At 49.4% G+C, this 57,671-nt stretch carries 45 protein-coding genes (2 of these 45 running past the window's edge); 27 read left to right on the top strand and 18 right to left on the bottom strand.

Annotated elements, in window-relative coordinates; genetic code table 11:
- The 8 genes from QEP07_RS06400 to QEP07_RS06365 all read left to right on the top strand — a co-directional run.
- A protein-coding gene (locus QEP07_RS06400; RefSeq protein ID WP_285009127.1) for an alpha/beta hydrolase family protein crosses the window boundary here: on the top strand, positions 1–2,146 show its 3' portion. Its footprint begins 434 nt before the window's first position; only the last 2,146 of its 2,580 coding nucleotides appear in the window; its start codon lies off the left edge, out of view; it ends in the stop codon at positions 2,144–2,146.
- A gap of 23 nt (positions 2,147–2,169) precedes the next feature.
- On the top strand, positions 2,170–4,701 hold the full coding sequence (locus QEP07_RS06395) for a glycoside hydrolase family 2 protein (RefSeq protein ID WP_285009126.1): 2,532 nt from the start codon (positions 2,170–2,172) through the stop codon (positions 4,699–4,701).
- A gap of 102 nt (positions 4,702–4,803) precedes the next feature.
- Positions 4,804–5,373, top strand: coding sequence for a Crp/Fnr family transcriptional regulator (locus QEP07_RS06390; RefSeq protein ID WP_285009125.1), 570 nt, complete (start codon positions 4,804–4,806; stop codon positions 5,371–5,373).
- 63 nt (positions 5,374–5,436) lie between these two features.
- Complete coding sequence (locus tag QEP07_RS06385; protein ID WP_285009124.1) at positions 5,437–6,012, top strand: Crp/Fnr family transcriptional regulator; 576 nt, start codon at positions 5,437–5,439, stop codon at positions 6,010–6,012.
- 88 nt (positions 6,013–6,100) lie between these two features.
- A complete protein-coding gene (locus tag QEP07_RS06380) occupies positions 6,101–9,352 on the top strand; it encodes a SusC/RagA family TonB-linked outer membrane protein (protein WP_285009123.1) in 3,252 nt (1,083 codons plus the stop codon).
- A 9-nt stretch (positions 9,353–9,361) separates the two neighbouring features.
- Entirely contained in the window at positions 9,362–11,293 is a 1,932-nt protein-coding gene (locus QEP07_RS06375; RefSeq protein WP_285009122.1) for a RagB/SusD family nutrient uptake outer membrane protein, read from the top strand.
- 36 nt (positions 11,294–11,329) lie between these two features.
- On the top strand, positions 11,330–12,553 hold the full coding sequence (locus QEP07_RS06370; protein ID WP_285009121.1) for a DUF5000 domain-containing lipoprotein: 1,224 nt from the start codon (positions 11,330–11,332) through the stop codon (positions 12,551–12,553).
- A 31-nt stretch (positions 12,554–12,584) separates the two neighbouring features.
- Entirely contained in the window at positions 12,585–13,799 is a 1,215-nt protein-coding gene (locus QEP07_RS06365) for a DUF5000 domain-containing lipoprotein (protein WP_285009120.1), read from the top strand.
- Positions 13,800–13,813: 14 nt separating this feature from the next.
- On the opposite strand, the gene QEP07_RS06360 is transcribed toward QEP07_RS06365, so the two are convergent.
- On the bottom strand, positions 13,814–14,698 hold the full coding sequence (locus QEP07_RS06360) for an AraC family transcriptional regulator (RefSeq protein ID WP_285009119.1): 885 nt from the start codon (positions 14,696–14,698) through the stop codon (positions 13,814–13,816).
- Positions 14,699–14,803: 105 nt separating this feature from the next.
- Between QEP07_RS06360 and QEP07_RS06355 the strand changes: the two genes are divergently transcribed.
- The 5 genes from QEP07_RS06355 (at position 14,804) to QEP07_RS06335 (ending at position 25,811) form a co-directional block, all read left to right on the top strand.
- Complete coding sequence (locus QEP07_RS06355) at positions 14,804–16,747, top strand: glycoside hydrolase family 97 protein (RefSeq protein ID WP_285009118.1); 1,944 nt, start codon at positions 14,804–14,806, stop codon at positions 16,745–16,747.
- Between the two features lie 66 nt (positions 16,748–16,813).
- Positions 16,814–18,160, top strand: a complete 1,347-nt coding sequence (locus QEP07_RS06350; protein ID WP_285009117.1) for a sugar porter family MFS transporter — start codon at positions 16,814–16,816, stop codon at positions 18,158–18,160.
- A 54-nt stretch (positions 18,161–18,214) separates the two neighbouring features.
- The gene (locus tag QEP07_RS06345; protein ID WP_285009116.1) at positions 18,215–21,550 is read left to right on the top strand and encodes a DUF5107 domain-containing protein; all 3,336 of its coding nucleotides are present in this window, start codon (positions 18,215–18,217) and stop codon (positions 21,548–21,550) included.
- Between the two features lie 48 nt (positions 21,551–21,598).
- Positions 21,599–23,782, top strand: a complete 2,184-nt coding sequence (locus QEP07_RS06340; RefSeq protein ID WP_285009115.1) for an alpha-galactosidase — start codon at positions 21,599–21,601, stop codon at positions 23,780–23,782.
- A gap of 28 nt (positions 23,783–23,810) precedes the next feature.
- Positions 23,811–25,811, top strand: coding sequence for a sialate O-acetylesterase (locus QEP07_RS06335; RefSeq protein ID WP_285009114.1), 2,001 nt, complete (start codon positions 23,811–23,813; stop codon positions 25,809–25,811).
- A gap of 21 nt (positions 25,812–25,832) precedes the next feature.
- Here the strand turns inward: QEP07_RS06335 and QEP07_RS06330 are convergent, their stop codons facing one another.
- Genes QEP07_RS06330 through QEP07_RS06320 form a run of 3 tightly spaced genes read right to left on the bottom strand, consistent with a single transcriptional unit; the run spans position 25,833 to position 28,204 of the window.
- Complete coding sequence (locus QEP07_RS06330) at positions 25,833–26,261, bottom strand: GtrA family protein (protein WP_285009113.1); 429 nt, start codon at positions 26,259–26,261, stop codon at positions 25,833–25,835.
- A 5-nt stretch (positions 26,262–26,266) separates the two neighbouring features.
- On the bottom strand, positions 26,267–26,968 hold the full coding sequence (locus QEP07_RS06325) for a CDP-alcohol phosphatidyltransferase family protein (protein WP_285009112.1): 702 nt from the start codon (positions 26,966–26,968) through the stop codon (positions 26,267–26,269).
- Positions 26,969–27,016: 48 nt separating this feature from the next.
- Positions 27,017–28,204, bottom strand: a complete 1,188-nt coding sequence (locus QEP07_RS06320) for a metallophosphoesterase (protein WP_285009111.1) — start codon at positions 28,202–28,204, stop codon at positions 27,017–27,019.
- A 122-nt stretch (positions 28,205–28,326) separates the two neighbouring features.
- Between QEP07_RS06320 and QEP07_RS06315 the strand changes: the two genes are divergently transcribed.
- Both QEP07_RS06315 and QEP07_RS06310 read left to right on the top strand, forming a co-directional pair.
- On the top strand, positions 28,327–30,384 hold the full coding sequence (locus QEP07_RS06315) for a thioredoxin domain-containing protein (RefSeq protein ID WP_437126685.1): 2,058 nt from the start codon (positions 28,327–28,329) through the stop codon (positions 30,382–30,384).
- 6 nt (positions 30,385–30,390) lie between these two features.
- Positions 30,391–30,891 carry an FKBP-type peptidyl-prolyl cis-trans isomerase gene (locus tag QEP07_RS06310; RefSeq protein WP_256004348.1) on the top strand — a complete coding sequence of 167 codons (501 nt, stop codon included), beginning with the start codon at positions 30,391–30,393 and terminating at the stop codon, positions 30,889–30,891.
- 4 nt (positions 30,892–30,895) lie between these two features.
- Here QEP07_RS06310 and QEP07_RS06305 read toward each other — a convergent pair whose 3' ends face one another.
- The 4 genes from QEP07_RS06305 to QEP07_RS06290 are packed head-to-tail and all read right to left on the bottom strand — an operon-like array spanning position 30,896 to position 33,572.
- On the bottom strand, positions 30,896–31,306 hold the full coding sequence (locus QEP07_RS06305; protein WP_285009110.1) for a Fur family transcriptional regulator: 411 nt from the start codon (positions 31,304–31,306) through the stop codon (positions 30,896–30,898).
- 5 nt (positions 31,307–31,311) lie between these two features.
- Positions 31,312–31,749, bottom strand: a complete 438-nt coding sequence (locus QEP07_RS06300) for a DUF3299 domain-containing protein (protein ID WP_256004351.1) — start codon at positions 31,747–31,749, stop codon at positions 31,312–31,314.
- Positions 31,750–31,755: 6 nt separating this feature from the next.
- Positions 31,756–32,946, bottom strand: coding sequence for an ABC transporter permease (locus QEP07_RS06295; protein ID WP_285010732.1), 1,191 nt, complete (start codon positions 32,944–32,946; stop codon positions 31,756–31,758).
- Positions 32,946–33,572 carry an ABC transporter ATP-binding protein gene (locus QEP07_RS06290; RefSeq protein ID WP_285009109.1) on the bottom strand — a complete coding sequence of 209 codons (627 nt, stop codon included), beginning with the start codon at positions 33,570–33,572 and terminating at the stop codon, positions 32,946–32,948. Before QEP07_RS06290 ends, QEP07_RS06295 begins: the two co-directional genes overlap by 1 nt.
- A gap of 113 nt (positions 33,573–33,685) precedes the next feature.
- Between QEP07_RS06290 and QEP07_RS06285 the strand changes: the two genes are divergently transcribed.
- From QEP07_RS06285 to QEP07_RS06275, 3 genes are all read left to right on the top strand, one after another.
- Positions 33,686–34,069 (top strand): hypothetical protein, encoded by a 384-nt coding sequence (locus tag QEP07_RS06285; protein WP_285009108.1) that lies wholly within the window; start codon positions 33,686–33,688, stop codon positions 34,067–34,069.
- A gap of 61 nt (positions 34,070–34,130) precedes the next feature.
- A complete protein-coding gene (locus QEP07_RS06280) occupies positions 34,131–36,233 on the top strand; it encodes a TonB-dependent receptor (protein WP_285009107.1) in 2,103 nt (700 codons plus the stop codon).
- Positions 36,234–36,274: 41 nt separating this feature from the next.
- Positions 36,275–36,916: a hypothetical protein gene (locus QEP07_RS06275; protein WP_285009106.1), complete on the top strand. Its 642-nt coding sequence runs from the start codon at positions 36,275–36,277 to the stop codon at positions 36,914–36,916.
- Positions 36,917–36,999: 83 nt separating this feature from the next.
- Here the strand turns inward: QEP07_RS06275 and QEP07_RS06270 are convergent, their stop codons facing one another.
- Positions 37,000–38,622, bottom strand: coding sequence for an ABC-F family ATP-binding cassette domain-containing protein (locus QEP07_RS06270; protein WP_256007061.1), 1,623 nt, complete (start codon positions 38,620–38,622; stop codon positions 37,000–37,002).
- 69 nt (positions 38,623–38,691) lie between these two features.
- Here QEP07_RS06270 and QEP07_RS06265 point away from each other — a divergent pair, with 69 nt between their 5' ends.
- From QEP07_RS06265 to QEP07_RS06255, 3 genes are read left to right on the top strand one after another with little or no spacing between them, the layout of a single operon-like run.
- Positions 38,692–39,252 carry a HEAT-like fold family protein gene (locus tag QEP07_RS06265; protein ID WP_285009105.1) on the top strand — a complete coding sequence of 187 codons (561 nt, stop codon included), beginning with the start codon at positions 38,692–38,694 and terminating at the stop codon, positions 39,250–39,252.
- Positions 39,249–39,827, top strand: a complete 579-nt coding sequence (locus QEP07_RS06260) for a nitroreductase family protein (RefSeq protein WP_285009104.1) — start codon at positions 39,249–39,251, stop codon at positions 39,825–39,827. The genes QEP07_RS06265 and QEP07_RS06260 overlap by 4 nt, the downstream gene beginning before the upstream one ends.
- Positions 39,812–40,291 (top strand): 3-oxoacyl-ACP synthase, encoded by a 480-nt coding sequence (locus QEP07_RS06255; protein ID WP_285009103.1) that lies wholly within the window; start codon positions 39,812–39,814, stop codon positions 40,289–40,291. Before QEP07_RS06260 ends, QEP07_RS06255 begins: the two co-directional genes overlap by 16 nt.
- Here the strand turns inward: QEP07_RS06255 and QEP07_RS06250 are convergent.
- Entirely contained in the window at positions 40,275–41,183 is a 909-nt protein-coding gene (locus QEP07_RS06250) for a polysaccharide deacetylase family protein (RefSeq protein WP_285009102.1), read from the bottom strand. The genes QEP07_RS06255 and QEP07_RS06250 overlap by 17 nt on opposite strands.
- A gap of 100 nt (positions 41,184–41,283) precedes the next feature.
- Here QEP07_RS06250 and QEP07_RS06245 point away from each other — a divergent pair, with 100 nt between their 5' ends.
- Together QEP07_RS06245 and QEP07_RS06240 are read left to right on the top strand one after the other, a co-directional pair.
- Positions 41,284–43,788 carry a S9 family peptidase gene (locus QEP07_RS06245; protein WP_285009101.1) on the top strand — a complete coding sequence of 835 codons (2,505 nt, stop codon included), beginning with the start codon at positions 41,284–41,286 and terminating at the stop codon, positions 43,786–43,788.
- Positions 43,789–43,806: 18 nt separating this feature from the next.
- Positions 43,807–45,273, top strand: a complete 1,467-nt coding sequence (locus tag QEP07_RS06240; RefSeq protein ID WP_285009100.1) for a glycoside hydrolase family 130 protein — start codon at positions 43,807–43,809, stop codon at positions 45,271–45,273.
- A gap of 25 nt (positions 45,274–45,298) precedes the next feature.
- On the opposite strand, the gene QEP07_RS06235 is transcribed toward QEP07_RS06240, so the two are convergent.
- The 3 genes from QEP07_RS06235 to clpB all read right to left on the bottom strand — a co-directional run bounded on the left by QEP07_RS06235 (position 45,299) and on the right by clpB (position 51,349).
- Entirely contained in the window at positions 45,299–46,300 is a 1,002-nt protein-coding gene (locus tag QEP07_RS06235; RefSeq protein WP_285009099.1) for a glycosyltransferase family 4 protein, read from the bottom strand.
- Positions 46,301–46,311: 11 nt separating this feature from the next.
- Positions 46,312–48,594 carry a glycosyltransferase family 4 protein gene (locus tag QEP07_RS06230; RefSeq protein WP_256004374.1) on the bottom strand — a complete coding sequence of 761 codons (2,283 nt, stop codon included), beginning with the start codon at positions 48,592–48,594 and terminating at the stop codon, positions 46,312–46,314.
- A 142-nt stretch (positions 48,595–48,736) separates the two neighbouring features.
- On the bottom strand, positions 48,737–51,349 hold the full coding sequence (clpB, locus tag QEP07_RS06225) for an ATP-dependent chaperone ClpB (protein WP_285009098.1): 2,613 nt from the start codon (positions 51,347–51,349) through the stop codon (positions 48,737–48,739).
- Between the two features lie 406 nt (positions 51,350–51,755).
- Here clpB and QEP07_RS06220 point away from each other — a divergent pair, with 406 nt between their 5' ends.
- Both QEP07_RS06220 and QEP07_RS06215 read left to right on the top strand, forming a co-directional pair.
- On the top strand, positions 51,756–52,367 hold the full coding sequence (locus tag QEP07_RS06220; protein ID WP_256004376.1) for a GIN domain-containing protein: 612 nt from the start codon (positions 51,756–51,758) through the stop codon (positions 52,365–52,367).
- Positions 52,368–52,461: 94 nt separating this feature from the next.
- Positions 52,462–53,682 (top strand): MFS transporter, encoded by a 1,221-nt coding sequence (locus tag QEP07_RS06215; RefSeq protein ID WP_285009097.1) that lies wholly within the window; start codon positions 52,462–52,464, stop codon positions 53,680–53,682.
- Here the strand turns inward: QEP07_RS06215 and QEP07_RS06210 are convergent.
- Together QEP07_RS06210 and pyrE are read right to left on the bottom strand one after the other, a co-directional pair.
- Positions 53,654–54,067, bottom strand: coding sequence for an SRPBCC family protein (locus QEP07_RS06210; RefSeq protein WP_285009096.1), 414 nt, complete (start codon positions 54,065–54,067; stop codon positions 53,654–53,656). The two genes, QEP07_RS06215 and QEP07_RS06210, sit on opposite strands and share 29 nt — an antisense overlap.
- 8 nt (positions 54,068–54,075) lie before the next feature.
- On the bottom strand, positions 54,076–54,738 hold the full coding sequence (pyrE, locus tag QEP07_RS06205; RefSeq protein ID WP_285009095.1) for an orotate phosphoribosyltransferase: 663 nt from the start codon (positions 54,736–54,738) through the stop codon (positions 54,076–54,078).
- A 55-nt stretch (positions 54,739–54,793) separates the two neighbouring features.
- On the opposite strand from pyrE, the gene QEP07_RS06200 reads away from it, so the two are divergent.
- Positions 54,794–55,351, top strand: coding sequence for an NUDIX hydrolase (locus QEP07_RS06200; RefSeq protein ID WP_256004381.1), 558 nt, complete (start codon positions 54,794–54,796; stop codon positions 55,349–55,351).
- Between the two features lie 17 nt (positions 55,352–55,368).
- Here the strand turns inward: QEP07_RS06200 and coaD are convergent, their stop codons facing one another.
- The 3 genes from coaD to QEP07_RS06185 are packed head-to-tail and all read right to left on the bottom strand — an operon-like array spanning position 55,369 to position 57,187.
- Entirely contained in the window at positions 55,369–55,830 is a 462-nt protein-coding gene (gene coaD / locus QEP07_RS06195; protein ID WP_256004382.1) for a pantetheine-phosphate adenylyltransferase, read from the bottom strand.
- The gene (locus tag QEP07_RS06190) at positions 55,827–56,366 is read right to left on the bottom strand and encodes an RsmD family RNA methyltransferase (protein WP_285009094.1); all 540 of its coding nucleotides are present in this window, start codon (positions 56,364–56,366) and stop codon (positions 55,827–55,829) included. The genes coaD and QEP07_RS06190 overlap by 4 nt, the downstream gene beginning before the upstream one ends.
- Positions 56,354–57,187 (bottom strand): DUF3822 family protein, encoded by an 834-nt coding sequence (locus QEP07_RS06185; protein WP_285009093.1) that lies wholly within the window; start codon positions 57,185–57,187, stop codon positions 56,354–56,356. Before QEP07_RS06185 ends, QEP07_RS06190 begins: the two co-directional genes overlap by 13 nt.
- 49 nt (positions 57,188–57,236) lie before the next feature.
- Here QEP07_RS06185 and QEP07_RS06180 point away from each other — a divergent pair, with 49 nt between their 5' ends.
- Positions 57,237–57,671, top strand: partial view of an ATP-dependent DNA helicase gene (locus QEP07_RS06180; protein ID WP_285009092.1) — the 5' end (the start) only. 1,014 nt of this gene lie beyond the right edge of the window; the window shows 435 of its 1,449 coding nt (coding positions 1–435); the start codon lies at positions 57,237–57,239; the stop codon falls past the right edge of the window.

Here is a 57,671-nt window from a genome sequence, read left to right as displayed (position 1 = left end):
AAACACAAAACAACTCAAAAAAATATCGGCTCAAACTAACACGTACGAAATCGATGAGGAAAATTTAGGTATTCTTATCTGCACAAGATCATCCATACTTTCCTATCATTTAACCAAGGGCAAATGTGACACGGTGTTTAAGTCTAGTAATTATCTAGCAGTAACTAGTCATAAAAAGACGACCCAGATAGCATTTTTGTCAACCGGGGCAAACGAAAGAGATTACTCTGTATGGTATTATCGTCGCGGTATGAAGTGTAGTACAAAAATAGTCGACAGCACCACATGTGGAGTTAAATCAAAATTTTGCATTGACAACGGTAACATTGCATTTACGTTGGATGGACAGGCTATAATTTTTAATGCCAAAAACGCCGTACCCAGTTCAGACAATTTTAAAGACACTAGTGCCGGAGGAAAAATTTGGAATTATAAAAGTCCATTCATTAATAGATATAAGCAAATGTCAACTATTAGGTTAATATATAGGCTTGCAAACCGTAAAGTTTTTCAATTAAATACGGACACCACTAGACTAACGATGGAAGAAAAAAGTAATTACATGCTTGAAACTTCTAACGATATGAATGAGGATGAATACTATTGGAACAGTCAGACTTACTCATTGAATATTGTCTCATTACTTGACGGAAGCAAAAAGCTGATTAAAACATTCCAAAAGTCACATAAGCTGCCTAGGGCGAACTTTTCACCGTCTGGCAAATACGTCGTATGGGCAGATTATGCGGAGCGAGCGTACTTTGCTTATGAAATTGAAACAAGGGAAACACGAAAGATCTCCGGACAAGTTTCCGAAGCCCTTTTCGACGAACAAACGGAAATACCAGCGCGAAAGTCTTTCTTTGGGAGATGCGGCTGGCTTCCTAACAGTGACAATATTCTCGTCTATGACAAATACGACATCTGGTCACTTGATTTATCCGGAAAAAGGGAGCCTGTGAATATCACACATGGGCTCGGTCGGCTAAACAACGTTCAATTCAGAAAATTGGAAGCTAATAATCTTCCGAGCAGTACCCTTTTAATATCTGCAATAAAAATAGACGACAAGAAATCAGCCATTCTCTTGTGGGACGTAAAGTCAGAATTTAGCTTCGACACCACTCGCTTAAATAACGTTGCTTATTATACTGTGAACACATCAAGGTCGTATGGGGTTTATTACAGCCTCGACAAACCTCAGAAGTCTAGGTACCACAAGACGTACTTAGTCTCGCGTATGAGCGCGACCGAATCACCAAACTTATTTGTCACTGAAGACTTTAAAAGTTTGAGAAGAGTAAGTAACATTTTTCCGGAGAAAAATTTCAATTGGATGTACACGGAATTGATAAAGTGGAGGCTGCCGACCGGAGAAGAAACATCTGGAATTCTTTATAAACCAGAAGATTTCGATGCTAATAAAAAGTACCCGACCATATTCAATTTGTATGAAAAGAAAAGTGATGAAGCAAACGTTTATAAGCCACCCCGCTTAAGCAATGGAGATCTAGACATTTCCTGGTATGTAAGTAATGGATACCTCGTATTTGCTCCAGACTTTCAATATAAGACGGGACGTAATAGTGAGTATATAACAAACACAATAGTCTCCGCAGTTGATTACTTCCGAAAATTTACATGGTTTGATCCGGGAAAACTTGGTGTACAGGGGCATAGCTTTGGAGGGTACGAAACAAATATACTAATTACACACACTCACCTATTCAGGGCGGCACAGCAGTCTGCCGGTGTATGTAACTTGATTAATGAGTTTTCAGAGATTTGGGGTGATCGAACAAGACAAACATTCAATCAATTTAACCAATTAAACACTGGTACAAAACCATGGGCAGATCCTGCTACTTTCATCCGGAACTCACCGATTTTCTTCGCAGATAATGTCACGACGCCATTGCTAATTATGCATAACCCGAACGATGAAAAAGTATATTTCTCACAAGGCGTTGAGTTGTACGCAGCTCTAAGACGACTTAAAAGGCCGACTTGGCTTCTTAAATATGATAATGAAGGTCATGAACTGGGTTCCTCAACGAATAGGTGGGACTTTACTGTTCGACAGCAACAGTTTTTTGATCACTATTTAAAGAACAAGGCGATGCCAAATTGGATGGTAGGCAACTAATCAAAATAAACATAAAATAGATAATGAACAACTTCAAAAAAGGTGTAATGGTAATGCTCTGCCAGATGGCAGCACTGTGTTTGTATTCTCAGGTCAAACTAGGAAAACATCAACTGGACACAAGATGGACCAAGATTTCGGACGACAGGTTGCCCTTAAAGGAGCACCCAAATCCTCAATTCAAAAGGTCTGGTTGGGGGAATCTGAACGGGCTTTGGGAGTACGCTATAATAGAAAAAAATTCAAGTAAGGATCAGGGAGGAAAAATACTCGTACCATATCCCATTGAAAGTTTCATGTCCGGCGTTGGACAAAAACTGTCACCTACACAAACTCTTTGCTACAAAAAAAAATTTAACAAGCCAACAACAAATAAAGGCAAAAGAATATTACTTCACTTCGGGGCAGTTGACTGTGAAGCGACAGTTGTCCTAAATGGTTTAGATATAGGAACACACAGCGGCGGATATACTGAATTTTCATTCGATATCACCGACGAGCTCAAACAAGGCCAAAACGAGCTGGTTGTGAAAGTCCAAGATTTAAGCGATAGCGGTTTGAATCCTCATGGCAAGCAAACATTGGACCCTAAAAACATTTATTACACCTCAAGCAGCGGCATCTGGCAAACGGTTTGGCTGGAAGTTGTGCCCGAAAAGTTCATATCGGGTTTAACAATTACCCCTGATATAGATAAGTCTGTTATTAAAGTCACGGTTAAATCTGCTCATAATGCTGACGTCAGCCTGGAAGTCGCAGGAAAAAAGATCAAAGGAAAAAGCAACACACAGATAATCGTTCCGATTAGGAATCCCAGGCTATGGAGTCCCGACGATCCATACCTATACGACCTAACGGTAACCCTTGGAAAAGATAAGGTATATAGCTACTTTGGTATGCGGAAGGTCGCGATCCAAAAAGACGAAAAGGGTGTCGATAGGATTTTTTTAAACAATAAGCCTTATTTCAATCTTGGTACGCTAGATCAGGGTTTCTGGCCTGATGGCTTGTATACCGCCCCTACTGACGAGGCCTTAGCGTTTGACATCAAAGCCATAAAAGCGATGGGTTTTAACACCATTCGCAAACACATCAAAGTGGAACCTGCAAGATGGTACTACCACGCAGACAAAATCGGGGTCTTAGTTTGGCAGGATTTTGTGAATCCTAATCAGGGACTACCAGAAGGTGCAAAGCAGGCATTTGAGAAAGAGGTTAAGGAAACGCTAACACAACTGCATAACCATCCTTCTATAATAACATGGGTCGTGTTCAATGAGCGCTGGGGAGCATATGACCAAAAACGAATTGCCGACTGGGTAAAAGCTACCGACCCAACCAGGCTTGTAAATGCACATAGCGGTGAGTATTTGTACGTCGACAATAAACTCAGAGAGGATAGCAAAGAACCTTATGTAGGCAGCGACATGACCGACGTGCATTCATATCCGGATCCGAGAGATCCAATGACGATAGCAGGAAAAGCAAAAGTGATAGGTGAGTTTGGCGGCATAGGCGTTTCAGTGCCGGGCCATCAATGGGACGACTTGAAAGGTTGGGGGTATGTGCAGGTGCAACCTAAAGATCTGGCAGACAAATATGCAGGTATGATAAGTAAGTTGAAAGTATTGAAAGATGCGGGTTTGTCAGGAAGTATTTACACCCAACCGTTTGACGTAGAAGGGGAAGAAAATGGATTGATGACCTACGACCGGGAGATCATTAAAATTCCTCTAACGAGACTGAGGGAAATGCACGGGCAGTTGATCGACCTCAGCACCAAGGGTTTCGCACTTGACAAGCAATTTATAATTGGAAAAGATTTAGATGTTAAGGACACCGACGATCGATTTGCCGAGCTTTATGACGTTTATAAAAATGGGCAGGTTGACTCTGCAACATTAAGGCGACTAACGCTGATGGTAATGCGCAAAAAAGACTTCACCAAAGTATTAGAACTTGCAAATGCCTATAAAAAGACATGGAAACAACCTGCCTTTGCAGAGAATCTTAAGTTCGATAAAGCCGTGCTTGATTTTTTGACGCCCGAAATCAAAGCGAAAATTAATCCGGTGTTATTGAGCAAAGAGGTCACTTCAAACACAGGCGAGCTTGAGAAAGAAATTGTTGAGAAATATGGCGAATATGGAGAACAGGTGTTTTGGGACGTAGAAGCACTTAGCCGGTATCTCGCCAAGGACATATCAAGTTGGCTTAAGATCAAAAATAAATTGAATATGAAGTATCCAGAGTTCACATCTGTTTTTATATTAAATAACGATGCTTGGTTCTTGTTCGAAAATTCCTTAGATAGAGCTGCTCTAGAAACGGCGCTGCTATGGAGCAAAAAAGCTGTAGAAAAAGAACCGACAGCTAACTATTATGATACTTATGCGAACTTATTATACAAATTGGGCAGGAAGGACGAAGCGATAGAAATTGAAGAAAAGGCCTTGACGCTTGAGCCAGGAAATGGCTCGATCGAGGATGTTAAGAAAGCCCTAGAAAAGATGCGTGCAGGTCTACCAACATGGCCCACACAGGAAAAACAATAAATAATATCTCCCAGACGGAGGTCATTTAACCTCCGTCTCTAACAAACAAACCTAATTAACACTTATTTTATGATTCTAATGGTTCACGCCTTTGACAGGCTAATGAAATTACTACGCAGTATCAATCCGGATATTGAACTGCCGCCGCAGCTGGAACCGCTGCTACGGAACGAAATGGATGAGATTCACCCTGTGCATCATGAGGTGCTGGTGCATCAGGGGGATCTTCCGCTGTATGCGTATTACATTATCAGGGGTTATGTGTATGTAACGTATATATGCGATGCCGGGGTAAGGCATGTGCTGCGCTTTTACCGCAGCAATAGCATTGTGGCTTTTCTGAGTTTTCTGGAGCAGAAGGCTTCGCCGTATACGATTTGCGCGGGTAAGGATACGATCTTGTCGCGCGTTAGAATAACTACCATGAAAAAGGTTTACCTGATAACGGGTATGTATGAGTTTGCGCAGCGTACGGTGATGCTGTATGATGCTGCCAAGGAGAAGCTCCGCGAGGATATGATGGGTTTGCCGGTGCCGGAAAGGGTGCGGATGTTTTATAAGGTGTACCCTTTTCTGCTTCCGGCCGAAAGTGCGCGTATGGATTTGTTTGTGGCGGCGTTTTTGAAAATTAGTGATAGTACGTTGTATAGGACCCGTTATTCCGTCATTTGACGTCAATTAGCGTTTCGCCCTGCGTTATTTTTAGTTGACAGCTAAATATAACGTAATTATCCTATGGGCAGATTGAATGGTGAAGCGCTTAAAAGGCTTTTACAGCCATATTCTTTCAATAATTTGTACTACAGAAGGCCTGCCGTGTTGCAGCGTGAGGGCTGTGTTCCGAAATATGCGTACTACGTGGCGCGGGGATTTGTGCTGGTGTATGGTTATGATCCGGAATGCAATACCTATGTGAGGGCCATTTACGATGAACACAGCTTCCTGGCGTTGAATTGCTTTATGTTACAGCAGCAATCGGAGTACACTATTATAGCTTGTGCAGATACACTGGTATGGCGTATTAGCTACCCGGATATGGAACGTGCACGTCGCGGCCATGCTGATTGCGAAGATATCTTCTGGAGAGCTTCAGCGGAGTGCCTTGAGTCGGCCGAGGCTTTGAAGAACGGGCTGAGGAGCCAAAATCCTGAAAACCGTGTCTTCGCTTTTTACCGGAAGTTTCCATGTTTGCTGCCGCCCCGGAAGAGTATTGTTAAAAGTCGCGACATTGCCAGTTATCTTTTGCTTAGCCACGACCAGCTTAAGCGCTTTAGAATTCGGTTGAGGGATAAACAGTTGCTGCGATACTAATGATTGTATTGTCCATGTTTTTTTCTGCATTATCCATTTTTATACCAGTGGTATTGGTCTAAGTTTACTAAACCAAATATGACTAAGTATGAGAAGAATTTTATCATTGCTGATTCCGGCGCTTTTGGTGTTCTGTTATAATTCTTTTGCGCAGACCCAGCCCAAGATTACGATTACTGGTACTGTTACAGATTCCGCGGGTGTAGCCATCCCCGGTGCCAGTGTGGTTGTGGAGAAGGAATCGAAAAACGGGGCCATGACTGGCTCCAACGGTAAGTTTGTTATTGATGTGGTGCCGGGGAGTGTCCTCAAGGTATCTTATGTAGGGTATCTCGACAGGCTGGTTCCGGTTACTGCCGACACCAAAACGCTTACCATCATCTTAAAAGAAAATGCCATACAGGTAGGGGAGGTCGTTGTAACAGCCTTCGGTAAACGCGAACGCAAGGAGGCGTTGGTGGGCTCTGTTACGAGCATTACGCCGGGCGACCTGAAGATTCCGGCGAGTAACCTGACCAATGCGCTGGCGGGGCAGGCGGCAGGGGTTATCGCTTATCAGCGAAGCGGACAGCCAGGGCAGGATAATGCATCTTTTTTCATCAGGGGCGTTACTACGTTCGGGTATAAGCAGGACCCGTTGATCCTGATCGACAACGTGGAGCTGACTACCAACGACCTGGCCAGGCTGCAGGTAGACGATATTGCCAGCTTTGTGATCCTGAAAGATGCGAGTGCAACTGCCCTTTATGGTGCGAGAGGAGCCAACGGCGTGATCCTGGTGAGCACCAAAGAAGGTAAGGAAGGGCCTGCGAAGATCAATTTCAGGTCGGAGTACTCCATGTCGCAGTCTACCCAAACGCTTGATCTGGTTGATCCCATCCAGTATATGCATATGTATAACGAGGCTTCGCTAACGCGTGATCCGACGCTGCCTTTGCCTTTTACGCCAACTAAAATCCGCAATACGGAGGCGACGATGGCGGGAGCACCGGGAAGCAATGAGTATGTGTACCCGGCGGTCGACTGGCTGGATATGTTGTTTAAGAAAAACGCGAGCACGCAGCGGAACAACCTGAGTGTAAACGGCGGTGGTTCTGTGGCGAGATATTATATAGCGGGTTCATACAATCGTGATAATGGCGTGCTGAAAACGGATACACGCAATAACAACGACAATAATGTGAAGTTCCAGAACTATCAGCTGCGTTCTAACGTGAACGTAAACCTGACCAAGACCACTGAGGCTATCGTAAGGCTGTCGGGTACGTTCAGCGATTATAACGGGCCGATCACGGCCGATGGTTCGTTTGCGTCCGACTTGTACAGCGTAGCGATGCATGCGAGTCCGGTGCTGTTCCCTGCGTATTATCCTGCCGATGAGGCCAATGCACGGGCCAATCATATTCTGTTCGGCAACATTGGCGGTCCGGATGGTACGGCAACAAACAGCATCCGTTTCCCTACGGGCAATCCTTATGCACAGTTGCTGCGCGGGCACAAGAACTTTTCGGAGTCGCGTATGTCGGCCCAGCTGGAGCTGAATCAGGACTTTAAATTTATTACCGAGGGCCTAAAGTTCAGGGGTATATTTAATACGAACAGGTATTCGTACTTTGATTCCCAACTGGCTTATTCGCCCTACTTCTATAGTTACAGCGATTACGACAAGCTAAACAACAGCTATAAACTGACTTGGCTTAACCCCAGAAACAATGTGCCGAACAATGTGCCTACAGAGTATCTGGTATACAGCAAGAACGAGCCCAATGCCAATTCTTTCTATTATTTGCAGGGGGCGGTCGACTATAACAGGCAGTTTGGAAGTCACAACGTGAGTACTTCACTGATCGGTACCATGCAGCAGACCTTGTATTCGAGTGCCAGAGATCCGCGTACAAATACCACAACGCTGCCTTACTCCTTGCCATTCCGGAACATGGGGCTTGCCGGCCGGGCTACTTATTCTTACAAGAGCCGGTACTTTGCGGAGTTCAACTTTGGTTACAATGGTTCCGAGCGCTTTTCGGAGGAACACCGCTTTGGTTTCTTCCCAACTTTTGGTGTTTCGTGGGTGGCTTCCAATGAAGAGTTTTGGAACACCAATGGTTTCATAAACCGGCTGAAGATCCGCGCAAGCCATGGTCTGGTGGGCAACGACGCCATCGGAAGTCAGCGTTTCTTCTATCTTTCCGATGTTAACCTGAACGGGGGTAATTTCGCGCAGTTTGGCGTCAATAACCAGAACCAGCTGAACGGGGTAACCATCCGCAGTTATGCCAACTCAAACATTACCTGGGAAACATCACGTCAGACCAACCTGGCGGCTGAGATCACTTTCCTGAAAAATTTCAGCATGATAGCCGAGGTGTATAAAAACCATCGCTATGATATCTTGCGAGAGCGGTTTATTCCTTCAACCGAAGGATTTGAAGCGGCAGTGAGCACCAATCTTGGTGAGGTGGATTCTGAAGGTATTGATTTGTCGCTCGACTATAAACAGACTTTTAACAACACGCTATGGGCTGCTTTGCGTGGTAATTTTACGTACTCCACCAACAAATACACCTATATAGAAGAACCCAACTATGCCGAGAGCTGGCGCAAGTTTATCGGTCAGCCCATCAGTCGCGGTTACGGCTATATCGCAGAACGCCTGTTTGTCGACGACGAAGAGGCACGCAACTCACCAAGCCAGATCATGTCGACCACCGATGCCTACAATAACCGGATCAACGGTATTTTGCCGCAGGGCGGAGATATCAAATACCGTGACGTAAATGGCGACGGGAAAATTGACGACCTCGACCAGGTGTTTATGGGCTACCCCACCACGCCTGAGATCGTGTATGGTTTCGGTTTTTCTTCTGGTTTTAAAGGCTTCGATCTATCGGCCTTCTTCCAGGGACAGGCCCGGGTTTCCTTCTTTATCGACCCCAGGAAGGTTAGCCCCTTTCTTGAACGCAACGTGCCTTATATAGACGGCAATACGCAGGTGCTGCAGGCATTTGCCGATAGTCACTGGTCGGAAGAAAACCAGGACTTATACGCCATGCATCCCAGACTGGGCATGAGCAATGCCATGGTGGCCAATAACCTGCAGAACAGCACCTGGTGGCTGCGGGATGGTAGCTTTATGCGCCTGAAATCTGTCGAGATCGGCTATACGCTGCCTGCGCGGATATCCAACTCGCTTAAGTTGTCGAACTGCCGGTTTTACCTGAACGGTTTAAACCTGATTACCTGGAGCCCTTTTAAAATGTGGGATCCGGAACTGGGCGGCAATGGTTTTGCCTATCCGGTACAGAAGGTGTTCAATTTTGGCTTAAACCTGAACTTATAATTCATAACGATGAAAGACATGAGATTCTATCATAAACTGATTTGCCTGGTGCTGCTTTGCGTAGCGGGCACGTCGTGCAAAAAATATCTGGATGTGGTGCCCAACAATGTGGGTACGCTCGACTATGCTTTTTCTAACAGAAACGAGGCCGAGAATTATCTTTACGGGTGCTACAATACCTATCAGAGCCTGTGCCGCGATATAGTGAGCAACCCTGGATTTACCGTATCGGCAGAGGTCATCTACCCTAATTTTGAGGGCAATCCGTTCAACAAGATCACTTCACCGGGCTTTTCGCTCGTGAGGGGCGTGCAGAATGTGTCGCAGCCGGCGCTCGATTACTGGAGCGGTACGAACGGCGGACAGGCGATCTATGTGGCGATCCGTCGCTGCAACATTATGCTCGAAAACATCGATAAACCTATCGACCTGACAGCGACGGAGAAGAAGCGCTGGATTGCGGAGGTGAAGTTTCTGAAAGCTTACTATCACTATTATCTGATGAGGTTGTATGGCCCGATCGTGCTGATCAAACAAAACAGGCCGGTCGACGGCCCGATTGCGGACACTAAAGTGGCCCGCTCTACGGTCGACGAGTGCTTCGCTTATGTGGAAGAATTACTTACAGAATCCATCCCTGATCTGCCGCCAACCATCGAGAACCGGATCAATGAATTTGGACGGGTCACGAAATCTATCGGCATGGCCGTAAAGGCCGAGGTGCTTACCACGGCTGCAAGTCCGCTTTTTAATGGCAATCCCGATTACGCTTCGTTCCGTGATAAGTCGGGCAAGGCCCTGTTCCCGGCAACTTATGATCAGCAGAAATGGGTTAAGGCGGCTACGGCATGTAAGGAAGCAATTCTGGAATTTGAGTCGCACGGCGGCCGCCTTTACACTGCGGTGCCGTCCGACCAGGTGGAAAATGTATCGAACGAACTGAAGAATGTACTTACGCTGCAGGCGGCGGTTACCCAGCGCTGGGAGGAGAACCCGGAGCTGATCATGGCTTCGCAGTATGCTTTTGAGTTTCAGGGTTATGTAATTCCTAAGCTGAGTTCGAAGGCTATTGCGTTCAGCAATGAGCATCCTTCGAATTTTGCAGTGCCGATTTCTACAGCGGAGCTTTTTTATACCAAAAACGGGGTGCCAATAACGGAGGATAAAACCTGGGATTATGCAAACCGGAATACACCGCAGGTAGGTACAGATGCGACGAAGTCTTATATCAAATCGGGCTACGAAACGGCAAAAGGGCATTTCGATCGCGAACTGCGCTTTTATGCCAGCGTGGGTTTCGATGGGGGTATCTGGTTTGGAAACGGAAAGCGGAATGAAAGTGATGCTTTTTATGTGCAGGCACGCGGGCCTTTCGCCTTTGCGGGACCAAAAAGTGTGTTTGCCACCAACGTAACCGGCTACTGGCCGAAGAAGCTGGGCAACTATTTGTCTGTACTGGATGAGAGTGTGGTGTATCAGCCTTTCCGCATGCCGCTGATCAGGCTAAGCGGACTGTACCTGCTGTATGCCGAGGCCCTTAATGAGAGCTTATCAGCCCCATCCGAAGAAGTTTACACGTATATCGACAAGGTTCGTCAGCGTGCCAAGCTGCCGGGTGTGCGCGAGGCTTGGGCGGCTTACGCTAAAAATCCGAACGACCCGGCCGATAAGAATAAGCTGCGTGCCATCATTCACCAGGAGCGCCGTATCGAGCTGTGTTTTGAGGGACAGATTGGCTGGGACCTGCGCCGCTGGAAGGAGCTGCAGGGCGTTTTAAGTCGGCCACTGCAAGGCTGGCATGTGCAGGAGGGCAATGCTGTCGATTATTATCGTCCGCAGACCGTGCTGATCCCCGTGTTTGGCGTAAAGGATTACCTCTGGCCGATCAGGAATACAGATGTGGTGATCAACGAAAATCTTGTCCAGAATCCGTTCTGGTAGTGCAAATATTTGAGATAAATTTTGATTGACTGAGAGATGAAAAATATAGATTTCAAAAGAGTTTTCCGGTTTATGCTGCTTCCCGCGATGTTGCTGGGTGCGCTGGCTGCTTGTAAAAAAGCCGACACGGTTGCGGAGGTGGTGTCTGATGATATGACCAAGCCAGGCGTGGTCACCAACGTAAAGGTGGAAAATTTTAATGGTGGTGCGAGGATCATGTACCGCCTTCCTGATTCGAAAAACCTGTTGTACGTCCTGGCGCAATACCCGATCAACGATAACCGGGTGAGGGAAACCAAGGCGAGTTATTATACCGACACGATTGTGGTCGACGGCTTTGCCCGGGAAAAGGAATATGAGGTCACGCTGTATGCAGTAAGCCGGGCCAATGTAAAATCGGATCCTGTAGTGGTAAAGGTGAGCCCTAAAAAGCCGAACTACCTGCTGATCAACTCGAACCTGGAGATCAGCCCTGATTTTGGCGGGGCGAACTTTTTTGGGTTGAACACTAACCGTGTACCCGTTTCCTTGCACATGCTGGTGTACAACGAGCGGACGAAGTCGTACGAAGAGCAGGAGCCCGAATACATCAATGGCGACACCATCGATGTGTCGGTAAGGAACCTGCCGCCTACCCCGCAAAAAGTTGGGGTATATACGATGGACAGGTTTGGCAATGCATCAGACACGGTGTTTAAAACGCTGACACCCCTGGCGGAGTCGGTGCTCGACAAATCGAAGTTCTTCGTGTACCGCCTGCCTAGCGACGCACCGATCGGCTATGGCTGGGAGTTCCGGTATTTCTTTGATGGTAACCTGGGCGATCCGGGCTGGCATACGTTGAGCGCACCTAAAACGATCGGCACGTTTGGCCTGGGTGTAGAAGCCAAGATCAGCCGTTTTATGCTTTGGCAGCGGCCATCTGAGTATTATGCTTATCAGAATACGCGGAAGTTTACCGTTTGGGGCTCGGAGAAGCAAAACCCTGCCGACGCTTCATTGCCGGGCAGTTCAGCGCCAGGCACGGTGGTGGGCGACTGGATAAACATGGGTAATTTTGCCTTCCCGAATCCGCCATCAGGCTTACCAGCAAATCAAGCCAATGCGGCTGATAAGGAGTTTGTGTCTAAGGGTGTAAACTTTACGATGCCGAGACTGGCACCATCGGTAAGGTATATCCGCTTCCATGTTACCCAAACCTGGGGCGGGCAAGATTATGTGAACGCTATGGAGATCACTTTGTATGGCAATCCGTTGTAAGCAAACTATCGTTAATCTAAACACGACAAAAATGAAAACCATTTTCCATATCGCGTTAATTGCAGTTGCGACCTTCACCCTGGCGAGCTGTAAAAAGTACGCTGACGACTATAAGGAATTTCTCGAAAATAAAGAGATTACCTATCCGGGCCTGGCAACCAATGTGGGCTATCAGGCGGGCAACCTCCGTACGGTCCTGTACTGGAGCCCGAGTCCAGATCCAAGTATCAAAAGCTATCTGGTAACCTGGAACAACGGGGCCGACTCTTTGGTGGTCAATGCCACATCGAACGACCCCGCAGTTAAGATGAGCGTTTCTATTCCGAACCTCAATGAATATGTATATAGCTTTAAGATTGTGGCCCGCGATGCGCAAGGCAACAAATCCGTGGGTCAGGAACTGAACAATGTAAGGGTATATGGCCCGGCTTATATCGCCAGCCTGATCAACCGCTCGCACGATGCGGCCAATCCTTATGTGGTCAACAGCCCCTCCTCGGTGGTGCTTCATTTCAATAAGGCTGATTCTGCGAATTTCTCTACAAAGATCCGTTACACCAACACCTCGGACGTGGTGGAGGAGAAGGTTCTCGCTCCGGATGAAAACTCGGTGACGCTAACCAATTATAAATTTGGTACGCCAGTGCAGTATAAGTCGGCCTACAAGCCCGAAAAAACTGCCGCGGATGCTTTTGAGGTGGGCGCTTACAGTGATTTTCCGGTCATCAAGGCCATCGTGGAGTATGATAAGGCACTGTTTGCCAAGCGCAACCTGCCTACCGACATCCGGTCGGAATACGGCTGGGAACTGCAGTACCTGTGGGATAAAAAGACGGCTGAAAATGCGGGGCCGGGCTTTCATACGCCCGGTACGTCTATGCCACAGTGGTTTACCGTTGATCTGGGCGTAAAAGCCAAGCTTGATCATTTCCGGGTATGGCAGCGCACTTCTGCGCTCTATGATGTGGGTAACCTGAAGCAGTTTGAGCTGTGGGGCAGTAACGATCCGTCGTCCGATGGCAGCTTCAGCAGCTGGACCAAGCTGGGTACGTTCAACTCTTTCAAGCCGTCAGGGTTGCCCAAGGGCCAGGTAAGTGATGCCGACCGCAACTTTGCCGCCGCTGGCGAGAAGTTTACCGTAGAAGGTTTGCCCGAATACCGCTATGTTAGGTTTAAGGTGCTCGAAACCTGGGGCGGGGCCAATTACCTGCACCTGATGGAGTTGTCCTTCTTTAAGCAATTGTAATTTTTTGGCCGGTATTATTTTTTATGCTTCTTGCGATACTCTGATGGCGAAGTGCCCATCAGTTTACTGAAGAGCCTTGAAAAGTAATACTGGTCTTCAATACCGATCAGGTTGCATATCTGCTTAATACTTTTATCTGTGAAGTAGAGGTACTGACAGGAATGCTGGATTTTTAATTGGTTGTAATAGGAAATGGGCGAAATGCCCGTTTTCTGTTTAAAGATCCGGAGGTAATGCGACAGGGATATTTTCTGCTGTTCGGCAAGCTGGTTGATGGACAGTTTTTTGTCGAGGTTGGCCTTCATGTACAATATGGAATTGCTGATCGCGTCCTGGCTGTTTACAATCGGGTTGATCTCCCTGTAATAAATCAGTGAGGTAACAAAATGAAGCACACGGAAGTTCATGATTTCCATGTCGCGCGCATTAAAGCTCTGCTCCAGAATGGTATAAATCTGGTTGAACAGCTGGATGCGGTATTCCTCGAAGGGCACGGCATGTACCTGGTGTACACCATCGCTGAGCGAGCGTTCATAGATGGTTCTTGAGTTTGATCCGCTGAAATGCAGCCAGTATATGCTCCATGGCGCCTTAACCGAACTGTAATACCGGTGGGGTACGTTCTTCGGGATGATAAAGAAGGTGTTTGCTTTCAGGTCGTAGGTGGTATTGTCCATCTCTATGCGTCCTTCGCCGTCTATACAGTACAGCAGGATGAACTCTGCCGAGCCGGTTTTCCGTTCACGGTCGTGCCCCGTAGCATGAGGGTAATACCCGATCGCGGTGAGATAAAACGGGCTGATCAGCGGGTTATTCTTGATGCTCTTCCTGATGTTGGGGGTCAGGACAATCATTTTCTGACCCAGAAAGCCTTCCTTTATTTTCTTTGGTTCTTCCATGTAACCAAATGTAACAAAAAGTCCATGTTTTCCTCCTTATCGTCCATTGATGAGGGCTCTTTTTTAGGCGAGATTTACGTTCATTGAACGAGCCAAATATTCCTTATGAACAAATTGATCACGCTAAGCAGCTGCGTCGCACTGCTGATTTGCCTGCTGTCTGCCCAAAACATAGATGCCGCCGACGGCCGATATGTAGTTCGCTCCCCAAATAAAAGGATGTCGATTTCCGTTGCGGCGGGCGACAGTCTCCGATACAGCGTACGCTATAACGACAGGGAGATTTTACATCCTTCTGCGATATCGATGCGTTTGGGCGACCGCACCTTGGGGCCGGCAGCAAATATATTACGTACATCGGCTGTAAGAGGCAAAGATTTTAATGAGCTGGTCATCTCCTTTAAGGAGGATTTTGACCTGGTGTTGCGCGCATATAACGAGGGGGTGGCGTACCGCTTTGTGACCCGCATCGCGGATTCAGTAACCGTCGTGGCAGAGCAGGCCGACTTCCGGTTGGAAGGCGATCCCGCGGTGATCTGGCAGGAAACGGACAACTATACCACCTGGGAGGGTTCTTATATCCGCCATGATGCCTTTTCTAAAGTGGCCGACCTGAAACGGGCTACTACACCGGCTTTGTTCAGCGACACATTGCAGCGCATCAGGATCATCCTGGCTGAGTCGGACGTGTTTGATTATCCGGGTATGTACCTGCAGAAGCAGGGCGAGATGCTACGGGGCGAGTGGGCGGGGTACCCTGCTAAGACGGTAATGGGCAGCTGGGGCAATTTTGTTTCGGTAGTGAAGGAACGTGCAGGTTTCCTGGCGCGGACCAGCGGCAGCAGGAGTTTTCCATGGAGGGTGGTGATGGCGACAGATGATGATCGCTCTTTGCTGACCAACAGGCTGATTGCAAAGCTTGCGAGGCCTAATGTGCTCAAAGATATTTCCTGGATAAAGCCGGGAAAGGCCACCTGGGAGTGGTGGCACGATGCCTTGCTTCCGGGGGCTCCCGTGGCGTCGGGTATGGGCAACAGGAATACGGCGCTGTATAACTATTATGTGGATTTTGCAGCGGCGGGCAAACTGGAATACCTCATGATTGATGCGGGCTGGTCGGATAATTACGACGTAACCAAAGTAAACCCGAAGCTTGATGTAAAGGCTGTGATCAGTCGCGCCCGCGACAAACAAGTGGGTGTGTTTCTGTGGTGTGTAGCCAGTTCCATTCTGAAGGACCTCGATAAAAGTCTCGATTTTATCGCTTCAACAGGAGCGGTTGGCATCAAGGTCGATTTCTTCGACCGCGACGACCAGTTGGCTATTCGCTCGATGGAAACGATTGCGATGGAATGCGCCAAGCGGAAGCTGATGGTTAATTTTCATGGCTGCCCAAAACCCACAGGTCTGGAAATAACCTATCCGAACATCGTTAACTATGAGGCGGTGCGGGGGGCGGAGTCGCACAAATGGGACTATTCCATTACGCCTGATCATCACCTGATCATCCCTTTTATACGTATGCTGGCAGGGCCGATGGACTACACCCCTGGAGCTATGCGCAATAAAACTAAGGCCGATTTCAAACCGATAGATCCCGGTCTGCCCTCAGGCCAGGGCACCAGGTGCCATGAAATGGCCATGTTTGTGGTTTATCATCAGCCTTTCGGTATGCTGGCCGATTCGCCCACTGCGTATATGCAGTATCCTGATATTATGCAATATCTTTCTCAGGTTCCCGCAGTGTGCGATGAAACCAGGGTGCTAAGTGCTGAACTTGCGGAATATGCGGTGGTGGCCAAACGCAAGGGGCGCGACTGGTACCTGGGGGCCATGACCAACTGGACCGGCCGAACGCTGGAGGTCGACTTTGGCTTTTTACCTGCAGGCCGCACTTACGAAGTGGTGCTGTATACTGATGGACAAAACGCGGAGGTGGATGCGGAGCTGTACGACTGCAAAACGCTGCGGGTGACCAGTAAAACGAAGATCAGCCTTAAACTGGCTCCGGGCGGCGGTGCGGCAGCGGTAATAAAGTCCATCTTTTAACAGCAATTATCTATTTGGTTTTAAACGATAAACAGGCAATTTTAAATCAACCAATATAAACATCGAATGCAGACTGAACAACTCACTTTTAACCACAGGTATATCATCGGTATATCTTTTATTTCGGCCCTCGGGGGTTACCTCTTTGGTTTCGACTTTGCCGTTATTTCCGGTGCGCTGCCTTTCTTGCGGACCGCCTTTATGCTCGATGCCTGGTGGGAGGGATTCCTGACAGGATCACTTGCCCTTGGCTGCATTGTAGGCTGCCTTATTGCGGGTAATATAGCCGATAGGTATGGCAGGCGGCCCGGGCTGCTCATCGCGGCATTGATCTTCGCGCTGTCGTCGCTGGCCATCGCGGTCTCGCCCAGCCTCAGCTTCTTCGTCATCATGCGTTTCGCTGCCGGCATTGGGGTTGGTATGGCTTCTATGCTGTGTCCTATGTATATCGCAGAGATTTCGCCGGCTAAGGTACGGGGACGAAATGTGGCGATCAACCAGCTTACCGTGGTTACAGGTATTCTGGTCACGAATCTGGTCAACTACCTGCTTGCGGGCACGGGCGAAGACGCCTGGCGCTGGATGTTCGGACTGGGTGTGGTGCCCTCGGTGATCTTCCTGATCGGTGTGTTATGGCTACCTGAAAGTCCACGTTGGCTGGTAAAGGCAGGCCGAATGGAACAGGCGAGAAAGGTACTCCTTAAGCTGGGGTCGGAAGGCTTCGTCGACAGTACCTTCAACGATATTGAAAAGTCGCTCAGCGGCGCGAAGAAGATGTCGTTCAAAGCCGTCTTCGAAAAAAGCGTACGGCCCGCTGTGATCGTCGGCATCGTGCTCGCCGTGTTCCAGCAGTTGTGCGGGATCAACGTGGTGTTTAATTATACCTCAACCATATTTGAATCAGTAGGCGCAAATCTCGATCAGCAATTATTTGAGACGATCTCTATAGGCGCTGTAAACCTGGTTTTTACCGTCTTGGCGATGTGGCAGGTAGACAAACTGGGGAGAAAGCCGCTCATGCTTATCGGTTCATTGGGCTTGTCGGCCGTATACCTCATTCTGGCCTACCTGCTGCAGAACCAGTTTCCCGCGGCTGCGGTATCTGTCTTCGTACTGCTGGCCATCAGCATGTATGCCATCTCCATTGCGCCGGTTACCTGGGTACTGATCTCGGAAATCTTCCCGAACCGGGTAAGGGGAGCGGCTTCTACAGTAGCCATCGTATCCCTCTGGGCTGCCTATTTTATCCTAGTCTTCACCTTTCCTGTACTGGCCGAGAAGCTTGGCACCTTCGGGCCGTTCTACTTATACGCCGGAATATGCTTCCTGGGCTTCCTGTTCATTAAAAGCAGGGTGCGGGAAACCAAAGGACAAACCCTGGAAGAGCTGGAAGACAATTTTGTGCGCCACTGACAGGCTCTGCCGGAACAACAACAGTTTAATCATTACTACATCAAAAAATATACAATGAAAGCATCACAAGTGCATGTTTGGGAAGAGCTTGTAAGCATTCCGACCTACGGTATAGGAAAGCCGGATAGGAACCCGATGTTCTTTGAAAAGCGCGTCTACCAGGGAAGCAGCGGGGTGGTATATCCAAACCCGGTGATCGAAAAGATCTATGACGAGAAGGCGGATAAATCGTACAGGGGACTGTTTTTGGAGAACGCTTACCTGAAGGTCATGATCCTGCCTGAACTTGGTGGCCGGATACAAATGGCCTATGACAAGATAGGCGAGCGTCATTTTATTTATTATAACCAGGTCATCAAACCCGCCCTGGTGGGCCTTACTGGCCCCTGGATCTCCGGCGGAATAGAGTTTAACTGGCCCCAGCATCACAGGCCAAGTACCTTTGATCCGGTCGACTATAAAATTGAGGAGAATGCCGATGGCAGTAAGACGGTATGGGTCAATGAGGTGGAGCAGATGTTCCACACCAAAGGTATGGCAGGTTTTACGCTGCATCCGGGCAAAGCTTATATTGAGATCAAAGCTAAGTTGCTCAACCGCTCGCTGCTGCCGCAGACCTTTTTGTGGTGGGCAAACCCCGCTGTGAAAGTCAACGATCACTACCAGTCTGTTTTCCCTCCGGATGTGAACGCGGTGTTCGACCATGGCAAAAGGGATGTGTCTACCTTTCCGATAGCTACCGGTACGTACTACAAGGTAGACTATTCGCCGGGTACGGATATTTCCATGTACAAGAATATTCCGGTGCCTACGTCATACATGGCGATTAATTCAGACTATGATTTTGTAGGGGGCTATGAGCATGACTCGCGCGGTGGACTCCTCCATGTGGCCAATCACCATGTGTCGCCCGGCAAAAAGCAATGGACCTGGGGTCACAGCGATTTCGGGCAGGCATGGGATAGGAACCTGACGGACGAGGATGGTCCGTATATAGAACTGATGACCGGTATGTTTACCGACAACCAGCCCGACTTTACCTGGCTGATGCCAAACGAGGAAAAATCATTTACCCAGTATTTTTTACCCTACCGGGAACTAGGCGTTGTAAAAAACGCCACTAAAGATGTCCTGCTGGCCATGAACCTGGCGGGCGGGGTGGTCGACCTCAAAGTGTATGTCACCTCTGAGCAGGAAAATATTACCCTCAGCCTCACTCGGGAGGCAGAGGTGTTGTTCACCGAAAGCTTTAGTCTGACCCCGCAAACGGTCTATACCAAACAGGTCAGCATCCCAGCCGGCACCCAGGAGAACGAGCTGGTCCTGCAGATCCTCTCAGCCGGAGGCGAAGAACTGATCCGCTATGAACCTGCGCTGAACAGGGTGAACGAAATACCGGAGCCGGCTAGCCCGGCTTTGAGTCCGGAGCAAACGGAAAGCAACGAGCAGTTGTTTCTGACCGCCCAGCACCTAGAGCAATACAGGCACGCCACTTATAGTCCGGTGCCCTACTACGAGGAGGCGATAAAGCGGGACCCTAAAGACCTGCGCTGCAACAACGCCCTGGGCTTGTGGTATTTGCGGAGGGGGCAGTTTGCCAGGAGCGAAGGGTATTTGAGAAGGGCGGTGGAGACCAGCATACAGCGGAATCCTAATCCGTACGATACGGAGCCTTACTATAACCTCGGGCTTTGCCTGAAGTTTTTAGGCAGAACAGATGAGGCTTATGCCGCCTTTTATAAGTCGACCTGGGGCAGGGCCTGGAAAGACAGTGGTTACCTGGGCGTAGCGCAAATCGATATGGCCCGGGGTCATTATCAGTCGGCCCTGGAGCATATCGGCTTATCTCTTGAAAACAATGCGGCCAGCAGCAAGGCTTATGTGATTAGAGCTGCTGCTTTGCGGAAGCTTGGTAGGCTTAGCGATGCGCTCGATGTAACAGAAGGAGCACTGCAGCGCGATCCTTTCAACCTCGGCGCCTTGTATGAACTGGCTTCTGTCTATGGCGCAAATGGGCAGCACTCGGAATGCGAATCGGCGATGGACGAGCTCATCCGCCTTTCCCGCGGTGAGGCACAGAATTTTATCACCTATGCGCTCGATTACGCGGCTTCGGGCCTGTATGTGGAGGCGGCCGACCTGCTTGCGCATGCAGCCGGTAAAGAAACAACCAGTCCCATGGTGTACTATCATTTGGCGGCATTTAACCATGAGCTGGGCAGGGCCGACCAGCGCGACAAATGGCTTGGGGCAGCAGCGGCTGCCAGTGCATACCTGTGTTTCCCGAACCGGTTAGAAGACATCGCCGCACTGGAACTGGCGCTGCGTGTAAACGAAGCAGACGGCCGGGCGCCATACTATCTGGGCAACCTGTTCTACGACAAACGGCAATATGATGAGGCGATCAGGTATTGGGAGCTTGCGGCAGAACGTGATGCAGCGTTTCCAACTACTTACAGAAACCTCGGTATTGCATACTTCAATAAGCGCAATGATGCAGAGAGGGCACTTCAATGTTTTGAGCGGGCCTTTGCACTCGACCCCTCGGATGCCCGGGTATTGATGGAGCTCGATCAGCTCTACAAGCGCCTCAACAGGTCTGCCGAGCAGCGCCGCATCTTTATGGAGAAAAACCTCGACGTGGTTTTTGAAAGGGACGATATGTACCTGGAGTATGTGAGTCTCCTGAACTTTATGGGAGAGCACCGCAAGGCGCTGGATTTGCTGATGACGAGAAAGTTTCACCCCTGGGAGGGCGGAGAAGGCAAGGCTTCAGGTCAGTACGTGTACAGTCTGATGGAACTGGCTAAAGAACAAATCCTGCTGGGCGCTTTTGAGCAAGCCATTGGTATGCTCAATGCTGCACAGCAATATCCGCATAACCTAGGCGAGGGCAAGCTATTCGGTACCCAGGAGAACGATATATTTTACTGGCTGGGTTGCGCCTGGGAAGGTTATGGCGACCGTGAGCAGGCCAGGTATTATTTTGAGAAGGCTACTGTCGGGCTGGACGAGCCTTCGGCGGCGATGTTTTACAATGATCAGCAACCGGACAAGATCTTTTATCAGGGGCTTGCCTGGAAAAAGCTTAACGGGCATGTACAGGCCGACATGATTTTCAATAAGCTCATTGACTATGCCGCTGCGCATATGAATGACGAGGTGAAAATAGACTATTTTGCGGTGTCACTGCCCAATCTGCTTATTTTTGAGGACGACCTGAATGTCCGCAACCAGGCTCATTGCTATTTTATGCAGGGTCTTGGTTATATTGGGCTTGGGGAAATGACAGAGGCTGGTATATCCCTGCAAAGAGTAATGGAACTTGATGCGGTGCACCAGGGGGCAAAAACCCATATCAATATGCCAATTCTGCAAAACAATGTATAAGACGAAAATCTAATTTTGGAACCTGGCCATTAATTTAAAACACCATAAATGACACGACTATCCATATTACTTGCCGGTCTTATAACTACGGCTGCTTCCACCCGGGCACAGCAGGTTACCATACCTATGGAAACCAGGAACAATGCGCTGGTGCTTCAGACCGATACGGCAAAACATCTTTCCACCTTATATTTTGGGCAAAAGCTGTCTTCTAAAGAAGAGTACCTCAACGTTGCCCGGATGTACCTGCAGGGGAGTGAGTACACCGGCATCCTTGCGTCTGCGTATACCCCCGCAGGATCGCGCAACCTGCTGGAGCCAGCTATCGCGGTTACCCACGCAGACGGCAACAATTCGCTCGACCTGCGCTATGTGAGTCACGCTACCAGCCGTGTCAGTGATGATGTGTCGGTCACTAGCGTAGTCCTGAAAGACCCGGTCTACGATTTCCAGGTGACGCTGTACTATAAAACCTATTTCCGTGATAACGTGGTGGAGCAATGGAGCACGATCAGGCATCGTGAAAAAGGCAGTGTTCAGCTGCACAAATATGCATCGGCCAATCTTCATTTAAAAGCAGGAAGTTTCTGGCTCAACCAGTATCATGGAGATTGGGCCAAGGAAATGCAGCCGGAAGAAACGCGGATCACGCATGGCATCAAGACGCTCGACAGTAAGCTTGGCACACGTACCAATCTGTTCCAGCCTTCTGTGTTTATGGTGTCGTTCGACAAGCCTGCTACAGAGGATGAAGGTACTGTGCTTTACGGTGCACTGGAGTATAGCGGGAATTTTCGTACCGACCTGGAACTGGATTACCACAATAACCTGAAAATTATCTCTGGCATCAATAACTACGCTTCGGTGTACACGCTGAAACCCAATGAAGAATTTACCACCCCGGCTTTCCTGTACACGCTTTCTTCAGCCGGTAAGGGCGAAGCAAGCCGGAACATGCACAACTGGGCCCGGGAATATAAGTTGCTGGATGGGAAAGGCGAGCGCCTTACCCTGCTGAACAACTGGGAGGCCACGTATTTTGACTTCAACGAAAGCAAGTTGTTTGAGCTGCTTAAGGATACTAAAAAACTGGGGGTAGACCTTTTCCTGCTCGACGACGGCTGGTTTGCCAACAAGTATCCGAGGAACGGGGATGTGGCCGGTTTGGGCGACTGGGATGAGAACCGGACCAAACTGCCTAATGGCATTTCATCCCTGGTAAAGGAGGCTAAAAACAGCCAGGTTAAGTTTGGGATATGGATTGAGCCCGAGATGGTGAACCCGAAAAGTGAGCTTTATGAGAAGCATCCCGACTGGGTAATTAAACAGCCTAAGCGCGAGGAGCATTACTTCCGTAACCAGCTAGTGCTTGACCTGGCCAATCCGCAGGTGCAGGAGTTTGTCTTTAAGGTGGTCGACGATCTGTTTACTAAAAACCCTGAACTAGCTTATATCAAATGGGATTGCAACGCTGTGATCTACAATGCTTACTCAGCCCATCTCAAAAACCAGAATCACTTTTATATTGAGTATATGCGGGGACTGTACAAGGTGCTCGATCGTATTCGTGCAAAATACCCTACCGTGCCCATGATGCTTTGTTCTGGTGGCGGTGGCAGGGTTGATTATGCAGCCTTGAAATACTTCACGGAGTTCTGGCCCAGCGACAATACCGATCCGCTTGAGCGCATCTTTATGCAGTGGGAGTATTCTTATTTCTACCCGGCTATCAGTTCATCCAATCACGTAACCGACTGGGGCAAGCAGCCGATCAAGTTCCGTACGGATGTGGCCATGATGGGCAAACTGGGCTTCGACATTGTGGTAAGTCACCTGAAAGAGAACGACCTAAAATATTGTCAGGATGCCATTAAGACCTATAACAACATCAAGTCCATCATCTGGCAGGGCGATCAGTACCGCCTGGCCAATCCGAGGGAAGGGAGTGTGGCCTCCGTGTTGTATGTAAATAAGGAGAAGAGCAACGGTGTGATGTTCAGCTACCTGGTGAACAATCGCTACGATGAAGGCAGCAAAGGACCAATACGTCTGAAAGGTCTTGATCCTGCCAAACGTTACAGCGTGAAGGAGCTGAACCTTTATCCGGGTACAAATCCGGGCGTAGATCAAAGCCGCACATACAGCGGTGATTTCCTGATGAAGATTGGTTTTAACCCGGTGGTAAACTCCGGAAGAACAAGTGTTATATTGCAATTCCAGGAAATAAAATAGTAAGTTTATATCTGTATAACACAAATGTATGAACTTCAACTACGTTAAACTCCTGCCTGCTGCGGCAGCACTTTCGGTGTTGCTGATGGCCTCTTCTGCAGAAGGAAAGGTAATACTACCTTCTGTTTTTAGTGACAATATGGTGTTCCAGCAAAAAACCAAGGCTGCCATCTGGGGCAAAGCCGACGCCGGAAAAACCGTCACCGTAACCCCCTCCTGGAACGGCAAGGCTGTCTCCGCCCAGGCAGATGCCTCAGGCAACTTTAAGATCTTTATCCCGACACCTAAATTTGGCGGTCCTTACACGGTCAAGGTTTCCGATGGTGAAATACTTACGCTGAGCAATGTGCTGGTAGGCGATGTATGGGTTTGCTCGGGGCAGTCGAACATGGAGATGCCACTGGCAGGCTGGGGAAAGATCATTAATTATGAGCAGGAAATCGCGCAGGCGAATTATCCGAAAATACGTTTGCTGCAGGGTGTGCATGTAACCAGCAATGTCCCGCTGGCAGATGCCAAAGTAACCAATGGGGGCTGGACGGAATGTAACCCGAAATATGTGGCGGAGTTCTCGGCGGTAGCGTATGCTTTCGCACGGGAAGTGCAGCAAAAGACAGGCATCCCCATCGGGCTTATACACACGTCATGGGGCGGCACCATTGCTGAGGCATGGACAAGTGCGGAAACGCTGAGCGCAATGCCCGATTTTGCAGAGAAAGTACAGCAGATCAAAGCCGCTGCAAACGGCAATGCCGGTCCCAGTTACCAGGAGCGTCTGGCTGCCTGGCAAAAAGATGCAGATGCTAAAGATCCGGGCTTTCAAGGTCAGCTGCCCTCATGGGCGGCGCGGCTAACAAACGTTAGCAGTTGGCAGAGCATGAAACTGCCGGTACTGTGGAACAAGACGGTGATGCCCAATTACAACGGCACTGTGTGGTTCAGGAAGCAGGTTACTATTCCGGCCGACTGGGCGGGACAGGATCTTACCGTGCACATTGGCGGAGTGGACGACGACGAGATCACCTATTTCAACGGGGAAAAGATCGGTGCCACCAGAGGTGTGGGTATACCGCGAAAATATACCGTGAGGGGAAATAAGGTAAAAGCAGGTTCGAGTGTTATTACCGTGCGGGTATTTGATACAGGGGGCGACGGAGGTTTTAATGGTGGCGGAAATGAAGGCATGTATGTAGCCTCGAAAAGTGGCGGCAAAATTTCGCTGGAGGGTGATTGGCTTTATAAAAAAGGCATCAGTATGTCAGACCTCCCGCCGGTGCCAGAGTCTAACGACGGGCCAAACCGCACAACCGTGCTTTATAATGCCATGATTCATCCTTATATACAATTCCCTGTGAAAGGTGCGATCTGGTATCAGGGCGAAAGCAATGCCGACCGGGCACACCAGTACCGTACCTTGTTTGCTGCGATGATCAGCGACTGGAGAAAGAAATGGAACCAGCCGGAAATGCCTTTTTATTTTGTACAGCTTGCCAATTTCATGAAGCGCGATGCGGCACCTGGTCCTTCGGCATGGGCTGAACTGAGGGACGCGCAGCGGCAGACGCTTTCATTGCCGAATACCGGCATGGCGGTAAGTATTGATATAGGCGATGCCGATGATATTCATCCTAAAAACAAGCAGGATGTGGGCAAGAGGCTGGCCTATGCGGCTTTGGCTAAAACCTATGGCGTAAAGGTGCCTTTTTCCGGACCTGTATATGAGTCGGCGAAGGCAGCTGGTACGGCCATGGAGCTTACCTTTAGCGCAACTGAGGGTGGCCTGAAGGCGAGCGACGGTCAGGAGCTTAGCGGGTTTTCTATTGCAGGGGCCGACCAGAAATTTCACTGGGCAAAAGCCAGGATACAAGGTAATAAAATCATTGTGCGCAGTGACGAGGTGGCTGCACCGGTTGCAGTGCGTTATGCCTGGGCCAACAATCCGCAGTGTAACCTGACCAATGGTTCAGGCTTACCGGCTTCACCCTTTAAAACGGACAACTGGCCGGACACAACACAGGGAAAGAAGTAGGCGGTCTTTAAGTAAAAATATTTATACCACCGGCAGGTCTGTCGGTGGTTTTTTTTTGAACACCCAGTAACTCTGCAGTACGTAATTAAATCCGAGCGATACGATAATGTCTACAATAACCCGGCTGATCTTATAATCGATATGCAGATAAGTCGTAAAGAGCCAGGTGCCTGATGATTTAAGGAGAATGCTTCCTGTGACTACGAAAATGAACCTGAGAAGCTGGGCGCCCATAGGATTCTTGCTGGCTTCACTGGCGTTGAAAGTCCAGTAGCGGTTTACCGAGAAGTTGAACACCGCGCCGATGATGCCGCCTATGGCAATGGAAATGGTATAATGTATGTGGAGAACTTCGGTGCAGGCCAACATGACCAGATAGTCGATAATGCCGCCGGCAAAGGCGGAGAACTGCGCCTTGGCAAACACGTATATCGACCTGCGTTTATTCATAGCGTTTACTGCTGCCCGGCGGCCGACCTGCGCAGCTTTTCTTCCCTTTCGGCATTGTCGCGCATATCGCCCATGCGAAGCAGTTTTTTGGTTTCAATGTAATTGACGATCAGCAGGATGACACACATCGTCGCAACAAAATACTCAATCAGATGCCCAAATGATGCTTCCAGAATGAGGATCACTGCGATAATAAGACGTACCTCGGTTGGCCCCACAATGCCCGAATCGATGCTGTAAATATCTGTGATCTTATAGCGTAGCTGTGAAATGATCATGGCCCAGCCATACAGCACCACGAAAATAAACGCAATCAGTTCATATTCGTTGCGGGCATATACAATGTAACCGAGCCCCATAAGCACGGTACTGATCCAGTCCATAATGATGTCGAGCGAGAAACCATACCATTTCCGGGGGATGTTCCTGTAATAGGCCACACGTCCGTCCAGCGAATCGCCCAGCCAGTTGATGGCGAGTCCGGCGATACCGAGCAGCAGGTAATAGCGGCTTACATAGGCTGCAAGTACAAAGGCAAGTAAAACGATACCCGAACCAATGGTTCCTAAGAAGGTGAGGTTATTGGAGGAGATGAAGGCCGGTACGCGCTTCACCAGGTAGGAGATTGTGGCCTGCTCTGCGCTTCGCAAAACGTTTGTTCTTTTTCTGTCTTGAAATATTCTCTTCAGTGTATTGCTTTCTTCCATTCAGGTTTCGCAGAAGCTTTTAGTTGTTGCGGGTACAAAAGTAGGTAATTAAACGCTCTTTTTAAGTTGAAGAACTGTAATTTCAGGCCAGATGCCTACCCGGCCGGAGAAACCTATGAATCCGAAACCCCGGTTGATGTTCAGAACCCGTCCCTGATCGGTCTTAATGCCTGCCCAATGCGGATAGCGGTATTTCACCGGGCTCCAGCGCAAACCAAAAGCCTCGATGCCAAACTGCATGCCATGGGTGTGGCCCGACAGGGTGAGCTGTATCCGGGATGGATATTTAAGGACCTCCGCCTCCCAGTGGGTCGGGTCGTGCGACAGCAGGATCTTAAAATCGGAGGAGTTTACACCGTTCATAGCGCGCTGCAGGTCGCCCCGCTCGCCAAAGCCCAGGCCCCAGTTTTCCACCCCGGCAAGTACAATTTTTTGTCCGCCTTTATGGATCACCACATGCTCGTCGAGCAAAAGCCGGTATCCCAATCCCTTGTGCAGCGACTTGAGCAGCTCCAGGTTCTCGTGTTTGTGCTTCGGTGTAGGCCATTTTACATAGTCGCCATAGTCATGGTTTCCCAACACCGAAAACTGGCCGTATGGCGCCTTGATCTGACTAAAGTGCTCCATCCAGGGAATGATCTCTTCCGCTTTATTGTTGACCAGGTCGCCCGTAAACACAAACAGGTCGGACGCCTGTTTTTTAACCAGATCAATGCCCTTTTGTACAGACTTTTTACTGTTAAAGCTGCCCGCATGCACATCCGATATCTGGGTAATGGTAAAGCCGTCGAAAGCTGATGGCAGGTCGTCAAAATATAACGTATGTTTCACGACCCGGTAGGCATACTTGCCGCGCAGCATCCCATAAAGAAACAGCAGTACCACCACAAAAAACATGAACAAGGCAAAGCCGGTCCAGTATACATTTCGGGGATGATGGGTGGCCCAGCTGTAGAAATCGCCGGGAATCAGGAACATCACAAATACCAGTTCGGCGGCAATCAGAATAAGAAAAGCATGCGTGCTTATTTTAAAGAGCCAGCCCATGCCGTGTTTGCCTACCCTCAGTATGGCCAGAACCATCATACCAGTAATCAGTAATACGAATGCGCTGAACAGCACGGCAACATAGGGTGCGGCGATAAGCGTTTGCAAGCCAGATAGCACGTACCAGTTGACCAGGAATAATATTAGAGCAGCGAATAAGAGCGGGAACAGGTTAAATCTTCTTTTCATCGATTACATCTAAAAAACAACGGTAAGACCCGTTTGTTTAACCTGTGTTACACCTGCAGAGAAAAGCAAAGCAATAATGACTTTGTGCAGATAAAGTCTCCTATATTTAGAAACTCATTATCATGAATATGTCCTCACACCATACAGAACGCAGCGAAGCCGATGCAAATAACCTGATCAAGGCTTCGTCACCATATTTACTGCAGCATGCCTATAACCCGGTCGACTGGTACGAATGGGGCGAGGCAGCGCTGTTTAAGGCCCGCGCTGAAAACAAGTTGATCCTGGTAAGCATCGGGTATTCCGCCTGCCACTGGTGCCACGTGATGGAGCGTGAATGCTTCGAAAACCATGAGGTTGCCGAAGTCATGAACCAGCACTATGTATGCATCAAAGTAGACCGCGAAGAGCGCCCGGATATCGATCAGATCTACATGATGGCCGTACAGCTCATGACCGGAAGCGGGGGCTGGCCGCTCAACTGTATCTGTTTGCCCGACCAGCGCCCGGTATACGGAGGTACCTATTTTCAGCGTAAAGACTGGATCAATGTGCTGCTGAGTGTGGCCAATATGTGGGCGCAGGAACCTGAAAAGGCGATCCAGTATGCCGACAGGCTTACCGATGGCATCAGAACTGCGGAACGTATCGTGGGTGAAGTTGGACGGGCCGATTACACGACGGACGACCTGAAGGCCGTGGTGCATCCATGGAAACGCTATTTTGATGTGGCGCATGGCGGATATAACCGCGCACCGAAATTCCCGCTGCCCAACAACTGGGTGTTCATGCTACGCTATAGTCGACTTTTGGAAGACGATGCTACGCATGTCGCCACGCTGATGACCCTGGAAAAAATGGCTATGGGTGGTATATACGACCATGTGGGCGGTGGCTTTGCCCGGTATTCTGTCGACGGCGAGTGGCATGTGCCGCATTTTGAGAAGATGCTGTATGATAACGGTCAGCTCATCAGTTTGTACACAGAAGCCTACCAGTACGCCAGGGACCCGCTTTTTAAAGAGGTTGCGGAAGAGACGATCGCATGGCTGGCCAGGGAGATGAGATCTCCGGAAGGCCTGTTCTATTCGGCACTTGATGCCGACAGCGAAGGGGTAGAAGGGAAGTTTTACGTGTGGGACAAATCTGAATTTACAAAGGTGCTGGGCGAACGGCAGGCAGAACTGCTTTTCGATTACTTCGACGTAACTGAAGAGGGCAACTGGGAAGAAGAGGAGACCAATGTGCTCAGGAAGCGGTTTACCGACGAAGAGTATGCGCCTGTAAAAGGGCTTACGGTGGTTGCCTTTCAAAAAGAGGTACTCGAGGCCAAAGCTAAACTGCTCGAAGCACGCAGTGTCCGGGTCCGCCCGGGTCTCGACGATAAATGTCTGACGGCCTGGAACGGTCTGGCCATTAAGGGGCTCGCTACGGCGGCACAGGTATTTGGCAACGACGCGCATTATCACATGGCTGCCGAGGCGGCGTCGTTTATTCTTAAAGCCCTGCGTGCTGAAGATGGCGGACTGTGCCGGAATTACAAAGACGGCCGGGCAACGATCGCAGGCTTCCTCGACGATTATGCCTTTTTCATTGATGCGCTGATCGCGCTCTATGAAACTGATTTCAACGAGCAATGGCTCATGGAAGCTAAAGCGCTGGCCGACTATGTGCTGGCAAACTTCTCGGATGCCGAGGGCGCCATGCTTTTTTATACTTCCGCTGCCAGTGAAGCGTTGATTGCGCGTAAGCACGAACTGATGGATAATGTTATTCCCTCGTCCAACTCCGCTATGGCACAAAACCTGTACAGACTTGGACTCTTTTTCGACGAACCGGCCTATATCGATAAGGCTGCGGAGATGTTAGCTGCCATTCACCCGCAAATTAAAACGTATGGCTCGGCCTATTCCAACTGGGCTATACAGCTCCTTGCACAGGTTACAGGTATGAACGAAATTGCCATTACCGGCGAGGGCACATCTGAAGTTAAGGCTGAACTCAGCAAGGAATACATCCCCAACAAAATCATGCTGGGAGGAACAAATTCTACGCTTCCTTTGTTAAAAGAAAAGCAAAGCGCCGACCGCTTTGAAACAAAAATCTATATTTGTCAAAATAAAGTATGCCAGTTGCCCGTAAGTACGGTCAGCGAAGCATTAAAATTCATCATTAAATAACATCATATGAGTATTACACCCAACAAGGTAGTTGCATTAACGTACGAATTGCATACCACTAACGAAGAAGGGCAGCAAGTTTTTGTAGAAAAGGCTGATGAAAGCAATGCGCTGGTCTTTCTTTACGGTACAGGCATGATGCTGCCAAAATTTGAGGAGCACCTGAGTGGTTTGAATGTGGGCGATGAGTACAGCTTTGAACTATCGGCGGCAGATGGTTACGGAGAAGTAGATCCGGGAGCATTTGCAGACCTGCCAAAAGATATGTTTAAAGATGTGGATCTGCCCGCTGTAGGTGATGTGATCCCATTGCAGGATAATCAGGGAAATCATTTCCGTGCTGGTGTGACAGCAATTAACGACGATAGCGTGTCGGTAGATCTTAACCACCCGATGGCTGGAAAGAACCTGATCTTCTCAGGAAAAATATTAACTGTACGTGAGGCTACTCAGGAAGAACTGAGTCACGGCCATGCGCATGGTGCCGACGGCCATTCAGGTCACTAAGCATTTACTGATTACATTGATCACAGATACCATAGGCGGTTGCGCTTATGGTATTTGTTTTAAAACCCTTCGGTATCTTAATGGCAGGTATCGTTACATCCAGGCAATAGATCTTTTTGCAATTGGTGCAGTTGAAGTGCAGATGCTCGTCATGATGATGTTCTTCCGTACAGGCGGCGTTGCAGATCGCATAGTTAGCGGTCCCGTTCAAATCCATCACTCTGTGCAGGATTCCCTTATCTTCATACGTATTTAAGATCCGGTACAGCGTTACCCGGTCTATTTCCTTTCCCAGTTTTTTTTCCAGATCAGGCTGCGACACGGCAGATTTATCGAGCGCCAGTTCTTCCAGTACACGTACACGCTGCCTGGTCTGTTTCAGGTCGTGCGTTTTTAATATAGAGATCGGGTCCATTCGTATCAGATGGGTTTTGCGCCTGTGAGTACAATGGGTGGATTATCCATGGCGTTGCCTGTATTAAGCTTTAGGGTGCCCTTTACCGTAACCGTTTGATAAGTGAACTTAATGGGATCGGCCATCTCTACCAGCACCATAATAGGTACGCCGTTCTTTCCGCAATAAAAACACTGGTTTATGGGCAGGGTTGAAAGCATAAACCGGCTTTGTTTCATGCCGTCTTTAATGGGCACAATATAGCCTTCAAGTTCAAAGGGTTTGCCGGCAAGCTTTTTAATCTTGTCGTTATATACCGGGAACATGTCGGTGTCTTTAACGATTTTAAAATCTACACTTCCAACGATATCCCAGTTATCCGACATGATCTGATCGTCCGGGTTGTGCTGCGCCTTCGCGGCCAGGCCGGTAATTAACAAAGCGAATATGAGTAGTTTCTTCATGTGTGTCTAGTTTTTGGAGAGGATGCGCGAAATATCTGACCTGTAAGCCTGTATGGCAGGTATTATCGAAGCAAATATACCAATACTCAGCCCGGCAGCAAAGAGGTATATCTCATCAGAAAGTAAAACCATCCCGCTCAGGCGCGCCTGTCCGCTTTCCTGGTAACTACCTATAAGTTCCAGGGCGAAATGCCCCAGCGCCAGTCCGATAAGCGTTCCGGCCAGCGTGAGCATGATGCCTTCGGCGATAACAATTACAAACAATTTGGTCCGTGATGCACCCAGCGTGCGCATGATGGCCAGGTCGTAGCTACGTTCCTTTAACGAATTGTACAGGTTTACAAATACGCTGATGGCTGCGATAAGCATAATAAGTACGGCGAACCACTGGAGCGTATCTACCCCAACACCGATGAGTGAGAACAAGCGGGTGCTTTCCTGCGCAGGGGAGGCGGCCTGCATATTGGTGGTTTCGTTTACCATACGCGGGAAGATGGCCACCGACATCGGTGAACGGTACTGGATCAGTATCGAGGTCAGCTCCTTATCCTCATCATGATCGTGCTCATGATGTTCGTGTTCCTCATCGTGCATTTTCCATACACTGCTGATGTTCGTCAGGATCAGGTTGTCCGTTACATTGCCCTGCGGGGCGAGTATGCCCACCACTTTATAGGGATGATGCTCGTGCACATCCCGGCTTCCGCTCAGGCCATGCGCACCATTAAAGCTATCGCCAATCTTAAGGTTCTGCGTTTTGGCCACGTCGGCACCTATCGTTGCCTCGAAATCCCCAGCCCACATCTTACCCTCACTGGTGTTCAGTTTGTACAGCTTTACAAAGTTGCTGTCGGTACCCACAATACGCAAGCCGTTGTAATTATCGCCCAACGCAAGCGGCACGGCCATCTTAACAAATGGACTGCTCATCAGGGTCCGGGCCTCCTTAAGCGGAATGTTGCCCGTGGGAAAATCAATATAATAAATACTGCTCAGTACAAGCTGCAGAGGACTGCCCTTGGCGCCAACCACCAGGTCGATATCCTTAGCATTGTTCTCCAGCTTTTCGCTGACCTGCGAGGAAGCAAGTAACAGTATGGTCAGTATGGCGGTGCCAAAAGCAATAAGCAAAATATTAAGGCCCGCGTTCAGGGGCTTCGACCAAAGGCTCTTCCAGCTGATCTTTAAAGGACTCATCATAATTCGTAGGTATTGGTGAAGGCCTCTTTAACCCGTTTGTCGTGCGTAGCCACCACCAGGGTAGCCTGGTTCAGTTCCGACTGCGTCTGCAGCAGTTGCAGGACCGCAATGGCATTCTTGTCGTCCAAACTGGAGGTAGGCTCATCGGCCACCAGGAGGGCCGGTTTATTGATCACTGCCCTGGCTATAGATACACGCTGTAACTGACCCTGACTTAGTTCGCTGGGGTAGCTTTTGCTTTTATCGGCCATGCCGAGTGATTGGAGCACCTGAGCGATGCGGTCCCGATCCGTTTCCAGTCCCGCAAAACTTTGAGCCATTTCAAGGTTTTCCGCAACGGTCAGGCTCTTTATAAGATGCGGCCGCTGGAAGACAATGCCAATGTTTTGTCCCCTGAACCGGTCCTGCGCCTTAGCCGGCAGTCCGTATATCTCCGTCTCTTTGATCCGGACTTCTCCCTGCTGCGGCTTCATCAGGCCGCTGATGATGTGCAGGAGCGTGGTCTTGCCGCTTCCCGAGGCCCCAAGAAGCAGCCATTGTTCGCCCGCTTTCACCAGCCAGTCCTGAAAACTGATCTGATGCCCGCCCGTATACACGTGCTTTACAGAATTAATTGAGATCATCCTTTGCTGTTTATGTGTCGTCACAAACATAGCTAAACGCAATAATATTGCACATGCCAAGCGTGTAAATTATTTGCTAGACTAAAATATGACACAAATGCACACAAGTTTTTTTGATAATTAAAATTAAAGAACGCAATTTTGTTGCAATGAACGAAGTGAAGCTATATGCCACTAAAGTCGGCCTGCGATTTGTCGCAGTGCTGATGCTCCTGCTTTTTGCGGGCAGCCCGGTGTTTCAGCTGCTTCACTCACATCAGGACAATGCCGTCTGCCACACCGACAGCAGGCAGAAGATCACGGAATCTCATCCCAGGTGTGAACTGTGCAAACACGTTGCACATCACCATCCCGTATTTACAGCTTCCGTATCCAGTGTCCAGTTGCTGTATGCCGACCGGCAGATTGCGCTGATCAACACGCGTGCCGACAATACACTTGTATTGCTGCCGGGCGTCAGCTGGTCCAACAAGGGGCCTCCCGCATCAATCGTCTAGTTAGAGAACGGTTATGGCGCACTTGCGCTGCGGTTTATTTTTTCTTATAATCAAATTCACGATGTTAAAAGGGTTAATTGTTACAATTACCACCACTATACTATGCGTTAGCCTGCTGTACGGGCAGGAACGTGATACCACAGTACGCCTGCACGAGGTACACATCAAGGGTCAGCAAAACCCCATCAGCAGTACAAGCATCTCCAGCAGCCTGTCGGGCAAAAAGCTTGAGGAGACGAAGGGGGGCTCGCTCGCCACGGTACTGAAAGAGGTGGCCGGGGTAAGCATGCTTAAAAGCGGCTCTACCGTATCTAAGCCGGTCATACACGGATTGCACAGCAACCGTATTCTTATCCTGAACAACGGCATCAGGCTGGAGGGCCAGCAATGGGGTTCAGAGCATGCACCCGAAATCGACCCGCTGATCGCGGAGCGGATCCATGTGATCAAAGGCGCAGAATCTGTACGCTATGGCGCCGAAGCCATTGGAGGCGTTGTGTTGGTTGACCCTCCTGCATTGCCTGTATCCAATGTCCTGCAGGGTAATGCCGATCTTATCGGCGCTTCCAACGGCCGGTCGGGCACAGCATCAGGTATGCTGTCAGGCGGACTGGCGAGTCTTCCAGGCTTTGGATGGCGGCTTCAGGGCACATTAAAGCGGGCAGGTAACATGCGTACGGCCGAGTACATCATGGGCAATACCGGTGTCAGGGAATATAACTTTTCCGCAGCGCTGGGCTATAGTGCGGCCAACTCCATGTATGAGCTGTATTACAGCCGTTTCAGCACCGACCTCGGCATCCTCTATGCGGCACACGCAAGTACTGTAGCCGATATTGAAGGCCGTATTGCTGCAGGCAGACCACAGCAGCTGTATGATTTCACCTACGATATCTCGGCCCCGCGCCAGGAGATCGGTCACGACCTGTTGAAAGTCAAGGCGCATTATGACCTGAGTAAGACGCATACGCTCGACCTTACTTATGGGTTTCAGCGTAATGCCCGTCAGGAGTTTGATTTTAGACGAGGAAACCGGGAAGCATTGCCAATCACCGATCTGGTGCTGAATACCCATTCCTTTGATGCTGTACTGGAGACAAAATCAGCCGGATCCGGCAGTCGCCGTATCCTTGGCTTCAACGGCCTTGCGCAAGTCAACACCAATATTCCAGGTACCCTCGCCAATACCTTTATTCCGAACTATGACAGCTTTACTGGAGGTTTATTTGCCATACAGCGATTGGTGAAGCCCGGGTATGAGCTGGAGGCCGGGCTGCGGTACGACTACAAGCGTTTTGATGCGGCAGGTTTCAGGTATACGTATGGCGGACCAGACGGTGAGGTGGAGGAAGAGTATTACGGTGGACTGAGCCAGTTTCATAATGTCACCGGATCAGTAGGGGCGCTCTGGAAGATCAGCAACTCCTGGCACCTGGGCAGCAATGCCGGGCTTGCCTGGAGGGCACCAACGGCCAACGAGCTCTTTAGCGCTGGCCTCCACCATGGCGCGGGCATCTATGAGATCGGCGATGCAGATATACAGTCGGAGCAGGGATATAAGTGGGTAACGGGCATCAGGCATTTCAGCGGGAAGCTGAATTTTAATCTCGACCTGTATGCCCAGTACATCCGGAACTATATTTATTCCCGTCCCGATGGCAGTTTCCGTCAGACCGTCAGCGGCACTTATCCTATATTCCGGTACGGTCAAACAAACGCAACTTTTGTGGGCGCCGATCTTTCGGGAACCTACCAGTTTTTTCCACAGCTCAGCTATCAGTTGAACGCTTCCCTGGTGAATGCAAGGGACCAGAGCAATGACAGCTATCTGCCGTATATCCCCTCGGGAAGGTTAACGCAGTCGCTGCGTTTTGAGCCGGCGACCGGCAGGCTGCAGGAGCCTTATATTGAGATCGGACACACCTTTGTGGACCGCCAGAGGCGCTATGAGCTGGGAAGCGACTTTGCTGCTCCGCCTGCTGCTTATCATTTGTTTGAAGCCAGCGCGGGTTCAGTCTTCAAACTGGGAGCGCAGGAATTGGGGATCCATCTGAGCGCGGAGAATCTGTTTAACACGCTTTACAAAGATTACATGAACCGGTATCGTTACTATACCCACGATATGGGTAGGAACATCACACTGAGAATCGGGTATAAATTTTAGAAAACAAAACATTGAATCAATCACTTATTAAAATAAATATTATGAACAAGTTACGTCAATACACACTAGCAGCAATGGTTACGCTCGTTGCAATTTCTTTCCAGGCATGTAAGAAGGACCCTAAGCCCGAGATTCCTGAAGAAGAGATCGGTAAAGCGGAACTGGTTTTTGTAGAAGTGGAACGAGAAGCACATGACGATCATTTTCATTACAACCCGATCCCAGGGGCGGAAGCTGAAACGATCACATTCGATGCCAACGGTTTGCCGCCGGTAGGTACCCACCTTCATTTGCATGAGGGCGCTACATACAAGGTGACATTGAAAGCATACGACTTTGCAGGCAGGGAAATGCAGCAGGAATTCCTGGATAAGCCGGATATTCACCAGGCCTTCATATTAGGCGCGCCGGAAGGTGTGTTTACGTATGTATACGGCGACCAGAAAGACCACGAGCCAAATCTAAATGTTGGGGTAACCGGATACCTTACGGTAAACAGTCACACCGATAAATCTTTTGTGTTCCGTTATGTACTTCGTCATCTTAACCCTGGTGTTAAGGCGAATATCACGGCGGCCAATTGGAACGATCCGAACTTTGCAACCAAATATGCCGGTGCAAACGATCTGGACCTTAAGTTCGAGTGCCATCCTGTAGAAGAAGATGGTCACGATCACGACTAGATACCAAAGCCACTGCGTTATCATTAAAAAAGCGGGACACCTGAAAAGATGTCCCGCTTTCTTATATAAGCAAACTCCTAAGCTTAGCTGTACATCTGTCTGCGTTGTTCAGCTATCGCTTCGCTGCTGATGTATTCGTCGTAAGACATCATTTTGTCGATCGTTCCTTTTGGAGTAATCTCAATGATGCGTGTAGCTACCGACTCCGTAAGCGCATGATCCCGGGAAGTAAACAGGATCGTTCCACGGAAGTCCTTCATGCCATTGTTCAGCGCCGTGATCGACTCCAGGTCCAGGTGGTTGGTCGGCTCGTCAAACAGCAGCAGGTTGGCCTGCTTCAGCATCATCTGGGAGAACATGCAGCGCATCTTCTCGCCTCCCGAAAGTACTTTCACGTTTTTCAGTACTTCTTCGCCTGAAAACAGCATTCTGCCAAGGAAACTGCGGACAAACTGTTCATCCTGATCGGTACCAGAGTATTCACGCAGCCAATCCACCAGGTTTTCATCCTTGCCTTCAAAGTACTGTGAGTTATCGTTCGGGATGTCGGCCACGTTGATGGTAACGCCAAACTTAAACTCCCCGCTGTAGTTGGGCTCGCGACCGGTAAGCACATTGTAGAAAGCAGTCGTTGCCAGGCTGTTTTGCGACAGTATCGCAATCTTGTCGCCCTTGTTCACCATAAAGGTCACATCCTTAAACATCACCTCGCCGTTCAGTGTGCAGGAAAGTTTTTCTACCTGCAATATCTGATCACCTGCCTCACGGCCTGTGTTGTTGAACAGGATAGCCGGGTACTTACGGCTCGAAGCCTTGATCTCTGAAATATCGATCTTATCCAGCGCCTTTTTACGGGAAGTCGCCTGCCGCGATTTCGAGGCATTCGCACTGAACCGCTGAATAAACTCCTGAAGTTCTTTTACTTTTTCTTCCAGTTTCTTGTTCTGGTCGCTGCGCTGTTTCAGGGCAAGCTGGCTGGATTCATACCAGAAGCTGTAATTACCCGAATAGATGTTCAGTTTGCTGAAATCGATATCGACAATATGCGTACAGACCGCATCCAGGAAGTGCCTGTCGTGCGATACCACAAGAACGATATTCTGATAGTCGGCCAGGAAGTTCTCCAGCCATGCAATTGTCTCAATGTCAAGGTCGTTGGTCGGCTCATCCAGCAAAAGGATATCCGGATCGCCAAATAGCGCCTGGGCCAGGAGCACACGCACTTTCTGGTTACCATCCAGTTCCTTTAACTGCTTATAGTGATGTTCTTCCTTAATACCCAGGTTGCTCAGCATCGTTGCCGCATTGCTCTCCATGTTCCATCCGTCCATCTCGGCAAACCTGTTCTCCAGTTCGCCGGCACGCTCGCCGTCTTTATCCGTAAAATCCTCTTTCAGATAGATCGCATCCTTTTCTTTCATGATGTCGTACAGTTCCTTATGGCCCATCATCACGGTTTCGATCACCGGATACTCGTCAAACTCGTAGTGGTTCTGCTTCAATACAGCCATACGTTCGCCGGGAGTAAAGGCTACGCTTCCGGTAGTCGGACTTACCTCGCCCGAAAGGATCTTCAGGAAGGTCGACTTACCCGCACCGTTAGCACCGATAACGCCGTAGCAGTTGCCCTGGGTAAACTTAACGTTAACATCTTCAAATAAAGTTCGCTTTCCGTAGCGGAGGGATAAATTGGATACTGAAATCATATTGCTGAAAAAATAAGCTGCAAAGGTAATCATATTTTATAACTAAGTTTGGGTCTAAGGTTTCCCGATTTGGACAGGCAGAGTTTAATAGCATTACTGGATACGGCCGACAAGACCCATTTGGTGGCGCATTGTACGGCGGTACTCAAAGATCAGGAGGTGAGTATTCCCTACCTCTTCGACATCAGTTTTCACAAGCGGAAAGAGATTGCTTTCCGGGCGGCATGGATGCTGGAATACCTCATGGTTCATGAGCCTGAACGCTTTGCCCCGCATGTTAAAACCCTGCTTGAACACCTTGCGGAGCAGCAAAACCATTCCGCCATGCGGCATTATACCAAGATGGTGGCGCTTCTGACCGCCAAAAATGCACACCCTCTTTACCGGGAGCTGGTAGAAACGACCGACTTTGAACCCGTCATCGATGTGCTTTTCACAAGGCTCGTTACGCCGGAAGTGCTCGTTGCCAGTAAAGTACACTGCATGCAGGCGCTGGCCAACCTGGCGCCACGCTATCGCTGGATCAAAGATGACCTTATGGAAACAATAGACTATTTGACCGACATCGAAAGTATAGCGTTCTTTGCAAGGGCCAAACAAGTGAGGCTGCAACTAAAGAAGATCAAATGAAAACTGAAATAGAAGTTGTTTCCGACGTGATCAGACGTCGCAGAAGCATTTTTCCGGTGAGTTATACCAGGGAAGAAGTACCCGCAGAGGTAATTCAACAGATCCTGGAAAGCGCCAATTATGCGCCAACACACAAACTTACAGAGCCCTGGCGGTTCACCGTTTACCGCAAAGAAGGGAAAGCCCGTCTGGGCGAAGAGATGGCCCGGCTTTATCGTGAAACCACGCCCGCACATCAGTTTCTGCAGAAAAAGTACGACAGCATTACCGAGAAGGCAGACCAGGCCAGTGCCATCATTGCGCTCAACCTGCAACTGCATTCCGATAAAGTACCTGAGTGGGAAGAGCTGGCAGCGCTTGCCTGTGCGGTACAAAATATGGCGCTTACTGCCGAAGCCCTGAAAGTAGGGGGGTATTGGAGTTCGCCGGGTACCATCGAACAACTGCGCGATTTCCTTAGCCTCGGTGCTAACGAAAAGTGCTACGGTCTGTTTTACCTGGGCTATCATAACGAACCGGAAAGAACAGCCGCGCGGAGACCGATCGCCGAAAAAATCACATGGGTGGAGGAATAATGGAACAGGCAGAGATCATAAAACAAGCGGCTTATCAGGCCTGCCTGGATTTTGTTGCGCAAAGGATCGAAACTGCGCGAACGGCGCTTAACCAGGCCCGTGAATCGAGCAACGACGATACCAAGAGCAGCGCGGGCGATAAATATGAGACCAGCCGCGAAATGATGCAGCAGGAAATTGACCGCAACAAGCGCCTGCTTATGGATGCAGAAGAACAGCAGCGCATCCTTTCGTCGCTAACGCCGGGCCCGGCTGCAGCAGAGGCCGTCAGGCATGGCAGTTTGGTAGAAACCAGTAACGGTCTGTTTTACATCAGCATCAGTGCAGGTCAGCTTAACGCTGCGGGGCATAGCATCTTCGCCGTGTCACCGGTATCGCCCATTGGCGCCGCGCTGATGCAAAAAAAGCCAGGCGATCACCTGGCTTTCAATGGCAGAAGCTACGAAATTAAAAGCTGTTCTTAATGCTGTTGTGCAGGGTTTTAGGGCTCCAGTAACCGCTGGCGATGATCCTTCTGATGGTGAACAACGGATCCTTCTGGTCGCGTTTATCAGCCAGTGAGAAAGCCATCTTAAATCCACGTTTCTTCAGCTCCGGAATACCTTCCGCATTCCACAGTCCGAAAGGATAGGCGAAGGTGTAAATTTTCTTGCCGGTGATCTCTTCCAGGCGCTTGGTTGGCTTGTCCAACTGTTCCTCCCAGTCCTTACCCGCATATTTCTTGAAGTTCTTATGGTCGTAGGTATGGCTGCCGATCACATTGCCCTCGTCCGACAATTGCTTGATCTGATCGCTGTCCATATAGTGCACAAACTTCCCTTTCTTGCCTATGGTTACCGTCATGATGAAATACACCGCCTTAAAGCCATATTTCTTTAGTGTTGGTGCAGCCACGGTAAACTGATCCAGGTCGGTATCATCAAACGTAAACATGATCGGCTTTTCAGGCAGGGGCGCACCGGTATTTAGGTAGGCATACAACTGATCGGGAAGGATAGACTGGTACCCGCTGTCGGCCAGCATCTTGATCTGATCTTTGAAGTTCTGCACCTCAACGATATAATCCTTTCCAACCTTGCCGTCGGTAGGCCGCCAGTTACGTACCTGGTGGTAACATAAAATGGGCACCTGTTTGCGCGCGAGGATGGTCGCCGGGTCTGCAACCTTAATTTTTTCTATATCAATATTGGCTGCGTTAGGTTGGTCAGTACCCGCCGGCGTCGCAACAGAATCTTGTTTTGCTTCCCCTTCAGCAGTCTGTTCCTGAGCGGCCCCGGAGCTGGTTTGAGATTTAGACTGGCATCCCGCAGTTAAGATTGCAGTTGCCGCAAGCAGCATTAAAAGTTTGTGTTTCATCGGTGATTGTTTACGCGCAAAACTATCATTTTTATTACAAATAAAGATCAGCTTGAAATGTAATATTCGATAATTTAGTCAATCAATTTTTACTAAACAAATGAAGAAATCCTACCTGCTCATTTTAATGGGTATGAGCATAGGCTTTACTGCCGCCGCACAAACCAAAACCTTTACGATCACCGAAACGGAGGCACCTGTTCCAAAGGCAAATTACCAGCTTGCTTCCCGTTTTTCACCCAACAAACTCCGCAAACTTGTGTATTCTACCGCTGTAGACCCACATTGGTTGAAGCGGAGCACGCGCTTCTGGTACGAGTACGAAACACCGTCGGGCAAGCACTGGTACATTGTAGACCCGGCAGCACGCAGAAAGCAGAAACTGTTCGATAATGCCAAACTGGCCGCCGAGATCACTGCGATCATTCGCGACCCGTTTGACGCCCTGCACCTCCCGCTGGAGAACCTGAAGTTCTCGGAAGACGAGAAGCAGATCAGCTTTGAGGTAAGGAGCACCATTGATGAGTTGAAAAAGGACCGGAAAGATAAAAAGGCGGCCGACTCCATGCAGAAGAAAATCTTCTATTTCAATTACGATATCGCCACTGCCAGGCTGACCGAAATACCCAATTACACCAAGCCTAAGGCGAAACCCTCCTGGGGCTCCGTAGCGCCGGATTCTTCTGCGATTATCTTCACCCGCAACTACAACCTCTACTGGATGGATAAGGAGAACTACAAAAAGGCAGTCAAAAATGAAGACGACAGCACTATTGTAGAGCATCAGCTGACCAAAGATGGTTTGAAGTTCTATCCCTACGGCAGTAACGGCGACGGCGAGAATAACGAGGAGGTTGTAAAGAACGACAAGAAGCGCCGCAGGGCCTACGTGCTGTGGTCGCCCGACGCCAAATACTTTGTGATGAACCGCACAGATTCCCGCAAGGTAAAAGATCTTTGGGTCATTAATAACGTTGCCCCAGGCAGGCCAACCTTAGAAACCTACAAATACCAGATGCCGGGCGAGGCCGAAGCACCAAGAGATGAGATCTGGTTGTTCGACTTTGCAGCCAAAACGGGTAAAATGCTGAACACCGCTGCCTTCAAGGATCAGAGCGTAAGTGTTTGGAGCGCGCCTTTGCTCAATAAGGACCGCGACAATGAGTTTCGCCCTTCGCTCTGGCTGGGAACGAACAGGAAGATCTACTTTTCAAGAACAAGCCGTGATTTGAAGCGGATCGACATCTGCACGGTCGACATCAACACAGGCACTGTAACCCCGCTAATCGAAGAACGGTTTAACACCTATGTGGAAGTGAACCGCCCGGGTCTTGTAAACGGCGGTAACGAAGTCATCCACTGGTCGGAGCGCGACGGCTGGGCACATTTCTACCTGTACGACGGGAACGGCAAACTTAAAAACCAGATCACCAAAGGCGCTTTCCATTGCGAGAGCATCGTCAATATCGATGAGAAAAACCGTGTGCTGTACTTCATGGCCAACGGTCGAGAGCCCAACGAAGACCCTTACTACTACCACCTGTACCGCATCAATTTCGATGGCTCAGGCATGAAACTGCTTAACCCGGGCGACTTCGACCACGCGGTAAGTATGGACGATAGCAACAGGTTCTTCGTCAACAATTTCTCGAGGGTCAATACCGTGCCTAAGACCGTCCTGATGGACAATAACGGTCGCCGCATCATGGACCTGGAAACGGCCGACCTCTCCCTGCTGATGCAGACCGGTTACAAGTTTCCCGAGCCGTTTAAAGTGAAGGCCGACGACGGCATCACGGATATATACGGGGTAATGTACAAGCCCTTCGATTTCGATCCGAATAAGAAATATCCCATCATCGAGTATGTATACCCGGGTCCGCAGACCGAGGCTGTGAACAAGTCATTCAGCAAGAGTATGGATCGTACCGACCGCCTGGCGCAGTTTGGGTATATCGTGATCACGGTAGGCAACAGGGGAGGTAACCCGGCCAGGTCTAAGCGTTACCATACCTATGGCTACGGCAACCTGAGGGATTATGGTTTGGCCGATAAGAAAGCGGCTGTTGAGCAGTTGGCCGACCGCCATAAATTCATCGACGGCACACGTGTGGGCATTACCGGGCATTCCGGAGGCGGGTTCATGTCTACCGCCGCCATGCTGGTGTACCCCGACTTCTTCAAGGCTGCGGTTTCCAATGCGGGCAATCACGACAACAGTATTTATAACAGATGGTGGAGCGAAAAGCACCATGGGGTAACTGAGGTTGTTACCGCCAAGGGCGATACTACCTTCAAATACAGCATCGACAAAAACCCTGACCTGGCCAAAAACCTGAAGGGCCACCTGCTGCTTATGACCGGCGACATCGATAACAATGTACACCCCGCAAATACCATCAGGGTGGCCAATGCACTGATGAAAGCCGGCAAGCGTTTTGAATTCGTTATTGTACCCGGACAGCGCCATGCCTTCGGCGATCTTACCGAATATACCTTCTGGAAACTGGCCGATCATTTCAACAAATACCTGATAGGCGATTTCTCGTCGGCCAGCCAGGTGAATATTACAGAGATGGACCGGGAGATAGAACAAAAACGTTAGCATATTCGTTTATACCCTATGAGAATTCAAATTGAACGTAAACCAGTAAAAGTATATCCAGATCCCAAACGCGTTATTGCCCGGTTCTTTTTTAACGGACAGGAACGTGCAATAGATGTTGTTAAACGCGTCATGCAGCTTACCGACCAGGAAGTGTTCGGGCTTATATCGCCCCTGCTTCAGGAGTATTCCAAGCGGCATAGAAACATTACCAAGATCCTTACCAGGCACTGCAAGCGGGTCAAGAACGCTATTGCGGAGGCAGGTTTCGATTTTGATGATATCGACAAAGACCGCAAGCTGCTTCTCGGTTCCTATTTTACCCACGAATATTCGATCGAATCGGCCGCTTTCTTTAACCCTTCTGTGGTAGAAGATCCTGATCAGTCGGACCTGGTAGAAGGTGAAAAGCGTGTAATCATCAGTTTCCGTGCCGTTGGGGAAGGACATATCTCTTCTGTGATCTTCCGGCGTGCGCTTATCGACCGCAATCACAACATTACGGTGATCCCTGCCGGGAATTATATCGACGAAGCGGAGGTTATCAAGAATGCCGTGTACAATAAGAGGCTATTCCTTAAAAAGGCGGCCGACTCCAAGATTGATATTGAAATACTCGATGAGGTAGGGCAGAAGCTGGAAGACAAGTTTGATTATGCCACGCTTAGGAAGATTATCCTCGATGGTAAGAACCTGAATGAAAACGATGTTCGTAAGCTCGAATACGACAAGATCCTGTGGCTGTCGGACACCTATCATGAGATCAGTTTCTCAAGGGATACCGATATCTCCGACCGTGTCATCTTCCCGATCTCCGAATTTGAGCGCAAAGGTATAGAAGATGCCCGCTTTGTGCGCTTTATCAAGGATGATGGTTCCGTGATTTACTACGCCACTTATACGGCGTTCGACGGAGCGATGATTATGCCTAAGCTGCTGCAAACGACCGACTTTTACGATTTCAAGATCAGTCCCCTGCACGGTGTAGGTGCGCAGAACAAGAACCTGGCACTGTTTCCGAGGAAGATCAATGGTAAATACGTCATGATGTCGCGTATCGACGGCTGCAATAATTATCTCATGTATTCCGACAAGCTCACCGTGTGGGACAACCCGGTTAAACTGCAGGAGCCTAAGTTCTCCTGGGAGTTTATCCAGATCGGTAACTGCGGTTCACCTATAGAAACGGAAGCCGGCTGGCTTGTGATTACGCATGGCGTCGGACCAATGCGCCGCTATTGTCTGGGTGCAAGTCTGTTCGACCTGAACGATCCGTCTATCGAAATAGGGCGCCTGCGTGAGCCTTTGGTTATTCCTAACAATGACGAGCGTGAGGGCTATGTACCAAACGTATTATATTCCTGCGGGGCGATCATCCACAACGGTGAATTGATCATCCCTTACGGATTGTCCGATTACTGCTCATCGTTTGCCGGGGTTAAACTCGACGTGCTGCTCGAAAAGTTAAAGCACTCCGCATTATAATACGGGCAGGAAAAGCTTATAAAATTTAAAGAATCTGATGGTAGAGGGCGATATAGTCTTCTACCATTTTTTGTTGGGAGAAATTGTCCATAGCCCAGTCGCGGCAGGCCTGTCTGTCGATTCGCGATAAGTCGGCAATACATGCCCCGGCCTCATCTGCATCCCGTACCAGGAAGCCGGTCTCCCTGTCGCGAATCAGCTCAGGCATAGAGCCCCGGTTAAAGGCTACAACGGGCGTTCCGCAAAACATGGCCTCCGCTACACTGAGTCCAAATGGCTCATCGAAGTTTATAGGGTGCAACAGGGCAGCCGCATGGCCGAGCAGTTCATTCCGCTTTTCCGGGCCGGCCGAACCGATAAAAACGATCTGATCGTCGAGCTGCGGTTCCACCTTCTCCTTAAAATAGCCCGCATCCTGAACAATGCCCGCTATGATGAGTTGTCGACCGCTTTTCCGTGCAATCTCGATAGCCTCGGCTGTACCCTTATCAGGATGGATGCGTCCGAAAAACAGCAGATACTCATCCGGATCGGGCCGGAAGGTAAACTGTTCCGACTGCAGGCCGTTATATACCGTAGCCAGGTAATGCAGCGAAGCATGCCGGTCAGAATTGCTGATCGACACATAATGTCCCCTGTTGTTATACTTCTGGTACACCGGAATGATCTTTTCCGAAGAGAAACCATGGATCGTCGTGATGAGCGGCGTCTTAATCAGTCCCGAATAGGTGAGGGGCAGGAAGTCAAAATGATTATGGATCAGATCAAAGTCAGAAGCCTGCTCCATCAGGTTGCTGATGTGCAGGCATTCGGCCACTTTTGCATCTGTTTCAGGATCTTCTTCATATCCTACAGGCACCACGGCCTCAAGCCGGCCTTGGGTAAGTGAATCGCCTGTGGCAAATAGGGTAACGTCTAAACCCTTCGCAGCGAGTCCCTCGGTGAGGTTGGAGGCCATTTGTTCCCATGGACCATAGTGGCGTGGCGGGGTGCGCCACGCTACCGGCGCCAGCACAGCTATCTTCATGTGCCGCTGGGTTAAAAGGCCTGCTTCTGTGCAGCAACCAGGTCGCTGCTCTGAATAAACTCGTATTCGAACTCCAGTGCCTTAAGCACAGTGAGGTGCGATATCCAGTAAGCCAGGGTACTCTCTGCACCCTGATTACGGTTGATGCCATGAGGCTGTAAACCGTCGCCGCAACCCTTGGTTTCGTGATCGTATAGGGGCAGGTGCAGACTATTCTCACCCAGGAACCACTGATAAGACAGATACATCTGCTTGATATAAGCCAGATCGTGCGTAATCTCGTAGGCCTTGAAATACATCAGCACCATGGCCATGGTTTCAATGGCCTGCTGGTCGTATATCGCCATTTCGCCATTGTCCCTGTACAGCCAGCCATCGTTTCCAACCGGGTTCAGGTAACCGTTGATCAGCGTTTTCTGGGTCAGGTACTCCATGCTTTCCAGGGCAATGTCCATCGACTCCTTATCTTCCGTAACCTCATAATGACACAGCAGCGCAAGCGGCAGGATGGCATTATCGTAGGTCAGCTTCTCCTCAAACCAGTGCCAATGGCCCTGTTTATTGTTCTTATACGCATTTTTCAGAGGTACCGCCAACTGGTCTATCTGCTCGCGGATATGGCCGTCGTAGGGGTGCGACTTCAAAAAGTGCATCAACCCGATCATGGTATTGGCAATACCGCGCAGGTGTACCAGGTTTTTAAAGTGAGGTACCGATTTCAGGAACAGTTCTGAGGCAAACTCACGATAGGAATTGTTGGGCGCATTATTGATCAAATAGCCCAGGGCCCATATCGTACGGCCAAAAGAATCTTCTGAACCCACCTCATCAAGGTATTCCCGCTTAAAGCTCAGGAAGTTCCTGAAGTTGCCATCATCGCACTGCATATACTGAATGTAGCTGAGGTAGATCGGTAGCAGGTCGAGCGCTGCGCGGCTCTTGTTCTGCTGGTAGGCCAGGATCGTTAAGATCAGCGCCCGTGCATTATCGTCGAGGCAATACCCCTCTTTGAGGTTGGGAATGCCGTATTTCGCATGCTGTACAATACCGGTGTCGTCGGTAAGCCGCTGAATATGCGCCAGACTAAAAGCCGGCATCATATCCGGATCGATGATCGGCTTGCCGCCGTTCTCACGCTCCGAGAGGAACTTGTCGATCGCCTCATCCAGCACATCTACAAACACTTCGCCGATGCGCGGCCAGCGGATATGCAGGCCATATTCAAAAGCATCAGCTTTCATCTGCTGCAGTTTTTCCCGGTCGGCAAACAGCTCATTCACAATATTGGCCAGTCCGTCCGCATCTTTAAAATCGAACAGCCTTCCGCGATGATCGGCCAGCAGTTCCTGGGCATGCCAGTACGGTGTGGACACTACAGCGGCACCAGCACCTACGGCATACGAAAGCGTTCCGCTGGTGATTTGCGCCTCATTCAGGTAAGGCGTGATGTACATGTCGCATGCCGTCAGGTAGTCGTGCAGGTCCTCCTCTGAGACAAACTTATTGATAAAAGTGATGTTGTTTTCTACATTTAATTTACGGGCCAGACGTTTCAGGCTGTCGCGATACTCTTCACCCGAACTCCGGATAACCCCGGGGTGCGTTGCGCCCAGAACCACATACATCACATCAGGGTTCTTTTCCACTATTTTAGGCAGCGCCTCGATAACCGTTTCCAGTCCCTTATTCCGGCTTAGCAGACCAAAAGTGAACAGCACTTTCCGGTCTTTAAAGGCAATCAGGTTTTTGACCGGGTTGTTGGCCTTAGGTTCAAGATCAGGCACACCATGCTCAATCAGCTGTATTTTATCGAAAGGAATCCCGTAAATGCTGGTCAGGAAGCCCACTGCTCTGTGACTCATCACCACGATGCGCGAAGAGTGCCGTGCAATTTCCCGGAGAACGGTCAGCTGCATATAATCCGGATCTTTCAACACAGTATGGAAGATCGTGATCAGCGGCTTTTGCAAGCGCGCAATGAAGGGCAGGATATACACCCCGTTCTCACCGCCGAAGATGCCGTATTCATGTTCAAGTATACATACATCGGCCAGACCGGTATTGATGAAATCGGCCGCCCGGATGTAATCCTTCTGGTTTTCCTGACGAATTACATATTTAACTTCAGATGGATATTCGTATTCATTAAGGTTGTCGCTGTCGTTCATGGCGACCACAAAGCTGTCTTCCGAAACAGTGTTTTTATATTGGCCTATAGCTTTTAAGAGGTTATTGTTGAAGGTTGCAATGCCACATTCGCGCGGCGGGTAGGTCGATATATAAGCAATTTTCATGATAAAGTACGTGATATGCCTCTATAACAAACGAAGCGGGAAAAAGTTCTTAGCGAATCAAGTTTATTTAGGTATTTCTTTAAAAGCTTAAACAGAATATTTTACCCACCATAAAGCATTAAAGGAGCCGGAGCTCATGGCATTACGCCATGTGCTCCGGTTCTTCTGTGTTAAGGAACACAAACTTATGATCGAACATGTCGAGTTTGATCTTGCTGTCCTTGTTTACCGTCCCGGCAAGGATCTCTTTGGAAAGCTCGTTCAGGATGCGTTTCTGGATCACCCGCTTCAGCGGACGCGCACCAAACTGCGGATCGTAGCCCAGTTCTGCCAGCCAGTCGAGCGCCTCGTTGGAAGCCTCCAGGCTTATGCCCATTTCTGCCAGGGTATCCTGTACCTGCCTGAACTGCAGCGCTACAATGTCTCGCAGCTCGGTCCTGTTGAGCGGCGTAAACATGATCAGCTCGTCTATCCTGTTCAGGAATTCCGGCCTGATGGTCTGTTTCAGTAACTCAAAGAGCTCATTCTTGGTCTTGGCCAGCACCGCATCGTGATTTTCCTCGTCGAGCGATTTAAAGTTCTCCTGGATGAGGTGCGAACCGATGTTGGACGTCATAATGATGATCGTGTTTTTGAAGTTCACCACCCGGCCCTTGTTATCCGTAAGCCGCCCGTCGTCGAGCACCTGCAGCAGGATGTTGAACACATCCGGATGTGCCTTTTCTATCTCATCGAGCAGCACCACTGAGTAAGGCTTGCGGCGTACGGCCTCAGTAAGCTGGCCACCTTCGTCGTAGCCAACATATCCCGGAGGCGCCCCAATTAAGCGGGACACCGCATGACGCTCCTGGTACTCGCTCATATCTATCCTGGTCATCGCATTCTCGTCGTTGAACAGGAACTCAGCCAGTGCTTTCGCCAGCTCGGTTTTACCCACACCCGTAGTACCCAGGAAAATAAACGAGCCGATAGGTTTGCGCTTGTCCTGCAAGCCCGCTCTAGAACGTCGTATGGCATCAGATATGGCCTCTATGGCCTCGTGCTGACCAGCCACACGTTTGTGCAGTTCATTTTCGAGGTTCAGCAGTTTCTCGCGTTCGCTGGAAACAAGCTTGGTCACTGGAATGCCTGTCCACCGCCCAACCACACCCGCAATATCATCGGCGGTTACTTCTTCTTTCAGCATGCGGCTTTCTTTCTGCAAGGCTTCCAGTTCCGCTTTGAGCTGGTCTACCTTATCCTGCGAGGCCTTGATCTTGCCATAGCGAAGCTCGGCAACTTTACCGTAGTCGCCCGCCCGCTCTGCCTGTTCAGCTTCTAGTTTAAAGTTTTCGATCTGCTCCAGCTCGGTATTGATGTTGTCGACCATATCCTTTTCGCCCTGCCATTTCGCTTTGATCTCGTCACGTTCGGCCGATAGGTTAGCGATTTCTTCGGTAAGCGATTGCACTTTATTCTTATCGTTTTCCCGCTTAATGGCCTCGCGTTCAATCTCCAGCTGCATGATGCGGCGGTTCAGTTCGTCCACCTTTTCCGGCACGCTGTCCATTTCCAGGCGAAGTTTAGAAGCCGCCTCATCCATCAGGTCAATCGCCTTATCCGGCAAAAAGCGGTCGGCAATATAGCGCTGCGACATCTCTACGGCGGCAATAATGGCCTCGTCTTTTATACGTACCTTATGGTGGGTTTCATAACGCTCTTTCAGTCCCCTTAAAATAGAGATCGCGTCCTGGGTATCCGGCTCGTCTACCATCACTTTCTGGAAACGGCGTTCAAGCGCTTTGTCTTTTTCCAGATATTTCTGGTATTCATCGAGCGTAGTGGCACCAATGGCCCTTAGTTCGCCGCGCGCCAGGGCAGGCTTTAAGATATTGGCCGCATCCATAGCCCCTTCACCACCTCCGGCACCAACAAGGGTATGTATCTCGTCGATAAACAGGATGATCTCCCCGTCGCTCTGCGTTACCTCCTTAACCACGGCTTTCAATCGCTCTTCAAACTCACCCTTATACTTGGCCCCGGCAATCAGCGCGCCCATATCCAGCGAGTACACCACCTTGCTTTTCAGGTTTGTCGGAACATCGCCTTTAATGATCCTGAAGGCGATACCCTCCGCAATAGCCGTTTTACCTACACCCGGCTCACCGATCAGGATTGGGTTGTTCTTGGTGCGTCTGGAAAGAATCTGGATCACGCGCCTGATCTCCTCATCGCGACCGATCACCGGGTCCAGTTTACCCGACTCGGCAAATTCGTTCAGGTTGCGCGCATATTTACTCAATGCGTTATAGGTAGCCTCAGCGTTCTGGTCGGTCACCCGGCTATCGCCCCGAAGCGCCGTAATGGCCGCTTTCAGGTCTTTTTCATTAACGCCCTGATCTTTAAGTATTTTGGAAGTATTGTCGTTTACGGCAAACAAGCCCAGCAGCAGGTGCTCCACCGACACGAACTCATCTTTAAACTCCTTTAAGAAAGTCTGCGCCTTCTGCAGCGCCGAGTTGCTGCCCGAGGTGAGGTATGGTCCGCTGCCCGTCACTTTCGGAAATTTCTGGATCTGTGCGTCCAGATGCTGGTTGACCACATTAAGGTTTACATTCAGTTTCTTCAATACATAAGAAACCACGTTCTCATCAACAGTAAGCAAACCCTTTAACAGGTGTGCCGTCTCAATAGCCTGTTGCTGATTGCCCTGGGCTATTTCAGAAGCCTGTTGAACGGCTTCCTGTGCTTTAATTGTGAAATTATTGAAGTTCATGGCAAGGGTTAAACAAAGGAAATGCCATGCAGGTTTTCTGTGTGTTTTCGGAAAAAATGTCGGTTTAATACGGTTTTGGCTGACTTTATGGCTGGTTCTGGTCCCTGTCAAGTGGCGGCCTTGCTGGCGGCATTCGCTCACATTAAACACACATCAGACACATTTCCTTCACAAAAAGGTACCCTATTGTGACTTAATTGTGAACAAGGTGTGAACGAAGTGTGAGCCAGCATTCAATCAGGGAGGTTCAAAGGGCCTTCATGTTACGGGCGTTGGTCGAGAAAATCCGGGCGTTGGTCGGCAACTCCATTGCAATGGTATATTCCGCAAAAAATGGCTGAAACGTTTCGATGTGCCCGTCGTCTTAACTACAAAAATAACGGAAAAACATTTAAACAATAAAGACATGAAAACAATTACTAAAACATTATTCGCCGGATTATTCACCCTGATGGTAAGTGCCTCTTCGATGGCTACCACTTTTGCGGCCAACACGACACACAGCATCAACACTGCCCGTAGTTTTAACAAAATATGGGTAGCAGGAAACGTAAAGATCATCCTGAGCCAGAGTGAAAAAGAAGGCGTGTTTGTCGACGAGACTTTCAATCCGGATAAAACATCGGTGCTAAGCAAAGGACAGACCTTGTACATCAACACTATGGAGAGCTCGCAGGTTACTATCCGGGTTGCGGTAAAAGATCTGCACCGCATTGAGGCTGCAGGAAGCGCGGTGGTGGTGAGCAGCAATAACATTAATGTTGACTTTTTGCAGGTATTTGCAAGCCAGAATGCCAAGGTTAAAGTAAGCGCGATCACCGGCGATCTGTATACTGTAGTGAAAGAAGACGCAGTGTTGAAGATGAGCGGTACTGCCGGTCAGCACACCCTGGTAGCGGGCAATATGAAGAATGTTAAACTGGACAACCTTGTAGCGCAAAAAACCATCCGCAAAGCGCCGGAAATGATGATCGCCACGCAAGAGTATGCCGCGATAAAACAAGATACGGTTAGGTAGGGTACAGGCGATAAAGCCTGCATGAAGCACAGCTGGCCGGGTGGCCGCTGTGCTTTTTTATTTAGCTATATTTGCAGGCCCGAAGATATACCCAATGAAAGAACTTGTGAAATTGTACCTGGACGCCTATCGTGGGTTGTCTGCCGCTTCCTGGATGCTGACACTCGTCATGCTGATCAACAGGACGGGCGCGATGGTGGTGCCATTTCTGGGTTTATACATGGTAAACCATCTCCGTTTCAATTTACGCGATGCGGGTATTGTATTGAGTTGCTTTGGTTTGGGTGCGGTTACGGGGAATTTTTTTGGTGGCTGGCTTACCGACAAGGCGGGTCATTTCCGTGTTCAACTGATCAGCCTGTGCCTCACTGTTCCGATGTTCATCGTGCTGCCTCAGCTGGAGACCGTGCTGTCTCTTGCTTTGGGAATTTTTACGCTAAGTCTGTTTTCCGAGACTTTCCGGCCTGCCAACTCGGTGGCTGTGGCTTATTACGCGCGACCGGAAAATGTGGTGCGCTCCTTTTCGCTCAACAGGATGGCGATGAACCTGGGTTTTTCTATTGGTCCGGCGCTGGGCGGTTTCCTTGCGGCTATTTCGTACAGCTTTCTGTTTTATGGCAATGCAATTGCGGCTTTCAGTTCTGCCTTGCTGTTCTTCGTTTATTTCAGAAACCTGAAGGGTAGCGCTTCTTCAAAAAAGCGAGAAGCAGAGGAGGCCAAAGGTGATTTGATGCCGGACAGGTCGCCTTACCGCGATGTTCCTTACCTGTTGTTCAGTCTCCTGTGCTGCGTGTTTGCCGTCTGCTTTTTACAACTGCTCAATACATTGCCCTTATACTATCGCGAGGTGTATAGCCTTTCCGAAAAGGAGATCGGGATCATTCTGGCCTTTAGCGGGGTGGTGGTGTTTTCTTTGGAAATGCTAATGGTGCACATTGCCGAGCGCAGGTTCAGCGCCAGGACAGTTATTGTTGCCGGAACCGTGCTCTGTGCCCTGTCTTTCCTTATCCTTAACCTGGTGAAGGGCGTGCCTGTGCTTTATTTCTCCATGTTTGTGCTTTGTATCGCTGAGATTTTGGCAATGCCTTTTATGGCTACGGTGACCTTAAAACGGTCGTCCGTAAAAAAGCGTGGAGCTTATATGGCGCTCAACGCATTATCGTTTTCGCTGGGTCATATAGGCTCACCGCTTATCGGTACTGGTATCGCTGCCGCGTATGGCTTTGAAGTCCTGTGGTGGGGTACTTCCATTACGCTGTTGCTGGCGGCGGCGGGTTTCTTCTTTGTTATGAGGCAGATGGAGCGTCGAGGGTAGCTTTCAGCTGGCTTGTTTGGTGATCGGTAAGCTTTTGCAGCGGACCTGAAGCCAGCATTTTCATCATCATGTTCAGATCGGCCGCAATGGTTAACTTGGCCAGCGTTCCGCCATTGCCATTTTCGGTAACTGTCCATTTCAGTTCCACGTCAAAGGGAGGTTTCTCCGTAGGCAGCGCGATCAGTTCCTTGTTTTCTATGCGGCTGGTGATGCGGATGGCAAGCTTCGCCATGTTTTGGATGGTAAAACTAGCCTCGTCTTTCGTAGATGACCAATTGTAAATATTCTCCGGCATCAGCTGTTTGTGGTTATTCATGTCGGACAGGAACGCGTAAACCGTGCTAACCGGCTTGTTGATGTCGGTGGTACTTTCTATAATGGTCATAGGCTTTATTAACTTAATTGTTGTTCTTCTTCTTTGCCCCAGGTTGCGGGGTTACGACGCCATTTGGTCAGCAGGTCCACTTCATTGGTACCAATGAAGCTATGTTCTGCGGCGTATTCAATCAGTGCATTGTAATTCGACAAGGTAGCGTAGCGGCATTTCGCTTCTTTGAAGTTCTCATCAGCCTGGTCAAAGCCGTAGGTAAAGATGGCAACCAGTCCGGCTACCGATAGTCCGGCGTTTCGCAGTGCTTCAACCGCCTGCAGACTGCTCTTTCCGGTAGAGATGAGGTCTTCAATAACCACAACACGCTGTCCTTCAATGATCTCTCCTTCAATTAAGCTGCCGGTACCATGTTCTTTGGCTTTAGCCCTTACATAGGCAAAAGGCAATCCCAGTTCCTGGGCTACCAGTGCGCCCTGAGGGATTCCCGCTGTGGCTACACCCGCAATCAGATCTACTGAACCGAACTCTTCCTGTATAAGCTGGCTAAGTTTCTGCCTGATGTATGTTCTTACAGAGGGGTGAGAAAGCGTGATCCTGTTGTCACAATAAATTGGCGATTTCCAACCCGATGCCCAGGTAAATGGATTATTAGGTTGTAACTTTATTGCTTTAATTTGTAATAAAAATTCAGCTACCTTTAATTCAATATCACTTTTATTATACATGGTCCAAAATTACAGAATTTATATCAACGATAATACTCTGTTTATAACAGATTTGATGCCAGCGCATTCGGCGAAAATACAACAACTTGACATACAGGATTTTGATTTCCCAACATTCTATAAAAATGTAAACAAGCTCTCTGGGGCCGAATATGTTTTGCTGAGCCCTGATCCTAAAGCCGTGTTTAAAAAGATCAGAAAAGGCATGGAACTGATTAAGGCGGCGGGCGGACTGGTCAGGAACGGCAACGATGATTATCTGTTTATTTTCCGCCACAAGAAGTGGGATTTGCCTAAGGGTAAGACCGAAAAAGGGGAAAAAATGAAGCATGCTGCGGTACGTGAAGTGGAGGAGGAGTGCGGCGTAACCATAGCCAGCAACGACGGTAAGATCTGTAAGACCTATCATGTGTATTCGTTGCACGGCAAGCCGGTGCTGAAAAAGACAAACTGGTACGCCATGACAGTTAAGGGCGAACCGGAGCTTACCCCTCAGCTGGAAGAAGACATCACCAAAGCGGTATGGCTCGACAGGCTTGAACTGAAGCCGGTGCTGAAGAACACGTATCCTTCTATAAAGCAGGTTCTGGACGAAGCTGGATTGCTGGTATAAGCCGCTTGTAACGGTGCTTAGAGGAAAGGTAAGGCCTCTGGCGGGAGGAACATGCTTACGTCGCCATTGTTACGCAGGATATCACGGACGATCGTTGAGCTTACCGAGGAATATTCCGGTTTGCTTAACAGCAGGATGGTCTCCACCTCGGGCATCATGGTTTGATTGATGTGCGCAATGGCTTTTTCATACTCGAAATCGGCCACCGAGCGGATGCCCCTGACCATGTACTGCGCTTTAATCTTCCGGCAGAAATCGACGGTGAGCCCCTCATAAAGCTGTACCTCTACACCCGGATATGCGGAAAAAACGCTGTCCACAATGTCTTTTCTTGTTGCGGCAGGTAGAAAGCCCTGTTTTGAACTGTTGAGGCCTATGCCGATCACGATCTTGTCGAACAAAGGCAAAGCCCGCTTTAGGATGTCGACATGCGCGATGGTGATCGGATCGAAGGAGCCAGGGAAAAGTGCAGTTTTCATATCTCTGAGGTAAAGAAGCTGAAGGATGAGTTGCCGTATTTCCGTGTTTCACTGTAGCCGGGTTTACCTGCCAGCTTCAGGAAAGAGGGATGTTCTACAATTAAGGTCCCGTTTTCGGCCAGCAGGCCTCGCTGTAACACCAGTTCAGGAATGTCAGGGATGCTGGGAAGGTCGTATGGCGGATCGGCAAAAATGATCTGATAGCTGTCGCTATGGTTTTGGATAAACTTAAACACATCTGCCTTCTCCACGCTGATTTGTTGAAGTTCGTGCTGAGTTGCGACCGACTTTACCCAGTTCACACAGCCCGGGTGTTTATCGACCGCCCTGACATATGCCGCACCCCTGGATGCGAATTCTATGCTGATATTGCCGGTGCCGCAAAACAGATCGAGCACTTTGCATGCTTCAAAATCGTAGTCGTTGTACAGGATGTTGAAAAGCGCTTCTTTAGCCATATCGGTCGTTGGCCTTACCGGCAGGTTGCCCGGGGCATTGAAACGCAGTCCCTTTAATTTACCACCTATGATTCGCATAACCGGAGCGCCAGCAGGCTGGTATAATAATGTAAAGGCATGTCCAGCAGTAGCTCCAGGTCGAGCTCGCCATGCTCGGCCGCTTGGAATGTGATCGTGTCAAAGTATTTTCTTAAGCACTGATGGTTAGCGTCGTCGTCGTTGATGATACCGCTAAGGTAAACCGTGGCATTGGTGCCGACCGCCAGCTGCTGCCGGAGCAACAGCAGATAGTAATTGAACTCTTCGCTGTTCGCAATTTCAAAACCGCCCTGGAAGATGAGTTGGCCGCCCTTAACAAAGCTGGCGTAAAAGGACCCGGCAGTAAAATCGAGCATTATAAACTGCTCATCGCGCTGTTTTTGCACCAGGGCCAGCAGCGGACTCAAATGGTCGTACGCCATGCTGCCACCAGGAATACGGTCTAGTACACGTTCAGCCAGTGGAGGTAAGGCATACACGGTGGTAAAGCCAAATGCCGAGGCGGGCCGGGTGTAAAGTCTCCTGCCAGGCTGTTCCGGAAAGAACTTCGTAAAGGCCTCTGCCTCATGCTGGCTATACAGCTCATCGGGCACGGAGATGGTATTTGGGGTATGAACGGAGACACGGGTTTCTTTGAAGGCCAGTTTAAGTTTTTCGTCTTTTTCCAGCAAATCTGCCAGCCTGAGGTCCGTTTCCTGACACTCCTGCTCATCATACAGCGCTATAAGTTTGCCAGCCTCTTCGTCAACAATAGCATAAGATAGACTGTCGGCCGTCAGCCTGATGAGCAGACTGCAGTTTTCAGGATGGTGCTCATCGAAACCTGGATCAAGTAATAATATGCTATTTTTGCTGTTCATGTAGACAAAACTAATCGTTTTTTCTATAAGATTACCATCCAAACACTAAATGGACAAAGCCAGTATCATTGCTCAGGCATACGAATTCAAGCCTACTGACCAGCAAATGGAGTTTTGCCGGGCAATGGCCGCGTTCCTCTCGCGTCCTCTAGACCGGCAGTGCTTCGTTTTGCGCGGCTATGCCGGAACGGGCAAGACCACTTCGGTGGCCGCGCTGGTGAAGGTGCTGCGACAGTTTGCCCTCAGGCCGGTGCTGCTGGCCCCGACTGGTCGCGCCGCCAAGGTCATGGGCACATATACGAGTCGCACCGCACTTACCATACATAAAAAGATATACCGGAAGCGCTCGGCGGTGTCGCCAGAGATGACCTTCCAACTGGCGCCCAACCTGGCCGAACATACGGTATTTATTGTGGATGAGGCTTCCATGATAGCCGACGACTGGAACGCACACACGGGATCTTCGCTGCTGAAGGACCTAATG

The organism is Pedobacter faecalis, assembly GCF_030182585.1.
Taxonomy (GTDB): Bacteria; Bacteroidota; Bacteroidia; order Sphingobacteriales; family Sphingobacteriaceae; genus Pedobacter; species Pedobacter faecalis.
This window is presented reverse-complemented; position numbering and strand designations above follow the sequence as displayed.

What these genes read in the sequence shown, in the direction of transcription:
- QEP07_RS06395 (WP_285009126.1), top strand. Translation starts at nt 2,170, where the DNA reads ATGAACAACTTCAAAAAAGGTGTAATGGTAATGCTCTGCCAGATGGCA.
- QEP07_RS06390 (WP_285009125.1), top strand. Translation starts at nt 4,804, where the DNA reads ATGAAATTACTACGCAGTATCAATCCGGATATTGAACTGCCGCCGCAG.
- QEP07_RS06385 (WP_285009124.1), top strand. Translation starts at nt 5,437, where the DNA reads ATGGGCAGATTGAATGGTGAAGCGCTTAAAAGGCTTTTACAGCCATAT.
- QEP07_RS06380 (WP_285009123.1), top strand. Translation starts at nt 6,101, where the DNA reads ATGAGAAGAATTTTATCATTGCTGATTCCGGCGCTTTTGGTGTTCTGT.
- QEP07_RS06375 (WP_285009122.1), top strand. Translation starts at nt 9,362, where the DNA reads ATGAAAGACATGAGATTCTATCATAAACTGATTTGCCTGGTGCTGCTT.
- QEP07_RS06370 (WP_285009121.1), top strand. Translation starts at nt 11,330, where the DNA reads ATGAAAAATATAGATTTCAAAAGAGTTTTCCGGTTTATGCTGCTTCCC.
- QEP07_RS06365 (WP_285009120.1), top strand. Translation starts at nt 12,585, where the DNA reads ATGAAAACCATTTTCCATATCGCGTTAATTGCAGTTGCGACCTTCACC.
- QEP07_RS06360 (WP_285009119.1), bottom strand. Translation starts at nt 14,698, where the DNA reads ATGGAAGAACCAAAGAAAATAAAGGAAGGCTTTCTGGGTCAGAAAATG.
- QEP07_RS06355 (WP_285009118.1), top strand. Translation starts at nt 14,804, where the DNA reads ATGAACAAATTGATCACGCTAAGCAGCTGCGTCGCACTGCTGATTTGC.
- QEP07_RS06350 (WP_285009117.1), top strand. Translation starts at nt 16,814, where the DNA reads ATGCAGACTGAACAACTCACTTTTAACCACAGGTATATCATCGGTATA.
- QEP07_RS06345 (WP_285009116.1), top strand. Translation starts at nt 18,215, where the DNA reads ATGAAAGCATCACAAGTGCATGTTTGGGAAGAGCTTGTAAGCATTCCG.
- QEP07_RS06340 (WP_285009115.1), top strand. Translation starts at nt 21,599, where the DNA reads ATGACACGACTATCCATATTACTTGCCGGTCTTATAACTACGGCTGCT.
- QEP07_RS06335 (WP_285009114.1), top strand. Translation starts at nt 23,811, where the DNA reads ATGAACTTCAACTACGTTAAACTCCTGCCTGCTGCGGCAGCACTTTCG.
- QEP07_RS06330 (WP_285009113.1), bottom strand. Translation starts at nt 26,261, where the DNA reads ATGAATAAACGCAGGTCGATATACGTGTTTGCCAAGGCGCAGTTCTCC.
- QEP07_RS06325 (WP_285009112.1), bottom strand. Translation starts at nt 26,968, where the DNA reads ATGGAAGAAAGCAATACACTGAAGAGAATATTTCAAGACAGAAAAAGA.
- QEP07_RS06320 (WP_285009111.1), bottom strand. Translation starts at nt 28,204, where the DNA reads ATGAAAAGAAGATTTAACCTGTTCCCGCTCTTATTCGCTGCTCTAATA.
- QEP07_RS06315 (WP_437126685.1), top strand. Translation starts at nt 28,327, where the DNA reads ATGAATATGTCCTCACACCATACAGAACGCAGCGAAGCCGATGCAAAT.
- QEP07_RS06310 (WP_256004348.1), top strand. Translation starts at nt 30,391, where the DNA reads ATGAGTATTACACCCAACAAGGTAGTTGCATTAACGTACGAATTGCAT.
- QEP07_RS06305 (WP_285009110.1), bottom strand. Translation starts at nt 31,306, where the DNA reads ATGGACCCGATCTCTATATTAAAAACGCACGACCTGAAACAGACCAGG.
- QEP07_RS06300 (WP_256004351.1), bottom strand. Translation starts at nt 31,749, where the DNA reads ATGAAGAAACTACTCATATTCGCTTTGTTAATTACCGGCCTGGCCGCG.
- QEP07_RS06295 (WP_285010732.1), bottom strand. Translation starts at nt 32,946, where the DNA reads ATGAGTCCTTTAAAGATCAGCTGGAAGAGCCTTTGGTCGAAGCCCCTG.
- QEP07_RS06290 (WP_285009109.1), bottom strand. Translation starts at nt 33,572, where the DNA reads ATGATCTCAATTAATTCTGTAAAGCACGTGTATACGGGCGGGCATCAG.
- QEP07_RS06280 (WP_285009107.1), top strand. Translation starts at nt 34,131, where the DNA reads ATGTTAAAAGGGTTAATTGTTACAATTACCACCACTATACTATGCGTT.
- QEP07_RS06275 (WP_285009106.1), top strand. Translation starts at nt 36,275, where the DNA reads ATGAACAAGTTACGTCAATACACACTAGCAGCAATGGTTACGCTCGTT.
- QEP07_RS06270 (WP_256007061.1), bottom strand. Translation starts at nt 38,622, where the DNA reads ATGATTTCAGTATCCAATTTATCCCTCCGCTACGGAAAGCGAACTTTA.
- QEP07_RS06260 (WP_285009104.1), top strand. Translation starts at nt 39,249, where the DNA reads ATGAAAACTGAAATAGAAGTTGTTTCCGACGTGATCAGACGTCGCAGA.
- QEP07_RS06255 (WP_285009103.1), top strand. Translation starts at nt 39,812, where the DNA reads ATGGGTGGAGGAATAATGGAACAGGCAGAGATCATAAAACAAGCGGCT.
- QEP07_RS06250 (WP_285009102.1), bottom strand. Translation starts at nt 41,183, where the DNA reads ATGAAACACAAACTTTTAATGCTGCTTGCGGCAACTGCAATCTTAACT.
- QEP07_RS06245 (WP_285009101.1), top strand. Translation starts at nt 41,284, where the DNA reads ATGAAGAAATCCTACCTGCTCATTTTAATGGGTATGAGCATAGGCTTT.
- QEP07_RS06240 (WP_285009100.1), top strand. Translation starts at nt 43,807, where the DNA reads ATGAGAATTCAAATTGAACGTAAACCAGTAAAAGTATATCCAGATCCC.
- QEP07_RS06235 (WP_285009099.1), bottom strand. Translation starts at nt 46,300, where the DNA reads ATGAAGATAGCTGTGCTGGCGCCGGTAGCGTGGCGCACCCCGCCACGC.
- QEP07_RS06230 (WP_256004374.1), bottom strand. Translation starts at nt 48,594, where the DNA reads ATGAAAATTGCTTATATATCGACCTACCCGCCGCGCGAATGTGGCATT.
- clpB (WP_285009098.1), bottom strand. Translation starts at nt 51,349, where the DNA reads ATGAACTTCAATAATTTCACAATTAAAGCACAGGAAGCCGTTCAACAG.
- QEP07_RS06220 (WP_256004376.1), top strand. Translation starts at nt 51,756, where the DNA reads ATGAAAACAATTACTAAAACATTATTCGCCGGATTATTCACCCTGATG.
- QEP07_RS06215 (WP_285009097.1), top strand. Translation starts at nt 52,462, where the DNA reads ATGAAAGAACTTGTGAAATTGTACCTGGACGCCTATCGTGGGTTGTCT.
- QEP07_RS06210 (WP_285009096.1), bottom strand. Translation starts at nt 54,067, where the DNA reads ATGACCATTATAGAAAGTACCACCGACATCAACAAGCCGGTTAGCACG.
- pyrE (WP_285009095.1), bottom strand. Translation starts at nt 54,738, where the DNA reads ATGTATAATAAAAGTGATATTGAATTAAAGGTAGCTGAATTTTTATTA.
- QEP07_RS06200 (WP_256004381.1), top strand. Translation starts at nt 54,794, where the DNA reads ATGCCAGCGCATTCGGCGAAAATACAACAACTTGACATACAGGATTTT.
- coaD (WP_256004382.1), bottom strand. Translation starts at nt 55,830, where the DNA reads ATGAAAACTGCACTTTTCCCTGGCTCCTTCGATCCGATCACCATCGCG.
- QEP07_RS06190 (WP_285009094.1), bottom strand. Translation starts at nt 56,366, where the DNA reads ATGCGAATCATAGGTGGTAAATTAAAGGGACTGCGTTTCAATGCCCCG.
- QEP07_RS06185 (WP_285009093.1), bottom strand. Translation starts at nt 57,187, where the DNA reads ATGAACAGCAAAAATAGCATATTATTACTTGATCCAGGTTTCGATGAG.